Genomic DNA, 55,559 nt, shown 5'->3' with positions numbered 1-55,559 from the left:
ACGACCCATCCGGACGCGGTTGTCCATGCGCGGGATGCCTATCGCATCTGCCCTGCGTATGGCGCGGCAGGTGCGATAGGCGTCCCGCCGACGGTCGCGGTCGGAGGCGTCCCGCGGACGGTCACGGCCGGAGGCGGTCGCACGATTCGCTGGCTGTGACCGCGCGGTGATGCGCCTGACGTTGTCGCCGGCCACCAGGCGTGCGATCTTGACAGTGAGCCCGGAGAATCGGGCTCCCGGACGAGGGGTGCCGTACCCGGAGTGCGACAAGACGGCCCGCAGGAGGCTGTGATGTCGTGGTTCGTTCTGGTGCTCTCCGGGATGCTCGAAGCGGTGTGGGCCACCGCGCTGGGGAAGTCCGAGGGCTTCAGCCGGCTCGCCCCCACCCTGGTGTTCTTCGTCGCCCTGGCCGCGAGCATGACCGGCCTGACCTATGCGATGAAGGACCTGCCCACCGGCACCGCCTACGCCGTATGGGTGGGCATCGGGGCGGTGCTCACCGTCGTCTATGCGATGGCCACCGGGGAAGAGCTGATCTCGGTGACGAAGGTTCTGTTCCTGCTGATGATCATCGGCGGGGTCGTGGGGCTCAAGCTCGCCCACTGAGGACCGCCCCCGCTCTCGGCAGGCTGCGGGCTAGCTGACCTGCCCCCGCGGTCCGCAGGCCCCGGCTAGCTGAGCTGCCCCGTGAACACGGCCGGCCCCACCAGCAGGGCGAAGCCGACGGCGAGCAGCAGCCAGCCCAGGCAGGCGGCCGGCATGTTCGTCGTGGCGTACTGGTCGCCCCAAGACTTCACCCAGCGGCTGGACAGTGCCAGGAGGATCACGCCGATCGCGGCGATCACGATTCCGGTCCACATCAGCACGGTGATCATGGGCGACCAGCCTCTCTCTCGTGTCGGGATGTCCCCGACTCGTGTAGGAACGCAACCATTGTCCGTCGGCGGGGGAGCCCGGCGCATCCATCGCCCTCAGCCGGCCTGCATGACCTCCTGCAGGCGGCCGACGGAGGAGGCGTACGGCCACAGCCACACGTCGTCCACGGCCATGTACTCCCGATCCTCCGGCGTGAAGAGATCGGCGGCTTCTCCGAGCGCCATGAGGTCGAGATGCTTGCCCATGCCCTCCACGGGAATCTCGTGCTCCGTCCCGTCGACCGTGATGAGGAGGTGGCCGTCCCCGTCCTCATCCAGGCGCGTCTCGACCTCGGGCTCACCGGCGTGGCGGAGCACCTCGGCGAGGGTCTTGACCACGTCCGGCCAGTCGGAGCTCGGATCATCGAGCGGAGAATCCGGGACGGCATAGACGTACCAGAAAGCGCCGACGTCGTAGCGGTCATCGGCCGGGTCCGGGCCCTCGGCGCCCAGGAAGTACCCCCAGGAATCGTCCATGAGGGGATCGTCGAAGACGGAGATGTCGACGCCCTCGCGCCGCGGGATCCCGGCCTCCTCGAGCAGCCGCAGCTTCTCCTCGACACTCAAGGACTGTGCGGCGCCCGGCGACGCACCCGCGTCGCCGCGCTCTGTGCGTCGTCCCCGCAGCCAATCGAACAGGCCCATGCGTTCTCTCCTCGTCGGTTCCACCGGTACCGGCCGGAGCGCCCGTGCGGCGTCCCCCATCGCGCGGCCACGCTAGCGCGACGGCTCGTCCCCGCCGCAGTCGCGGGGGCTCATCTCGGGATCCGGGCAGTCGGTCGAGATCGATCGGCGCGCGCCATGCCAGGTCGAAACGCCTCCGATCCGGCAGCCGCGCACATAGGGTCGGGACATGAGCGCATCCCCTTCTTCCCCTCATAGACCCGGCTTCCTCGAGCTGGTCCGCGCCGAAGAGCTGCCCACCACCGCCCACTGGGCCCTGCGCGACTGGATCGCGATCGCGGCCGTCCCCCTGATCTTCCTGGGCGGCTGGCTGGTCGAGGCGGCGACCGAGAGCACCACCGTCCTCGCCATCTCCGACACCAGCATCCGGATCCTGCTGTTCATCGTGCTGGTGATCGCCAACCGCGAGCTGCTGGCCCGGCACTGGCGGGCCATGTGGCGGGCCAAGTGGCGCTCGCTGGGGCTCATCCTCGTCGGCATGGTCGTCATCCAGATCGTGATCTCCCTGCTGGGAGCGATCTTGCGACCGCTGTCCGGGGCGGACCTCACCGAGGAGAGCGTTGTGCCCGAGCAGGCGTCGATCGCCTTCGGGGTGGTGCTGTTCGCCTCCCTCGGGCCGACGGTGACCGCGCTGGTCGAGGACTTCACCTTCCGCCACACCCTGCTGATGAAGTTCCCGGTGTGGAACAAGGCCGCCCTGGCCGCGCTGCTGGTGGTGGGCAACGCCCTCGTCTTCGGCCTGATCCACGTCAACAACTTCGACGGGCACTGGCTGCTGACTCTCGCCTACGCCGGAGCGGGCCTGGTCATGAACCTGGTCTACCTGTGGACGCGCAACATCTGGCACGTGCTGCTGATGCACGCCCTGAACAACTTCCTGCTCGGCGGGCCGGTCATCGTGCTGTTCGTCCACCTGATGGAGGGCGCGATCGGGGCGTGAGGCCCCGTCAGTTCACTCGACCATCCCGTTGACCTCGGAGATGGTCGCCTCCGCGGCCTCGCGGGGAGTGGCGCTCCCGAAGCGCACGTCGGTCAGCAGCCGGGTGAAGGTGTTCTGCGCATCCGCGGTGCCGGTGGGCTGGATGGCCGGGGCCTCGGCCAGCTCCGGCGTCACCGCCTCGAGGAACTCCACGACGTCGCGGTCGGCCTGCGTCAACGCATCACCCATCGCCTCGATCGCTGCCGGATTCGACGGGACACCGCGGTTCAGCAGCTGGATCGCCTGCGCCTCGGGAGCGTTGACCAGGAAGTCGACGAGCTCGGCCGCCTGCTCGGAACTCTGCGAGCCCTCTCCGATCGACCAGTACATCGAGGCCTTCTTGAACAGGCCGTTCTCTGTCGCCGAGCCCGTCTGCGACGGCGGGCGCAGCATCACCACGTCCTCGGAGCCGACGGCATCGCGCACCGACTGCAGTTGGTTCGTCCAGGTCCAGCTCATCGCGGACCGGCCCACCGAGAACGCCTGCTGCTCGAGAGTCACCGTGCCGTCCTCCACCGCGGCGTCGGCAGGCAGCGTCGCCCCGGATTCCTGCAGGTCGAGATACAGCTGGTACCACTCCGTCAGCGACTCGGGCGTGCACCCCATGCCATCGGCGCCCCACAGGTCTTCGCCCTTCTGGCGCAGGAAGATCGTCAGGTCCGCGTAGCTCGCGCCACCGGTAACGCCTGTGGCCACTCCGGAATCGCTGATGCGGCGGGCGATGTCATGGAAGTCCTCCCATGTCCACGAAGTGTCGTCGGGCAGTTCGACGCCGGCCTGCTCGAAAAGCTCGGGATTGGCGACGACCACCCAGGCGTTGGAGCCGGTGGACAGACCGGCCAGGACGCCATCGACCCGGCCCGCGTCGAGGTCGGCGTCATCGACGCCGGAGAGGTCGAGGCCGGGCAAGGACTCGAGGTCAGCGAGGACCCCGCGACCGGCGTACTCAGCGATGTACTTGCCGTCCATGTTGATGACGTCGGGCACGTCTCCACCGGCCACCTGCGTGGCGAGCTTGTCCCAGTAGCCGTCCCACTCCGAAGGCTGCAGCTCGACCTCGATATCAGGATTGGCCTCGCGGAACGCATCGACCATCTCGGCAGTGAACTCCTGGTAGAAGCCGGGGCCCCAGAATACGAAGCTCACCCCCGTCGATGTCTCGGCCTCTCGGGCCGAGGGGCCGCAAGCGGCCAGCATCATCGAGGAGGTGAGCCCGCCGGCCAAGACGGTGCGGCGGCGCGGGGTACGGGGCCGCCGTCGCCCGGCTCCGGTGCCTGCGACGTGTAGGGCCGAGCAGGCAGGATGCAGCGGAATTGCTGATGGGCAGCCTCTGCGAGCGGTGCCGTCGTGCTGCGAGAGGGTGCGGGGGAGCGAGGTGGTGAGCATGATGGGCCCCTTCGAGCGTCGTCGATCTCTGGGTTGCACAGCGAGAACGTGAACATACAACCGCTCGGACAGCGCTGTCCAGACTTTCGGGGGCGGACCCCGCCGAGCTCACCAACCTCGCCGACGCTCCGGCGTACGCCGAGGTGCGCCGGCGGCTGGAGGCGGAGCTGGCCCGGCTGCAGGAGCACTATGGCGACCGGCCCTACCAGGGGCCGGAAACGACGCGGCTGGACTGGGCGGTCTGAGTCGGCATCCCCAGGGATCCCGCGGATCGTGCACCTGTCCGCGGCGGCGTCTCCGCGGATCCTGCCCCTGTCCGCGTCGGCGTCGCTCTCGGCCTCTCAGCGCCGCCAGAAGAAGCAGTGGGTGATGCCGCTGGGCGGGGTGACCTTCTCGAGGTGGAAGCGATCGGTGAGATCCTCGGGCCGGTCCCACAGCCGCAGCCCGGTTCCCAGCTCCGTCGGGGAGACGGCCACGTGCATCTCGTCGATGAGGTCCGCATCGAGGAACTCCCGGAGCGTGGTGACGCCGCCGCCGATGCGCACGTCCTTCCCGTCGGCCGCTTCCTTGGCGCGCTCGAGCGCTTCGTGCGGGGTGGCCTCGAGGAAGTGGAAGGTCGTCTCGCCGAGGGTGAGGTCCGGCCGCGGGTGGTGGGTGAGGACGAAGACCGGGGTGTGGAACGGGGGCTCCTCGCCCCACCAGCCCTCCCACTCCAGGTCCGGCCAGGGCCCGCGGATGGGGCCGAACTTGTTGCGGCCCATGATCTCGGCGCCGATGTTCCGGGCGAAGTCGCGGGTGATGTAGTCCTCCATGCCGCGGGTGCCGCCGGGGTCGGTGCGGTTGACCCAGCTTGCGGTGGCGCCGGCCCAGCCGAACAGGTCACCGGGGTCCACCTCGCCGAAGGGCCGCTCCAGGGTCTGGTTCTCGCCGGCGCCGATGCCATCGCGAGAGACGTTGAAGTTCTGGACTCGGACTCGCTGGGTCATCGCGTGCTTCCTTCGGGCGTCGTCGCGGCAGGGTATGCGTCAACTCAGACTAGAGCTTCGCAGGCGCCTGGCGTTGTCCGTTCCTGCGACGATGCCGATCGGCCGTTGCCGCGCCATGTCGGCCGGCCGCACATCAGCGGCCACCGTGGAAGGGGCCGGACACACCGGTGGCGGCCCCACCGAGGTGGAGCCGCCACCGTGGCGCCCAACGCGCGTCGTCCGGGAGCGCGCGGGAGGGGGCGCCGGTCGTGGGCGCTGGTCAGCGGGAGCCGTCGCCCTTGTCGTCGCGGAGCCCGTCGAGGGCGCCCTTGACGGCGTCCCGGGCATCCTGCGCCTTGTCCTTGGCGGCGGCCTTGGTCTGCTGCGCCTGGCCCTCGGACTCTGCTTCCTTGTCACCGGTGGCCTTGCCGAAGCCTTCCTTCGCCTGGCCGGTCACCTTGTCCTTCGCGTTCTCGAACTTCTCGTCTGCACTCATCGGTGCCTCCTGGTGTCGACGCGAGCATGCATTCCGTTCTGGGCGCCCACTATACGAACCACACCGAAGCACTCTCGACCGGGTGGTCGCGCGGGGCCTCACGCCTCGAGGGTCGCTCCGCAGATGGGGCACTGCTCGTACTCTCTCCGCCCCCAGCGCGCCACGGGGAGGACGAAGAAGAGGGTGAACTGCTGGAAGGATTTCCGGCGCATCCACTGAGCCGTGTTGTGGCAGCGCGGGCAGGTGCGCGTCGCTCCCGGGCCGAGGTCCCGCTCCTTCGGAGCGATGGAGAAGATGAAGAACATGGCGTGCTCCTAGTGGCTGTGTCGACGTGCTCAGTTCGAGGTGCTCAGTGCGGCGCCCCGTCAGCTGCCCCGGGCGAACGATTCTGGTCGCCATACCGCCGCAGTGGTCGGAATAAGGGTCGCAGACCGGCAACTACGGCGGTATGGCCACGAGGTGCGGGACGCGCTGATGCGAGGCGGTCCGCGGTGCACGGCGGCCCCGGCCGGCTTCCGGGGGAGCACCCCCTCGTAGAGGCCGCTTGGACCCCACGTAAACGGCCTCAACGAGGGGGTGCTCGCGGTGCGCCAGCTGCCCCGCGCCCCTTCACGTAGTCGCGGGGGATGGGGTGCTCGCGGTGGGTCCGCGGCCCCGCGCCCCTACACGTAGTCGCGGGGGATCGTGGTGCTCCAGGTCTGGGAGTGGATGCGTTCGACCCCCTCCCAGGCATCGAGCTCGGCGTAGACGTGGAAGTCGGTGGGCGTGGAGGTCAGCACGGTGCGCGTCGTGGTGTGCGCTGCCCACTCGCCGCGGGAGAACCCGATGTCCCACAGGGTCTCGCCGCGCACGGAGTTCACGTCGGTCCCCACGAAGCTGTAGGTCTCGTGGGCGTCGCGGCTGACGGTGAGGTCGATGTCGTCGAAGCGCACGGTGCCCAGCCCCTTGACCACGTCCAGCCGGCCGGCGAGCTCGACCAGGTCGCGGCTGACCTTCCACTCGTGGTTGCCCGGCTCCAGCCGGGTCGTGGCCAGCGGTTCGGCCCCCTCGGGCTCCCCGAACGTCGGGCTGACCTCGTCCTCCGGGCGGGGACGCACGGGCAGCACCAGTTCGCTGGCTTCGGGGTGGATCGTCAGCCGCACGGGCTCGGGCGGCGGCCACACCACCGGCCAGTACGACGTGGAGATCGAGACCCGCAGCCGGTGCCCGGCCGGGAAGGACTGCGCCATGCCGTTCAGCCACACCTGCACGGTCTGCCGCTCGCCCGGGACCAGCTCGCTGGGGTCGTCGGAGCCGGTGTGGTGGGTGAGGTTGTGGACCCCGTAGCTGACGCGGGTGGAGGCGCCGTCGGGCGCGATGTCCGAGAGCCGCACGATGACCTGCGCGATCGGCTGGTCCACGGCCACGTCCAGCGAGACCATCGGCGAGCCCAGCACCTCGAGCCGCTCGGTGAGCTCGTCGGAGGTGAAGACCAGGCAACCGCCGTCCTCCTCGCGCTGGTCGTAGGGCATGTCCGGCGGGGCGTTGTACGAGCACCACTTGCCGGCGAACTGCCCCACCGACAGCGGCGAGCGCACCGATCGCGGCGGGCTGGAGGGGTCGGAGCCGGGCGGATGGATCCGGTAGTAGCCCAGCGGGTAGTGCGTCGGCTCGATGCGGTCGCTGGGCCAGGAGCTCTCGCCCACCCAGCGGCCCGGCCGCTCCTCGTAGGTGGTGGCCGGCGGGGCGTGGTCCTGCATCCAGATCGTCAGCGCCGGCCGGTCCATCGCGCCGTTGTCCCGCCGGTCCTTCAGCCAGTGATCCCACCAGTCGACCATCTCCTGCAGGAACCCGATGGCCGGTCCGGGCTCGCCGAGGTGGGGGTACTTGTGGCTCCACGGGCCGATCAGGCCGCGCACCGGGGAGTCCAGGCCGGCCAGCAGGCGGAAGACGGCGTTGGAGTATCCGTCGGCCCAGCCGCTGACGGCGAGCACCGGCACCTCGATCGCCGAGTAGTCCTCGATCACGGAGCCGTGGCGCCAGTAGTCGTCGCGCCGCTGGTGGCGCAGCCACGTATCCAGCCACAGTCCGCTGTTCTCCAGCCGCTCCAGCCACATCTCGCGCCAGCTCTCGCCCACCACAGCCGGGTCGGGCGGGCAGCCGTTGTAGGCGAACATGGTCGAGGCCCAGGAGAGGTTGTCCGTGAGCAGGCAGCCGCCCATGTAGTGGACGTCGTCGGTGTAGCGGTCATCGGTGGAGCACACGGTGACGATCGCGCCGAGGCTCGGGGGCCGACGGGCCGCGACCTGCAGGGCGTTGAACCCGCCCCAGGAGATGCCCATCATCGCGGTGCGGCCCGAGCACCACGGCTGCTCGGCCATCCACGCCAGGATCTCCTCGGCGTCGCGCAGCTCCTGCTCGAGGTACTCGTCGGTCAGCACCCCCTCGGAGTCGCCGCTGCCGCGCAGATCCACCCGCAGGCAGGCGTAGCCGTGCCCGGCCATGTAGGGATGGTGGATGGAGTCGCGCTGGGCGGTGAGGTCGCGTTTGCGATAGGGGATCAGCTCCAGGATCCCGGGCACCGGTTCGGTGTCCGAGGAGACCGGCCGCCACATCCGCGCCGCCAGGCGCGTCCCGTCGGACATCTCGATCCACAGGTGCTCGGTCTCGGTGACCTCGTGCGGAAAGCTCGTCACGGTCCTCATCCGGTCTCCACGTCTCCTCTCGTCACGGTTCTGGTCCGTTCGTCACAGCTCCGGGCCTTGGTCACAGCCTGAGCGCTCGTCCCGGCTCGAGGGCGCTCGTCACAGCTCCAGCCCGGAGTCCGAGATCGTCGTCCCGTCGGCGGCGACCTCGTCGATCCGGAAGTCCAGCGCCTCCACGCAGCGCTGGAAGGCACGGGTGATGGTGGCCTCGTCGTCCCCGCCCGTGAAGATCGTGGCCATCACGTAGCTGTAGGCGTCCTCCGAGACCCGCTGCGAGAGGCGCTCGCCGACCACCGCCGTCACCTCGATGGTGGTGCCGGGCAGCTCGCGCTCCAGCTCGGCGATCTGCTCGCCGGAGGGGACTGCGCGCACGATCCCGTCCTCGCGGAAGACGCGCAGGAACCACTTCGCGGCCATCCCGTAGGGGCCGGTGCGGTGGGGCAGCTGCGGCGTGCGTCCGAAGGCCACATCCAGCATGGCCTGGTGGTTCGAGACGCCGTCGACCATCTCGAACAGCAGCGCGTGGGACTGGGAGTGGCGGGCGTTGACCTCGAGCACGTTGATCGCGCCGGTGCGCTCGTCCCAGAAGAACTCGACGTTGAAGGTGGAGTCGGTCAGCCCCGTCGCGGTGATCACCTTCCGCGCGATGTCGCTGAGGCGCTCCTGGATCTCCCACGGAGCCGAGGACGGGTACTGATAGCGCAGGAAGCTCGAGCTGTCCGGGTAGTCGAAGGAGTCGATCACGCCGTAGACGACGACCTCGCCGCCGTGGCTGAACCCCTCCAGTGTCATCTGCCGCCCGCCCACGGCGGCCTCGACCAGGCAGGCCTGCCCGCCGATGCGCTCGATCTCCGGGGGCAGCGGGACCATGTCCAGCACGTCCTGGAACGGGGATCCGAGGCGGTCGATGACGGCGCGCACGTCCGGCAGGTGGCGGCGCAGATCCGCGTCGTCCTCGAGCCGGTAGGCGCCCTCGGACGACGCGGAGTTGACCGGTTTGATCCACACCGGATAGCTCATGCCCTCGGGCAGCACCGGCTCGGGGATGTCGAGGTCGAGCAGGCCGAACGCGGGTACCTCCTCGATCGCGTCGGCCTGGACCAGCCGCGCCCAGTACTTGTGCTCGCAGCGCAGCACCGCCCGGAGATCGGCCGACGGCAGCCCGTAGCGGGAGCACAGGATCGGCACCATCTCCACCATCGGGAAGTCCCAGAAGCTGACGATCGCGTCGATCGGATCGGCGGCGTCGCGCAGTTCCTCCTCCGCCCGGTGCAGCAGCTCGTGGATGTCGATGTGGGTCGATTGCAGGTCCCGGCGCGCCAGCAGGCGGTGGAACTCGAGGTCCGCGGCGCCGGGCAGGCGGCGAAGGATCTCCAGGTTGTGCTGGTCCAGCCCGAGGACGAAGACGTGGCGCGTCATGTTCGATCTCCTTCGACCGTGGTGCGGGGTGCTCGCGTCAGCAGAGCCCGGTGCCCTCATAGTGCGGGAGAGGGCAGGCCGCGTAAAGGCGCTATGACCGGCCGGTCAGGGCGCGGGGCGCGTGAGCACGCGGGACCCGGTCGCCTCAGCTGACCTCGCGCGCCGCCAGCGGGATGCGTCCGCCGGCCAGGATCATCTCCACCTGCCGGTCCGAGAGCCGGTGGCGCAGGCGCACCTCGCGGCCGCCGATGGTGGCGGTGAGGTCGTGGCCGGCCTGCAGTGCGTCGTGGATGCCCTCGAGCACCGCCTGGTCCCCGACGCTGATCTGCTCGCGGTCGGAGGGGTCGACGAACTCCAGGGCGAGGATCCCGAAGTTGGCGAGGTTCTGCCAGTGGATCCGTGCGAAGGACTCCGCGATCACCACGCGCAGCCCCAGGTACTGCGGAGCGATCACCGCGTGCTCGCGGGAGGAGCCCTGCCCGTAGTTCTTGCCCGCCACCACCACGTGCCCGCCGGGGGTCTGCTGGGCCTTGGCGGGGTAGTCGGGATCGATGCGGGTGAAGGCGAACTCGGAGATCTTGGGGATGTTGCTGCGGTAGGGGAGGGCCTTGGACCCGGCCGGCATGATCTCGTCGGTCGAGACGTCGTCCCCCATCGCCAGCAGCACCGGCACGTCGAGGTGGTCCTCGATGGGCTCGGCGTCCGGCAGCGCGGAGATGTTGGGGCCCTTGACCAGCTCCACCTTCGCCGCCTCCTCGGGCGGCAGCGGCGGGGTGAGCATGTCGTCGATGACGCTGTAGCGCTCGGGCATCGTCGGCCGCGGGTAGACGATCGTGTGGGAGTCGACCAGCGTGCGCGGATCGGTGATCTTCCCGGTCAGCGCGGCGGCCGCGGCGGTCTCCGGCGAGCACAGCCACACTGCGTCCTCCTCCGTGCCCGAGCGGCCCGGGAAGTTGCGCGGCATCGTGCGCAGCGAGTTGCGGCCGCTGGCGGGCGCCTGGCCCATGCCGATGCAGCCCATGCAGCCGGACTGGTGGATGCGAGCGCCGGCCGAGACCAGCGCGGCCAGCCAGCCTCCGGAGATGAGGTCGGCGAGGACCTCGCGGGAGGTGGGGTTGATGTCGACCGAGACGCCCGGGTGCGCCTGGCGGCCATCGAGGATCTGGGCGACCACGGCGAAGTCGCGCAGCCCCGGGTTGGCCGACGAGCCGACCACGACCTGCGAGACGTCCTCTCCGGCGACCTCGGCGACCGGCACCACGTTGCCGGGGGAGGAGGGTTTGGCGATCAGCGGCTCGAGGGTGGCCAGGTCGATGTGCTCTGTGTGGTCGTAGCTCGCGCCCTCGTCTGCCTCGATGCGCTGGAACTCGTTCTCGCGGCCGACGGCCCGCAGGTAGTCGCGCACGGCGTCGTCGGCGGGGAAGACGGTCGCGGTGGCGCCGAGCTCGGCGCCCATGTTCGCGATCACGTGGCGGTCCATGGCGCTCAGCTGCGCGAGCCCGGAGCCGTGGTACTCGATGATCCGGCCGACGCCGCCGCTGACCCCGTGGCGGCGCAGCATCTCCAGCACCACATCCTTGGCCGAGACCCAGTCCGGCAGGGTCCCGGTCAGCTCCACGCCCCAGATCTCCGGGACGCCGACGTACAGCGGCTGGCCGGCCATCGCCATCGCCGCCTCCAGGCCGCCCACGCCGATGGCGAGCATGCCCAGGGCGCCCGCGGCGCAGGTGTGGGAGTCCGAGCCGATGAGGATGGTGCCGGGCCGGCCGAAGTGGGCCTGGTGGACGGGGTGGGAGACGCCGTTGCCGGGCTTGGAGAACCACAGCCCGAAGCGCTGCGCGGCGGACTGCAGGAAGAGGTGGTCGTCGGGGTTCTTCTCGTCGGTCTGCAGCAGGTTGTGGTCGACGTACTGGACCGACAGCTCCGTGCGCACCCGATCGAGGCCCATCGCCTCCAACTCCATCATCACCATGGTGCCGGTGGCGTCCTGGGTGAGGGTCTGGTCGACCTTGAGGCCGACCTCGGAGCCGGGCGCCAGGTCCCCTTCGAGCAGGTGAGAGTCGATGAGCTTCTGTGCGACGTTCAGTGCCATGGCGCTGTTCCTCCTGGGATCGCGGCCCGCCCCGGTCCGTCGGCGGACCTTCTTCCAGCCTAGGCCGGATCCGGGCGGGCTGCCCAGGGTTCGACCGGGCGGGCGGCAGCGGCTCCCGACGGGCGCGATGCGAGGGGAACGGTCAGACGCGTGGGAGCGGTCACCGGGGAATCGCAGTCAGCCTGACTGGTGGCGCCGGGGCTCGCAGCGCCACTGCCCGAGCGCCCGGGGTACAGGGCAGTGCCGGATTCGTGCGGCGGTAATCTGGCCGCAGGCAGGCAAACTCCTGCCGATCTGCGCTGGAGGTGTCGGGGTATCACCGCTCGTCGGACAGTGAACGGTCGGAGAGCGGACCGTCGGGAAGCGAGCGATCGGGATGCGCTCCGTCGGACAACGAGCCGTCAGGAGCACCAGTTCACGGTCCCGGGACCCCTACTGACTACTGCTCCCCGGGATATCGAGAGCGCACCACGGGGCTTTGCCCGGCTTGAGCGCGACGTACGCGTGCGCAGCATCAGCTTCGAGCAGGCCGCTGCGGACCTGCTCGCCTGGCGCGTCCACGAGCGCGCCGGCCTGCGCGTCACAGCATCGGACGTCCCGGCGCGCGAGGGCACCCTGGTGGAGCTGCGCCTCGGCATCGGGCCGTTCGCGATCTCGGCCCCGTGCACGGTGCTCACGGTGATCGACGAGCCGGACCGCCGCGGATTCCGCTACGGGACGCTCGAGGGCCACCCCGAATCCGGGATCGAGGAGTTCACCGTCTGCCGGGCGCACGACGGCACCGTCACCTTCCGCATCGAAGCGGTCTCACGGCCGGCTCGATGGTATTCGCGGATCTGTGCGCCGCTGGCCCGGCTCGTCCAGGAACGCATCACCAGCCGTTACCTTCGCGCGCTGTCCGGCAGGTGACGGTGTGCCCGGGAGGGGACAGATGACGTCCTATCCCGCGAGGAATCAGGCGACGTCTTCTCGCGCCAGGGAATGAGGCACGCTTCCGCCACGTTGAGGTGCTTGCGGCCGACGTGCCCTCGTCACGCCGCGCACCACACCATCCCGGCACTGCCGCCCCTGCCCGAGGAGACGCCATCACGCAGCCCGACGCCGCCCTGCCGACGAACGCCGCCCCCACCGCCGCGTCCCTGCCGAGCCTCGCCGACCAGGCCCAGCGCCTGATCGACCTCGACGTCCATGCCCGCGCCGGACTCACCGAGCATGTCCTGCACAAGGCAGCTGAGGCCTGGGGGAGCGCCCGCACCGATGCGCTGCTGGCGATCCGCCCCGACCTGGCGCCGCCGTCGGCCCTGGCCCCGCTGATGCGACGGGCCGACAAGCCCGGCTTCGTCGTCGAGGACATGACCGATGTGGACGAGTTCGCACCCGTCGGCATCGACGTCCCGTCGACCCCGGTGTACGTCGTCGAGGGGATCGACCGCGGCGACACTTTCGCCAACCGCACCCCCGAGGAGAGCCTCCCGGAGATCACGGGTCCCGGTCGCAGCCCGCTGCTGCTGACGGAGGGCCTGCACTGGGTCCTCCAGCAGCCGGGCGTCCTGGAGCGCAACCACTGCTTCATGACCATCGGATCCCGGCTGACGACGAAGAGCGGAAAGTTCGCCTCCCGCACCCCGGCGCTGTGGATCAGCAACGGGACCGGACGCGACGGGCGCGAGCGGAAGGACGCTCCGAAGCTCGGCTGGTGCTGGTGGGGCAACCGCCACACGTGGCTCGGAATCGCCTCCGCCGCCGGTCGTGCCGCCGTGCGCTGAGCGTCGCACCGCCAGGCTCTGACAGCCGGGCCCTGAGAAACGGGTGCTGAGAAACCTGTAGAGGGGCGGAACCGGGCGCTGTACGTTCGGGCGCATGCTCACCGGTCTCAGCGCCTTTCCCCTCACCCCGTTCCGGCACGACGACGTGGACATGGGCGCGTATGCACGCCTGGTCGCTCGCATGGTCGAGGCGGGCGTGGACTCGATCGGCGCGCTGGGGTCGACAGGTTCCTACGCCTACCTCGACCGCAGCGAGCGGCGAGCGGTCGCCGCTGCCACCGTCGAGCACGCCGGCGAGGTGCCGGTGATCGTCGGCATCGGAGCGCTGCGCACCTCATGGGTCAGGGCTCTCGCCGCCGACGCCCAGGAGGCGGGGGCATCCGCCGTGCTGCTGGCCCCGATGAGCTACCAGCCGCTTACCGAGGACGACGTGGCCGGGCTCTACGAGGACGTGACCGCCGAGCTCTCGGTCCCGCTGGTCGTCTATGACAACCCCGGCACCACGCACTTCACCTTCTCCCTCGAGCTCTACGCCCACATCGCCCGGCTGCCCCAGGTGGAGGCGATCAAGATCCCACCGACGGCGGGGACCGTCGCCGAGGTGCGTGAGCGCGTGCAGGCGATCCGTGCCGTCGTTCCCGGCCACGTGAAGCTCGGGATCTCCGGTGACGGGTTCGCGGCAACGGGATTGCTGGCCGGATGCGACGCCTGGTTCTCGTCCCTCGGCGGCACCCTCCCTCGCACCATGGCCGGCGTCGCTCGCAGCGCACTCGCGGCCCGAGCCGACGGCACGTCCCGGGCAGAGCGCTCGCTGGCCGACTCGGAGCGACTGCGCCCTCTGTGGGACCTGATCGCCGACTTCGGGAGCCTGCGCGTCGCGGCCGCGATCGCCGAGCACCTCGGACTGGTCGCCGCACCCTCCCTGCCGCGCCCGCTGCGCGGCCTCACCGAGGAGCACCGTTCTCGCGTGCGAGAGGCCGTCGACACGCTTGATCTGAGGGAGTGACAGCCGCATGGGCACGAAGAACTACCTGATCGAAGGGCTCTCGGGCACCGGCAAGACCACCGTCGCCGAGGAGCTCCAGCGACGCGGCCACCACGTGATCCACGGGGATCGGGAGCTGGCCTACCAGGGTGACCCCGAGACTGGTGAGCCGACCGAGACCCAGCTCCACGAGCACCACATATGGGACGCCCGGAAGGTCAGGCAGCTCGCGGGCGATCAGTCGGCGCCCGCCACCTTCTTCTGCGGCGGCTCGAGGAATCTCCCGCAGTTCCAGGACCTCTTCGACGAGGTGTTCGTGCTGCGGGTCGACCTCGCCACGCTCACCCGGCGGCTGGATGCGCGGCCGGATGAGGAGTGGGGCGGAGGAAAGCCGACCGAGCGATCCCGCATCGAGCAATGGCACCGCAACCACGAGGACGTACCGGCCGGCGCCATCCCGATCGACGCCACCGCGCCAGTGGCAGACGTCGTGGACGACATCCTCCGGCGGTGCGGAACCCGCACAGTGCGGTAGCCGGCTCGCGGTGGACGCCACCGCGGACCGGAGCCGTCACGTCGTTGAACCGACCTCGCCCCGCGTCTACCGTGTTTCGCGGTCGCGCAGCGGCGTCCACCGTGCCCTGCGCAGCGAACCGAGCATTCCGGAACGAACCGAGCGTCCCGAGTGGACGAGCGAAGGGGCAGAGCGACATGGTGACCCGACGGACCGTATTCCGCGCCGTGGGCGGCGGACTCCTCGCAGCAGGAGCGGCCCCGACCGTGATGACCTCCCCGGCAGGCGCCGAGAACACCCCCAGCGGCGGAGACCTCGAGGGCACTCTGGTCGTGGTCGAGAAGAGCGGCCATGCCGTCGCCTTCCACGACGCCGCCGACGGGACCCTGCTCGAGCGGATCGAGCTGGGGGAGTACCCGCACGAGATGGTCATCGACAGCGCCTCGAAGTACGCCTACGTCGGCCACTACGGGGTGCGGATGTCCGGTGATGTCGGCAGCGGCGGTACCAGCGTGTTCGTCATCGATCTCGACGCCCGCGAGCTGGTGCGGACGATCGACCTCAGCCCGTTCAACCGCCTCCACGGCATCGCGATCGACGAGCAGGACCGGCTCTACGTCCTCAGCGAGGAGAAGGCCGTGCTGGTACGGATCGACGATCCCGCGGAGGCCGAGGCCCCGTCGGCCGCCGTGCACACCGGCGGCATCAAGACCCACATGGTCACGCTCAACCGCGAGGGCACCCGCGCCTACGTCACCGGGCTGCTGTCGCACACCGTGAGTCTGGTCGACCCGCACGACGCCTCCGTCGCCCCGGTGATCGCCTCCCCGGGGCTGCTCCCGGAGAGCTGCGCCCTCAGCCAGGACGAGAAGCACCTCTACGTCGGCGCCCGCGAGGACAAGGCACTCGTGCGGCTCGATGCGCGGACGATGAAGGAGAAGCAGCGGGCCGACGTCCCCGGCGACCCGCTGCGCGTCTACGTGATCCCCGGCCAGGACAAGCTGCTGACCACGGACATCGAGAACCGCACCGTCACCCGCTACGACGCGGATCTCGCCGAGGAGACCTCCATCGGTTTCGACGGGACGCCGGCCGGGATCTCCTTCCACCCCTCGGAGCCGACGGCGTTCGTGACCCTGCTGGATGCCGACACGGTCGCGATCCTCGACCTCGACGCCTTCACCGTCACCGGCACCATCTCCACCGGCTCCGAGCCCGACGTGACCGCGTTGATCTGACGTCCGGCGCGACCGTCCGGATGCGCAGCGGGGCGACGGCGAGATCGGATCGCAGCGGACCGCGACGACATCGCCGCCGGACGGCACCGGGAATGCCGCCGTGCGGCGGCGAGAGCGCACCCGGAGCGGTGCCGACAGCGCCCCCGTCGTCGGCTACCGTGTGTGCCAACGCGCGCGATGGGGACGCGGACGGAGCCACGCCGCCCACGGCGGCCGTCGGCCCCTGATCGTGGACGCCCACCGGCGCGCGTACCGCACATGACAGGAAGGCTTCCCCCAGTGAACTCGCTGATCCTCGCCGTCGTCGGCATCGCCATGATGGTCGCGGGGTACGTGCTGTACTCCCGCTTCCTCTCCGGTCGCGTCTACAAGCTCGACGCGGCCTTCCGCACCCCCGCCCATGAGCTGCGCGACGGCGTGGACTTCGTGCCCACCAACAAGTTCGTGCTCTGGGGGCACCACTTCACCTCCGTCGCCGGGGCCGCGCCCATCGTCGGCCCCGCGGTCGCCGTGATCTGGGGCTGGCTGCCCGCGTTCCTGTGGGTCACGCTCGGCACCGTCTTCTTCGCCGGCATGCACGACCTCGGCGCGCTGTGGGCCTCGGTGCGCAACCGCGGCCAGTCCATCGGCACGCTCTCGGCCCGCTACATCGGCGCCCGCGGCAGCCGGCTGTTCCTGGTGGTCATCTTCCTGCTGCTGCTCATGGTCAACGCCGCCTTCGCCGTGGTGATCTCCGGGCTGTTCGTCTCGACCCCGACGGCGGTGATCCCCGTCTGGGGCGCGCTGGTGGTCGCGGTGCTGATCGGTCAGGCCATCTACCGGCTGAAGTGGAGCCTGCCGGTGGTCTCCGTGGTGGGCGTGGCCGCCCTGTACGCCCTGATCCTGGTCGGCGACCGGTTCCCCGTCGCCCTGCCGGAGACGGTGCTGGGAATGTCCGCCGAGGCGTTCTGGATCCTGGTGCTGTTCGTCTACGCCGCCATCGCGTCGACCCTGCCGGTGTGGGTGCTGCTGCAGCCGCGCGACTACATCAACGGCCTGCAGCTGTTCATCGGACTGGGACTGCTGTACGGCTCGGTGCTGATCTTCCGGCCCGAGATCGTCGCGCCCTCGTTCAACACCAGCGTGCCCGAGGGCACGCCCGGGGTGATGCCGCTGCTGTTCGTGACCATCGCCTGCGGCGCCATCTCCGGCTTCCACGGCATCGTCTCCTCCGGCACCTCCTCCAAGCAGCTGGACAAGGAGACCGACGCCCGCTTCGTCGGCTACTTCGGCGCCGTCGGCGAGGGGCTGCTGGCGCTCGGCGCGATCATCGCCACCACTGCGGGCTTCCGCACGCTCGCCGACTGGGAATCGGTCTACTCGGCGTTCAACGAGGGCGGCGTCGTCGCGTTCGTCGACGGCGGCGGCGCGATCCTCAACGCCGGCCTGGGCCTGCCGACGTCGCTGTCGGCCACGATCCTGGCCACCATGGCCGTGCTGTTCGCGGCGACCACCATGGATACGGGCGTGCGACTGCAGCGCTTCGTGGTCCAGGAGATGGGCCAGATCGTCGGCCTCAAACTCGGCACGCTCTCGGCGACCCTCGTCGTGCTCGTGGTGTGCCTGGCACTCGCCTTCGGCGCGGGGGCCGACGGGTCCGGCGGCATGCTGATCTGGCCGCTGTTCGGCACCACCAACCAGCTGCTGGCCGGGCTGACCCTGGCGATCCTGGCCGTGATGCTCACCCGCAAGCGCCGCCCCGTGCTGCCGGTGATGATCCCGCTGCTGTTCGTCCTCTTCGTCAGCGTCTACGCCCTGCTGATCCAGCTCGGCGGGTTCCTCGCCGAGGGCAACTGGCTGCTGCTGATCATGGACATCGTCATCCTGATCGCGGCGGTGTGGGTGATCGTCGAATCCGCCATCGCCCTGAACCGTGCGCGCCGGCAGGAGCCGGAACTGGACGAGCCGGCCGCGACGACCGCCGACGAGGGCCGCGCACGCTGATGGCGCGCTCCCGCTGGCGGGCATTCAGCGACGGACTGCGCGAGTTCTACGTCGCCCCGTACCGCCGCACCTTCGCCCGTGCCCGGCGCGACCAGGACGACCTGTTCCGCATGCTGGTGATGAGCGAGATGCTGGGGGTGCCGAACCCCGTCTCGTATTACACCGCGGAGCTGCTGCCGGTGCTCTACGACAGCTTCCACGACTGGCACCGCCGCATGGGCATGGAGCGCTCCCCGCTGGAGGATTTCCGATGCTGCTGAGCCTTGCCGCCCAGCGGCGCGTGCTGTTCCTGGGCGGCAAGGGCGGCGTCGGCAAGACCACCGTCGCCTCCGCGCTCGCGCTCGCCGCCGCGCGGGAGGGCCGGCGGGTGCTGGTGGTCTCCACCGACCCGGCCCACAACCTCGGCCACCTCTGGGATCAGAGGATCGGCGATCGCATCACCCCGCTGGACGGGGACGGAGGTGCCGCGGCTGCGATGGATGGCGACGGTGGCCCGCGTGTCGGCGCCGGTCCCGCCGCTGGAGATGGCACCAGCGGCGGCTTGCTCGCCGGCATCGAGATCGACCCCGACGCCACCACGGATCAGCACCTGGCCGAGGTGGGCAGCACCCTGAAGCGGCTGATGCCCGAGCACCTCGCCGGCGAGGTCGACAAGCACATGGGCCTCTCCCGCCGCTCCCCGGGCACCCACGAGGCCGCTGTGCTGGAGCGGATCACCGAGCTGGTCGAGACCGGGATGCAGGACTTCGACCTGGTCGTCGTCGACACCGCCCCCTCCGGTCATACCGCCCGACTGATGACGCTGCCGGAGGTCATGACGGCCTGGACCGACGGGCTGCTGAGCCGCCGGGAGAAGTCCGAGAAGCTGGGCGCGGCGCTGCGGGGCCTGGACGGGCACGGCTCGAAGATCCTCGGCAGTGCCGCCCCGCGCGACCCCGTCGCGGAGCGCGACGAGGAGATCCGCTCCATCCTGCTGCGCCGCCGCGATCGCCTCGCTGGCCTCCGGGAGGTTCTCACCGACGCCGAGACCACCTCCTTCGCGATCGTGCTGGCCGCCGAGCGTCTGCCGGTGCTCGAGACCATCGAGCTGCACGAGGAGCTGACCCGCACCGGCGTCGACGTCGGCGCACTCGTGGTCAACAAGCGCTCCCCGGCAGGCCGCGGGGACTTCCTGGAGCGCCGCCGGGCACTGGAGGAGGAGCATCTGGCCACCCTCCGCTCCGCGCTGCCGGAGGTGCCGCTGCAGGAGATCCCGCTGGGGGAGGAGGACGTCGTCGGCGTCGCCGCGCTGGAGCGGTTCGCGCGGCTGCTGTGATGTGCTGACGGCCCTGTGCCTGACCTTCCCGGCACCCGAACAGGCCCGCCGGGGCTCGTCGCCGTCTCGCCATACTGGTGCGGTGCACATCCCCACGCGTCGCGCTGCGCTCCTCACCGGCGGGACCCTCGGGGTCCTCGCGCTGTCGGCCTGTTCCGCCGTCCCCGGCCTCCCTGGTACCGGGGGTCGTGGCTCCCAGGCCGGTCAGGACGGGCTGGACCTGGCCGCGGCCCTCGACGTCGTGGACCCCGCCTCGCTGCGTGTGGAGACTCCGGTGGAGCAGGGCGTGGACTTCGTCGTCCAGATCGTGCGGCCGGCGGCGACCGTCGACGCACTCGCCTCCGCCGAGGAGAACATGCAACTGGCCATGCTGTCCCTCGCCAACCCCGTGGTCCTCCAGCAGCTGGACGAGGAGAGCGACAGCTACGAGCACGCCCGGCTGATGAGCGTGGAGCGGGCCCGAGAGGTGCCCGTGTCGATCCGGACGTTCCTCACCGAGGTCAGCGCCATGGAGGCCTCCGACGGCGGGGGCGTCCTGGCGGGCGGGCCCGAGGACACCCTGCGCGAGCTGACCATCTGGACCGATGCAGAGGGCGTGACCGAGGGGATCACTGCCCAGCTCGAGGACGAGCAGGACGCCGAGCCCGAGGGCGAGGCGCTGACCGTTCCGCCTCCGGAGGGATGGCTCTCCTCGGTGCGGCGGGTCGTCCCGACCGACGACGGGGATCTCGTGTTCACCACGCTGGACGAGGCGCCGGAGCTCCGCACGGGCACCGGCTTGACCGGTGAGATCGAGAAGCTCGACGCGCTGATCGACGCCCTCGAGACCGACGAGCTCAGCCTCCCTGACGCGCACATCGTCTCGGTGCCGCTGGGAGCCCGGCCGATCCGCGGGGCGGACGCGGCCGAGATGACTTCGTTGCTGTGCGCCTCGTGGCTGACCGGCGACCGCGAGAATCCGCAGCGGACGCGGGTCGCGGTCCACGCCTCGACGGGCGCGCACCTGGTCGTCGAGGCCCTCCAGGAGGCGGCGGAGCGCACGGAACGGGAAGGGCTGCTCCCTGCCCCCGACAGCATCGAGCGTGAGGGCAGCGTCGTGACCTGCGACTTCGTGCCGACGGCTGTCGGCGGTGAGTCGGCAGCGGCACCGGATGCGCTCTCAGCCGTCCTCACTCTGCATCAGGGGTTCGCGCAGAACGGTGCGCCCGGGGGCGTCATCTACTAGCTCGAGTCCCGCTCGAAGCCGAGGAACTCCCAGCGCGAGAGATCGGCATCGAGCGGATCCGGGGTGCGCTGCGGCGGGATCTCGTCGGTCTTCTCGATCCGCGCGATGCAGTCGGTGCGGAAGCCGCGCACTGCCTCGCGCAGCCGGCACCAGCCCACCAGGATCCAGGCGCCGCGCACGGTGATCAGTCCCAGCGGCTCGACGTGCCGCTGGGTGCGCTCGCCGCTGAGGTGCGAGACGTACTCGAGCTCGAGCACGCGCGGCCGGACCAGCACGTCACGGATCGCCGCGTCGACGTTCTCGGCGGCCCTGCCCTCCGGGGCCATGCTCGCCACCCGGCCGGCGAGGTCCCGGACCATCTCCCGACGCTCGGGCGGCAGAGCGGCCAGGACCTTGTCCATCGCCCGGCGCGAATCTCCTGCGAAGGGCGAGCCCATCATGACGCTGAGCCCGGCGACGACCGCCGTCGCCTCCTGCGGCGTGAAGGCCAGCGGCGGCAGGGAGTAGTCCCGCCGGATCGCGCACCCGCCGCGCCGCCCGGGCTCGGCGTAGATCGGGACGCCGGCCTCCTGCAGTGCGCGGACATCCCGCTCGATCGTCCGGGTGCTCACCCCGAATCTCGCGGCCAGCCGCGGCACCGAGACGGGGCGTTCGGCGTTGGCCCGCAGCACGTCGAGCAGGGCGTGGTGGCGTTCACTGCGGCGCATCCTCACAGAGTAGGGAGCGCGGCCGGGCCCACGGAGAAAGTTCGCGTCGAAACACCGACACACGGCTGTCGCGCGGCCGCCCGATCCTGGAGGCACCAAGCCCCGATCCGAGAGGAGAACATCACCATGACCAGCCCGAACATGTTCATCGTCTTCGTCGGCGACGTCGCCCGGACCGTCGACTTCTACCGACAGCTCTTCGACCTCGAGCCGAGCTTCTTCCCCAGCCCCGGCTTCGCCACCTTCTCCCTGGCCGACGGGGTGGACCTGGCCCTGTGGAGTGGCCACGGCGACGCGCTGGACGGAGATCCGGTGCGCACCAGCGAGGTGACCCTGTGCCTGCCCGGCGGGCCCGCGGTCATCGAGGAGCAGTACCGGGCATGGACCGGTCTCGGCGTCACCGTGCTCGAGCCCCCGCACGAGGCCGTCTTCGGCCGTACCTTCGTCGTCGCCGACCCCGACGGGAACCGCATCCGCGTCGCGCCGGTGGACTGACGGGCCCGCCGGCCCGGCACCGATGTCCCGTTGTCCCGGCCCGGCCCGGCCCGGCCCGGCCCGGCCCGGCCCGGCCCGGCCCGGCCCGTCCCGTCGCCTCCCGTCGACACCGGACGTCGCCCGCGAGCGACCCGGGCCGCGACGGGAGGCCGACGACGGACCGGTACCCGGCTCCGTAGCGTCCGACGGTATGCAGACAGGAACGTCACCACAGCGACCCTCGCGCCGCGACGCCCTGCGCCTCGGCGCTCTGACCAGCACCGGCCTCGCCCTTCCTGCCCTCGCCGGCTGCTCGGGAGGCGGGCTGCTGCCGGGCGGGCTCCTCGCCGGCAACCAGAGCGCCCAGGGCAGCGCCGGCGTCGTGATCGAGAGCGCAGCCCGGTTGCCGGAGCCCTTCACCGCACCCCTGCCGATCCCGCCCGTGCTGGAACCGGTCAGCACCGACGGCGACGCGGACCGCTACGAGCTCACCCAGAAGGTGGGCCAGGCGCAGATCCTGCCGGAGGTCACCACCGAGGTGTGGGGCTATGACGGCATCTTCCCGGGCCCCACCCTGGAGACCCGGCGGGGCCGGGAGACCGTCGTGACCCACCACAACGAGCTGGACGTGCCGACCGTCGTGCACCTGCATGGCGGCGTCACGCCGGCCGAGCACGACGGCTACCCCACCGACTTCGTCGAGCCCGGGTCGAGCCGCGAGTACGTCTACCCGCTCCGGCAGCGCGCGATGACGCTGTGGTACCACGACCACCGGATGGACTTCACCGGGCCGCAGGTCCACCGCGGCCTGGCCGGCTTCCACCTGATCCGCGACGACGAGGAGGACGCGCTCGGTCTGCCGGCGGGGGAGCGGGAGATCCCGCTGATGATCGTCGACCGCAGCTTCGCCGAGGACGGCTCGTTCCTCTACCCCTCGATCGACCCCACGCTGCAGGAGCATCCCGGGGTCGAGGAGGAATACCTCAGCGGCGTGCTCGGCGACTGCATCCTGGTCAACGGCGCCGCGTGGCCCATCCTGGAAGTCACGAACACGATGTACCGCTTCCGGCTGCTGAACGCCTCGAACGCCCGACGGTACGAGCTCGCCCTGGATCCGCCGCCGGCCGACGGGGCATCGTTCGTCCAGATCGGCAGCGACGGAGGCCTGCTGGCCGCGCCCGTCGCGCACGAGTCGATCGAGATCGCGCAGGCCGAACGGTTCGACGTGGTGGTCGACTTCTCCGCATACTCGGTGGGGGACGAGGTGACGCTCGTGAACCGGCTGGGTCAGGACGGCACCGGCCAGGTGATGCGCTTCGTCGTCGCCCGCGAAGGCCCGGAGGAGGCGCGGATCCCCGAGACGCTCTCCGAGATCACGCCGCTCTCCCGCGACGAGGTCACCGTCGAGCGGGAGTTCGTCTTCCAGCGCGGCGGCGCCGAGCACGAGGGCATGACCCTGTGGACCATCAACGGCGAACCCTTCGACCCCGACCGCATCGAGGCGGCCCCGCAGCTGGGCGAGGTGGAGCTGTGGCGGATCCGCGCGCTGAACCTCGCCCACCCCTTCCACGTCCACCTCTCACCGTTCCAGGTGCTCAGCACGGGCGGCGGGGACGATCCGGGCCCTTACAACAGCGGGTGGAAGGACACCGTCAATCTCGGCAGCGGCGGGGAGGCAGAGATCCTGGTGCGCTTCGAGCAGTTCACCGGGAAGTTCGTCGTCCACTGCCACAACCTCGAGCACGAGGACATGATGATGATGGCCAACTTCGAGGTGTCCTGACCTGCGGTCATTGCTTCTCGTCGGTCGTCAGGCCTCGTCCTCGGAGTAGAGCCCGGAGCGGTGCGCGATGACGGCCAGCTCGGTGCGGTCGCGGGCGTCGAGCTTGGTGAGAATACGGCTGACGTAGGTGCGGGCCGTGGCGGGGGAGACGAACAGGCGGCGAGCGATCTCTGCGTTCGTCTCGCCATGGGCGATACGGCGCAGCACGGCGAGCTCACGCTCGGTCAGGCGCGCCAGGCGCGGATCCGGTGCCTGTGGGACGGCCGAGGATGCCAGCTGCGCCATGACCTGTCGGGTGATGCGCGGCGAGAGCAGGTTCTCCCCGGCCGCGACCGTCCGCACGCCGTCACGCAGGTCGCCGGCGGGGGTGTCCTTGAGCAGGTATCCGGCCGCGCCCGCCCGGACGGCGGCGAGGATCTCGGCCTCGTCGTCGAACGTCGTGAGGATCAGCACCCGCACTGCATCCAGGTCCCCGTCGGCCGTGATCTCGGCGGTGGCGGCGATGCCGTCGGTATCGGGCATCCGGATATCCATGAGCACCACGTCGGGATGGTGCCGTCGGGTCAGCTCGACGGCCTCTCGGCCGGAGCGGGCCTCAGCCACCACACTGAGGCCAGTGGCCCCCTCGAGAAGGGCGCGCAGACCTGCGCGCACCAGATCCTGGTCGTCAGCCAGCAGCACGCGGATCATCGCGTCTCCTCGTCGCGAGCGAGCGGCAGCACCGCGCGGACGGCGAATCCGCCGTTCTCGGCGCCCGCGGTGAGGTGCCCGCCGAGGGCTTCGGCGCGCTCGCGCATGCCCACGATGCCCGACCCGTGCGATGCCGGCGTCCCCGTGGGCGCCGTCTGGGAGACGGCCGACGCCTTCGCCCCTGCGTCGCCGTTGTCGACCACCGACAGCTCAAGCACGCCCTCGACGACGCGCGCCGTCACCTCCACCCTGCTTGCGCGAGAATGACGGACGACGTTGACAGCCGACTCCTGCACGATCCGGGCGGCCGCCGCGTCGACCGGTCCGGGCAGTGGGGCATCGAGCTGGACCGCCGTCGACAGCTCCGTGCCGGGCACGAGCAGCGTCGGCAGGCTCTCGAGCACGGCGGAGAGAGACTCTGCCGGCGCGTGCGCCTCGTCCGGGGCCCGCAACAGTCGCACAGTGCGTCGCAGCTCCGAGAGCACCGCCTGGGAGGAGTCGGTGATGATCCCCAGCGCCGCGTCGGCGGCGGCCCGGTCTCCTCGATCGAGCGCCTCGCGGGCCACGTCGGCGTGCAACGAGATGACGGTCGTGCGGTGACCGAGCGCGTCGTGCAGGTCGCGGGCGATCGCCTCGCGTTCGATGCGGGCACTCTCGGCGGTGCGTCGGCGTTCGTCCTCGGCGGTCAGGGCGATGATGCGGCGGGCATCGGCCACCAGGCGGCGGCGCGAGCGGAGCCCGTCACCGAGGGCGATCGCGGCCGCCATCAGCAGCACGTGGCCGGCCAGCTCGTACCCGATCACCAGGGAGGCGGCCTCGCCCTCGGCGAGGCGGAAGAACACGCTGGCGCCGACCACGAGCAGCGCGGCGCCGACCGCCCAGCGCAGGCGGCCGGCCTCGGCGGCGGAGAACAGGGCCGCGGCGACCGGCACCGCGACCCCGATGGCCGGGTAGCCGAAGGAGTAGTAGGCGAACAGGCCCAGCACCGAGACGGCGAGGACGAGGACCGGGTAGCGGCGACGCACCAGCATCACCGCGCCCAGGCCGGCGGCCCACAGGTAGGTGACGGCATCGGACTCGGTGTCCCCGCCGACGCCCGCGGAGATGATCGCGACCAGCACCCCGGTCACCGCGAGCGCCAGGATGATGTCCAGCGGCCGGCCGCCCAGTCCGCGCGCCGGCCCCGTCGGGGCGTTCAGGCGGGAGGTGGAGGGCGTGGTCACGGTGACAGCGTAAGCCGGGCCTGGCGACGTCGGCGTCGGCCGCGAGGCGACATCGCGGTGTCGGCGGGCGGCGTACCCGGCTCGCGACGGCCGACGGATGTGGAGATGGCCAGCCGATTCCTAGTGTTCCGGGCATGACGAACCAGACCGCGTCCTCCGCTCCTGTCCGCACCTCTCGGGGCCCGCTGGGACTGTCGATCCTCGCGATCCTCGGCCTCGCCCTGCTCGGTGTTCCGCGCGTGATCCTGCACGACCTCGGCGTGCTCCACCCCGGCACGCTGGCGAACATGCTGCTGGTGTTCGTGCCCGTGATCGTGTGGATCGCCGTCGCGATCGCCGCGAGGGTGCCCCGCCCGTTCCTGACGCTGCTGGCGATCGGCGCCTGCTACGGCGTGCTCCTCGCGATCGGACACCAGATCTTCTGGGGCGCCTCGTTCCCCGACGGCGGCCCGTCGCTGGGCGGGAACCTCTCCGGTCTCGATCCGACGGCCCAGGCCATCGTGTTCCGCCTGGTCGCGGTCTTCTCGAGCCTGTTCACCGGGCTCATCGTCGGCGTGCTCTCGGGCCTCGTCGCTGAGCTGGTCCGGCTCATCCTGCGCGGGGTCCGCCGCGCCGCGTGAGGTCGCGTGCCGGGTGAGAGCGCGACGCGACGCAGTGCCCTCAGCCGCGGTTCTGCTGCCACCACAGTGCCGCCTGGACCCGCGAGTCCAGCTGCAGCTTGGCCAGCGCGTGGGACAGGTGGGACTTCACGGTGGTGATCTCGACGAACAGGTCGCTGGCGATCTGCTGGTTGGACATGCCCTGGGCGACGAGCGCGAGGACGTCCTCCTCGCGGCGGGTCAGCGGCGGGGTGGGAGCGGCCTGTGCGGTCGCATCTGCGATCCCCGAGCGGGAGCCGGGCCCGGGTCCGGGTGCCTCGGCGGCCCCGGCATCGGTGGTGCCCCGGTCCATGGCTACGCGGCCCGCACCGGCGGCCGGCGTGGCTGTCGCCTCGTGCCGGGACGGCAGTGCGCGCCCCCGCAGCGCCCCCACCACCGCCTTGGTCGCCGCCGCGGACAGCACGGCGTCACCCCGGTGGACGTCGCGCACCGCGGCGAGGATCCGCTCCGGGTCCTCGGTCTTGACCAGATAGCCGTCGGCCCCCGCGGCGAGCGCACCGAGCACGTACTCATCGAGGTCGAATCCCGAGATCACCAGCACGTTCGCACCCGTCTCCCGGAGGCGCGGCGTGATCTCGATACCGGTCGCGCCGGGCATGCGGACATCGGTCAGCACGACGTCGGGCCGGTGCTCGCGGGCCGCGGCCAGCGCCCCGGTGCCGTCGGAGGCCTCGGCGACCACGGTGACGTCGGGCGCCGAGTTCAGCAGCGCGACCAGCCCGGAGCGCACCGCGGGGTGGTCGTCGGCGACGAGCAGACGGATGGGTTCACTCATGAGGTGCGCTCCTGATCCTCGAGGGAGACGGTGGGCCGGTGCGGACCGGCGTGGGCGGGCTGGGCGGCTCGCGAGGAGACCTCGGTGCGGCCGACGGGCAGACACGCATGGACCCGCCACGTCTCCGGCTCGCCGGCATCGGAGGCCATCGGCTCGGACACGGCGGTGCCGCCCACGGCAGTGGCACGGTGGGTGATCGCTCCGCGCCCCACGCCGGCACCGGGCTCCGACTGCACCGCGAGGCCGTTGACCAGCTCGAGCGTCACGGCGTCGGCTTCCGCGCGGACCACCAACGAGCTCGGCGCCCGACCGTGCTGGACCGCATTGGTGACGGCCTCTGCGGCGATGCGCAGCAGAGCGGCCTGCACCGACGGGTCCACGCGCGCCGGGTCCGTGGCGGCGGGGTCGATCTCCACGCGCGCCGCGGGGTCCCGGCCTCGCAGCCGCGCTTCGAGCGAGGGCCAGTCCAGCGTGGCGGTGGGCAGGGCGCCGGATTCCTCGCTCGAGAGCACCCCAATGATCGAGCGCAGATCGCGCAGCGCCGCGTGCGCCGATTCCCGGGCCGTGACCAGCGAGCGTCCACGCGCCTGCTCGTCCTCGAGGGAGGCGGCCAGATTCGTGTGCAGAGAGACCGCGCTGAGATGCCCCGCGATGACGTCGTGCAGGTCGTGGGCGATCTGGCGGCGCTCCGTCTCGACGGCATGGACGGCGCGGGTGGCTGCGAGCTCGCGTTCGAGCCCGGCGAGACTCTCTGCCGCCTCCCGGGCCCCGCGATGGTGGCGCACCTCCCAGCCCCACAGCAGCGGAGTGGTCACCACGAGCACCGTCACCATCAGCACCACCAGCAGGATCGGCCCGACGCCGTTGATCACGACGGTGGTGATCAGCGCGATCGCGCCGGCCGCGACCGCGAGGGCGGTGGTCGCGCGAGCCAGGCGGCGGCTGCCGTGCATCACCGGGTCGAACAGCGCCTCGAACAGCAGGAAGTACGCCGAGATCTGCCCACCGACGACGATCTCCAGCACCGCGAGCGGGCCGGCCACGGCCAGGGTCACCACCGGACGGCGACGCCGCCAGATCATGCTCGCGCAGCCGGCCAGCATCAGCGTCACCGAGAGCCACAGCGGCCACCGTCCGTCGGCCTCGACGAAACCGGAGTTGCTCGCCCCGGAGGCCGCCAGCAGCAGCACCAGCGCCGCATACCCGCCGGCGATCAGCAGGTCCCGGCGCTCCGAGCCGAGGCGACCGAGGTCCTCGGGCGAGGGGTCGGCCGCCACCGGCGCCGGGGGAGTGGACATGTTCCGAGGTTACGACGCCGTGGCGCACGCCACCTCCCCTGCGCGCGCGGTCGGCACCTTCGGAGGAGGACCGCAGCGGCACCGCCCGGCAGGATCGACGGCATGGAATCGCTCGTCGACACTGCCGGACCGCTCGGCCTGCTCCTGCTCGCCCTCGTGGACTCCACCTCGATGGGCACCCTGGTGATCCCGGTGATCCTGCTGGTCGTCGCGGAGGGCGGGGCGCTCCGCGTAGCCGGCCGCACCCTGCTCTACCTCGTGGTGATCGCCGTGTTCTACCTGCTCCTCGGCATCGCACTGCTAGCCGGGCTGCTGCCGCTGATGGAGACCTTCGGGCACCTGCTGGCCGCGCCACCGGTGACCGTGCTGCTCGCCGCGCTCGGCGTGGCGCTGGTGATCTGGTCCTTCCGCCTGGACCCCAAGTCCATCGCCAAGCGCGGCGGGGATCCGGAGGCCTCGGCGCGGAAGTGGACCGAGCGCGCGCGCCGTGCCTCGGGCCGGCCCGCGACGCTGGTCGGCCTGGCTCTTCTGGCCGGAGTCATCGAAGCGGCCTCGATGATCCCGTACCTCGCGGCGATGGGCATCATCGCCGACATGGGCATCGGCCTGGGCACCGGCTCGCTGGTGCTGGTCGGCTACTGCGCGGTAATGATCGTGCCCGGCATCCTCTTGAGCGGAGTGCGCGCGGCCCTCGGGGCGCGCGGGGACGCCGTGCTCGAGCGGGTCCACAGCTGGTCGGTCAAGAGCGCGGCCGGCGCCTTCTCGTGGACCGTCGGCATCGTCGGCGCCATCATCGCGCTGAACACCCTCGGTCCGGCGCTGGAGCTGCTGACCGGCGGGCAGATCTCCTGACACCGGCACCGGCACCGGCACCGGCACTGCCAGCACGGCACCAGCAGCGGCGCCGCCGTGGCGGTACCACCGGCGCCGACACTGCGCTCGCCGATACTCTGGGCAGATGCCGAGACCGCTGTTGACGACCGACGACATGAGCACCACCTGGACCCTGCCCGGTCTGGAGCTGCGCGACATCACCCTGCCGGTCCCGCTGGACCACGCCGAGACCGGCTCGCCGCGCCTGGAGCTGTTCGCGCGGATCATCTCGGAGCCCGACGGGCAGAAGAAGCCCTATCTCGTCTTCCTCCAGGGCGGCCCGGGCGCCGAGGCCCCGCGCCCGCTCGGCGCCGAGAACCCGCCCTGGCTGGCCCGCGCCCTGCGCGAGCACCGCGTGGTCATGCTCGACCAGCGCGGCACCGGCCGTTCCACCCCCGTCGGGCTCGACACCGCTCTGCCTGAGGGTGCCATCGCGGGCGCCGCCACCCTGCGCGAGGCCACCGCCTCCCAGCAGGCCGCCTACCTCACCCACTTCCGGGCCGACGCGATCGCCCGCGACGCCGAGCTGCTGCGCGAGCATCTGGGCGCCGAGAAATGGTCGCTGCTGGGCCAGTCCTTCGGCGGGTTCACCACCCTGCGCTACCTCAGCGCCCATGCCGGCTCCGTCGACAAGGCCCTGTTCACCGGCGGCCTGCCCTCTGTCGGGCCGGACATGGACGCCGCCTACGCCACCACCTGGCAGGGCATGAACGCCCGCAGCGAGCGGTACTGGGCCCGCTTCCCCGGCGACCGGGACCGCTTCCGCCGCCTCGCCGATCTCGCCGCCGACGGGCATCTGCGCCTTCCCGACGGGCAGCGCGTCGGCATCGAGCGCCTGCGCCGGCTCGGCCACCTGCTGGGCGCCTCCCAGGGCCAGGAGAAGCTGCACTATCTCCTCGACCTCGATCCGGCCTCGCCCGCCTTCGCGCACGACCTCGCCTCGGCGCTGCCCTTCGGCGGCCGCAATCCGCTGTACGCCGTGATCCACGAATCCTGCTGGGCCGACGGCACCGCCACCCGCTGGGCCGGGGACCGCATGATGCCCCAGGAGGTGCGGGAGGATGCGACGCTGCTGGCCGGCGAGCACATCCACCGCGACCTGTTCGACGAGGATCCCGAGCTCGCCCCCTGGGCGGAGGCCGCCGACCTGCTGGCCGAGCACGAATGGCCCCGGCTCTACGACGAGGCCGCCCTGCGGGCGGCCGACGTGCCGGGCGCCGCGGCGATCTACTTCGAGGACGCCTACGTGCCCCGCCGGTACTCCCTGGCCACGGCCGAGCTGCTGCCCGGCCTGCGCACCTGGGTCACCAGCGAGTACGAGCACAACGGCCTGCGCGCCGGCGGCGACCGGGTGCTCGACCACCTGCTCGACCTCGCCGACGGACGCCGCGCCGCCTGAGGAGGGCGGTCAGTACCTCGAGGCGTGGAACATCGCCGGCGCATCCGGTGCGATCGACCGCTCCAGAATGCACTCTGCGAGCAGATCGCCGATCGCCGGGCCCAGTGTGATGCCGCTGTGCATCACGGCCTCGTAGTACCCGGGCAGCTCGGCCATGCCACCCAGGATCGGCATCCCGTCGCGGGGGAGGGGGCGCACACCGACGCGGGCCGCCACCAGGTCCGCCCCGTCGAACCCGGAGTGGAAGGCTGAAGCCCGCCCCAGCAGCTCCTCCACCGCGTCAGCTGGTGGGGCGGCGGTGCCGTCGGCCTGGCCAAGGTGGGCATCGACCGCATCGCTGTGGAGGAGGTACGTCGTGCCGCCGGTCGGTCGGATGTCGAGCAGTTCATGCATCACCACCAACGGGGTGACCGGGTCGCCGGTGCGTACTCGGACCACCAGCCCGGGCCGTGAGGTGAGCGGGAGCGTCCTGCCCAGCATCGCGGCCACCGCCGGCGCGCCGAGTCCGGCGGCATTGACGACCGCGTCGGCGTGCAGGCGCTCGCGGTCGGTGACCACGGTGTATCCGTCGGCCTCGTGCGCGATGGAGCGCACGGGCGAGCTCGTCCGGACCGTGCCGGCCCCGAGCCCGGAGAGGCAATGGCGCACATAGAGCGCGGGGTCGAGCCATCCTTCCTCGGGGTAGAGGACGGCTTCCTCATCGGCGACGTGCGGAAGGGCCAGGCCCCGGTCACGGAACACCTCGTGCAGCCGGGTCCGGTGCAACGGGTATCCCCACTGCTCGAGGTGCCGCGTTCTCTCGGCGAATCCCTGCCGGTAGTGCCCCGTCGTCAGGGTGCCGCTCTCGGTGAACCACGGGCTCGGGGACCGGGCGGAGCGGTCACGGTGCGCGCGCAGACCTGCGGCGTTCAGCGCGAAGTACTCCCGCGGCGTCTTGTTGCTGGCATTGACCCAGCCCAGCCCTCGTCCGCTGGCCGCCTCGAACGGGTGATCCCCGGCCTCGAGCACCACCAAGTCCCGTACGCCGCGGCGCGCGAGGGCGTCGGCGATCGACAGGCCGATCACCCCCGCACCGATGACGACGATGCGCATCAGACCGCCGTTGCCTGCGAACCGGCGGTCCGCACTGCGCCCGCGGGAGCGCGCCACAGCCCGGTCAGCTTCGCGACCAACAGCAGCGCGGCGCACAGCGCCACGCATCCCAGCCCCACGGCCAGGTTCCCGAACTGCACGATCACCACGGGGACCAGCGCCGTGACCAGGCCGCCGCCCACGAATGGGCTCGAGAAGGGTGCGCGCAGGGCGAACCCTTCACCGGCCTTGGTGCGCAGCCCGGGATCAGCTGCCCGCAGCAGCATGAGGCCGACGGAGGAGACGCCGGTCATGGCGCCGAAATTGACGATGCTGTTCTCGACCCAGTCGGTGCGGAAGAGGCGGGGCCCGACGACGTAGAACATGACGACGCTGATCACGATCGCCACCACCGTCAGCACCACGATCGCGGCGAGGTTCTCGAGCAGGACGGGCAGCTGGATGGAGGCCACGGCCGCCACGACCAGGAAGTCCAACGCGATCCCGGCGATCTGGTTGAACGTGCGCCGGTCGACGATCCGCGACAGCGCCGTGCGCTGGATGACCAGCTGCACCAGCAGCCCGCCGATCATCGCCAGGGGGAACAGCGGCACCCCGGTGAACACCAGGTCGATGAGCGCCTTGAGCGCCCACCCGATCAGGATCGCGACCATGATCAGGCTGAAGTGGAAGGCCAGATTGTCCAGGGAGGCCTTGTGCAGACGGCTGACCGACTGCACCTCGCCGTCGCCGTCGACCAGGAGGTCCTCCCGGCCCGCCTGGTCACCGCCCGGCGCCGAGGTGCGCAGCTGCCCCCGGCGGGAGGCGATGTTCAGCAGCACCATGCCTCCGAAGATCCCGAAGATGAGACCGAACGTGGCAAGGCCCAGCGCCAGCGAGCTGCCGTCCTGCCATCCGAACTGCTCGAAGACGGGAGCCATGCCCGCGGCCGTGCCATGACCGCCGGGCCAGCTGATCTCCAGCAGCGATGCCGCCAGCGGATGGGTGCCGAACACGGGCGTGAGCAGCAGGACGCACATCAGGGCGGAGGCGCCCACCAGCGCCAGCGTGCTGAGGTAGCTGTAGAGCACGTGGGGTGCGGCGACGCCCGCTGCCTCCTTGATGCTGGGCAGCTTGGAGCCCATCAGCATCGGCGCGAACACGAAGGCGATCAGGATGCCGCCCATGGCCGACCAGGTCTCGTTCATTGCCTCGGAGACGAGGCCGAGCGCGAACGGGCCCGCGGCGATGCCGATCAGCCCACCGATCAGCGCAGCGGGGATGAAGAACCGTCGCAGCGCCGGGATCAGCAGCCGCAGGAGGACGCCGACCAGGAGCAGGACCCCGAGGAAGCCGATCGAGAGCATCAGCGATTCGAGCTGCTCCGAGCTCAGAGGGACGACATCAAACATGGGTGGGTTCCTTCCGGGAGAACCGTGTCCAGCTGAACGGGGAGAGCTCGGCCGGCTTCTGCCCGCTGTCCAGCCACTGGTCGAGCAGGGCTGCGACGGCGGGCACCAGCGCCCATCCGTGCCCGCTCCACCCGGCAGCGATGAACAGATTCGGGGCCTCCGGGGCGGTGTCGATGACGGGGATGCCGTCCAGCGAGGCCGTCTCGGCACGGGAGGCGTCGGCCTCGAGCAGAGAGAGCTCGCCGAGTCCCGGGAAGGTGCGGGCCAGCTGCGCGAGGTTGCCCTCGACGTTGGCCGGGACCACGGTGCCGCGACCCGTCTCCTCGGAGCGGACTCCGCGCCATCCACCGCTGAGCATGACCACGTCATCCTCGAGGATCTTCACCGAGAGCGGCCGCCCGTCGTGTGCCACCAGGTAGCGGATCTGCGTGGGGTGGGCGGCCTTGGCCAGCACGGCCTGGGGATAGACCGGCCAGAGAGGGAGCTCGTCGAGCTGAGAGCGGGAGAGGAGGCCGTTCGTCCCGGCGTTCGCGGCCAGCGTGACCGAGCTGCCGGCGGTGACAGTTGTCCCGTCCTCCAGGAGGAGGCCGACGGCTCGGCCGGCCTCATCCCGTCGGACCGAGTGCACGGGGGAGGCCTCGAGGATCTCGGCGCCGTGGCGGATCGCGTCCTGGGCATAGAGGTGGGTGGTTGCCTCGTGGCTCGCAACACCGTCGTGCGGGCAGTAGCTCGCCCCGAGCACGTCCTCGGTGACGGTCGGGAGCTGCGAGCGAGTGGTCTGCTGGTCCCAGAGCTCGGTGGCGATCCCCGCGGAGTTCTGGTGGGCGGCGCGCACGGTCGAGGCGCCCAGGCTCGAGGCGAACCCGGAGGACTCGGCCTCGCGCAGGTACAGGCCGCCGCTGCGGACGTACCCGGTGTCCCCGCCGAGATCCTCGGCGAGGCCCGGCCAGATCTCCTGGGCGAGCCGCGCGAGCTCGAGCTCGCGGATGTCCCGGCGATTGGCGCGCACCCCGCGCTTGCCCAGGCCACCCGAGGCGCCCGCCGCGATCGTGGCGGCCTCGAGGACGAGGACCGACTCGCCGCGGCGAGCAAGACGCGAGGCGAGCGCGAGCCCGTGGGCCCCGGCGCCGACGATGACGTGCTGTGCTTCTCTCAACGGACCCTCTTCCTCGGAGATCAATGTGGTGCAGGTAACCATAGTTTCACTTGGCTGTCACTATGAAGGAAATGTTTCACCACATGGTGGACGACGATGGGGCGAGCCGGAGAGCGCAGGAGAGAGGCAGGACAATGGATGAGGCGAGGGATGACGCCGGAACGTCGGGCACGGCCGAGGGGGTCCGCCCGGGCACGGAGCGCCCCCTGAGCGCAGCTCAGCAGAAGGTCGCACTGCTCGCCCGGCACGACCCGCTGGGATTCGCGACCAGCTCGGTCCAGGTCATCGCCCAGCGCGCGCAGGTCAGCGAGGCGACGGTCGTCAGAACCGCCCGACGATTGGGATACGCCGGTCTGCCCGAGCTCAAGGCCGCCTGCCTGGCCTCACATCGGACCGCTGCGGCGCTGCCCGAAGTGATCAAAGGGCGGTTCGACGCGCTGGGCGAGGACGTCGAGGCCTCCATCCTCCGCAGCCACTCGGAGGTTGAGCAGGGATTCTCCGAGACCTTCACCGCTCCCGGCTATGCCGCCCTGCTCCAGGGGTGCCTGTCCGCCTCGCGGCTGGTCTTCTTCGGGCTCGGCACCGCCTATTCCGTGGCGACCTACGCAGCCTTGGAGTGCCGCCGCAACGGGGTCGAGGCCGTAGCGCTGACCGGAGGCGGGCACAGCCTCGCCGATGCGGTCTTCGCCCTGCGGCCTGGCGACTGCGTCCTCACTCTGGCGCCCATCAACGTCGGCCCCGACCTGCGCCGCTTCGCCCGAGCGGCCGCCCGGGGCGCGCACCGCTCGGTGATGATCAGCCAGCTCGACGAGCCCGACGGCGCCGCACCGGGCATCGACTGGGTGCGGTTGCCGGGCACGAGCGATACCCCCACCTCGGAGACGTTCGTGCTGTGGACGCTCATCGACGTCCTCATCGCCCGCCTCTCGGTCGAGGACCGGGATCGCGCGATCGGGGCACGCGAACGCCTGCAGGCGATCCGCGACGACCTCGCGTCCGGCGACGGGGACGATTTCCCGGCCGCCGACGGCGAAGTGTCTGCCTTCCGCACGGATCCCGACGGCAGCTGAACCGGCCCGGGCAGGTCCGCCACCTCTCTCAGCGTCGCGCCAGCAGGTCCGTGACCTCGCTGTCAGCGGGGATGCTGGGGGAGGCCCCGCGTCGGGTGACCGCCAGCGCCCCGGCCGCCCCCGCCCGGTCCGCGGCCGTGGCCAGGTCTTGGCCTGCAGCGAGCGAGGTCGCGAGGTAGCCGGCGAAGGCGTCGCCCGCCGCCGTGGTGTCGAGGACGTCGACCGGGCGCGCTTCGAGGTCGGTGGTGCCGTCTCGATCGACGAGGACGCTGCCCGCGCCCGCCATCGTGATCACCGCGTGGCCCGTCCCGCGCTCGAGGAACCAGTGGCCCGCACGCTGGGCGGTCTCGCGGGAGTCGACCTCGATGCCGGTCAGCAAGGACGCCTCCGTCTCGTTCGGTGTCACGACGTCCACCAGGGGCCAGATCGACTCGTCGAGGCCGCCCGGCGGGGCGGGGGCGGGATCCAGGATCACCGTGAGGCCGTGCTCGCGGGCGCTGCGGATGATGTGCGCTGTCAGCTCGAGTGGAGTCTCCAGCTGGGTCAGCAGCACGCTGCTGCTCGCGGCGAACTCCTCCAGGGCCGCGTCCACAAGCGTGGCGCCGAGGCGGCCGTTCGCGCCGGGCACCACCACGATGTCGTTCTCCCCGGCGCCGTCCACACGGATGTGCGCCACGCCCGTCTGGCCGGGGACCTCATGCAGGTGCGAGATGTCCACGCCGGCCTCGCGCAGGCCCTCCTGCACCAGCGGGGCGAACACGTCATCGCCCACGCAGCCGACGAAGCGGACGGGTGCCCCGGCGCGCCCCGCGGCAACGGCCTGGTTCGCCCCTTTGCCTCCCAGCACGACGGAGAAGGACTCGCCCAGCAGCGTCTCGCCCGGTCGCGGCATCCGGCTGGCGAACGCGGTCACGTCGACCGACGCGGATCCGATCACCAGGACGCCGTCCGCGCCGGCGGAGGACGGGGGCTGTGCGGGCATCTGCGCTCCTCTGCTCGGCCGGTGGGGCGGCGCGATTCGGCCGGTGGGACGGCGTCATGCGACGAGCTCCACGGTAGCCGGGCCGGCGCATGGCTCCACCGCGCCCACTCTGTGTGACGGTTGTCACGGCACGCCATCGTTGCTAGCGTCGTCAGTCGCGCGCGATGGAGCCGCACGGCGTCGGCGCAGTGTCCGCGCCGGACGGTACGCAGAGCTGACCAGCACGAGCGTTCGCGCGGCGGACCCGACGACGGAGGAATTCTCATCGTGAACAACCCGGCGCTCCAGCCTGCCCAGCCCCCGCGTACGCCCTCCACGGGCGACCACCGAGACTCCGAGGCAGGAGCAGAGCGCCCAGGGCGCCGGCGCGTCCTCGCCTCCCTCCCGGCCGGTGCCGTGCTGGCCACCGCCGGCGCCGCGAGCGCCCTCCCGGCGGACAACGGCGGCGGCACCAACGGCAAGGGCAACGGACACGGCAAGGGCAACGGCGGCGGCCACGGAAAAGGTCACGGCAAGGGGCGCTTCGCCCTCGGCGTCGAGAATCTCCTCGAGGCCGACCAGCTGTCCACGCTGGACGGCGCGACCGTCGGCCTGATCACGAACCCCACCGGCACCGACCGGGAGCTGACCTCCACCATCGACCTGCTCATCGGTGCCGAGGATGAGGGCGGCTTCAGCCTGGTCGCGCTGTTCGGCCCCGAGCACGGTGTGCGGGGTGCAGAGCCGGCCGGCGGCGAGGTCGGCGACTACATCGATGAGAAGACGGGCCTGCCGGTGCGCTCCCTGTACGGAGAGACGCAGAAGCCCACGCCCGAGATGATCGCCGACGTCGACACCCTGATCTTCGACATCCAGGACATCGGCGCCCGCTTCTACACGTACATCTGGACCCTCTACTACGCGATGGAGGCCGCCGCCGAGAATGAGAAGCGGTTCCTCGTCCTGGACCGCCCGAACCCCCTGGGCGCCGAGGCCGAGGGCTTCATCCTCGAACCGGCGCTGTCCTCCTTCGTGGGCCTGAAGGAGATCCCGCAGCGCCACGGCCTGACCGTCGGCGAGCTCGCCCGCCTGTTCAACGGCGAGTTCCTCGGCGATGCAGTGGATCTCGAGGTCATCGAGATGAGTGGCTACGATCCCGAGGAGCCGGCCGACGCGGGCCTGCCGTGGGTGCTGCCCTCGCCGAACATCCCCACCGCCGAGACCGCGATCGTCTACGCGGGCACCGGCCTCATCGAGTCGCTGAACGTCTCCGAGGGTCGCGGCACCACCACCCCGTTCCTGTGGTTCGGCGCCCCGTTCATCACCGAGTCCCAGATCGACGCGATCATCACCGACCTCGCCGACCTACCCGGTGTGCTGGCCCGGCCCATGTTCGCCACTCCCACCACCAGCAAGCACGCCGGGGAGTTCTGCGGCGGGCTGCAGCTGCACGTGACGGATCCGGAGGAGTACGAACCGGTGCGCACCGGCATCCACGTGCTCGCCGCCCTTTTCAGGCAGGTCCCGGAGGTCGACTGGCGCGAGGGCGAGGACTGCCGCACCGAGTCCGACGTCTGCTGGATCGACAGCCTCTCCGGCACCAAGCGCACCCGCTCGATGCTCGAGGCCGGCGACCCGGCCGACGAGATCGTCGCCGCCTGGCAGGACGAGCTCGACGAGTTCGTCGCCACCGCTCGCCGCTACCGCCTCTACTGAGCAGGAGCCCCCGATGACCCCCAGCATCCCCACCCCCTCCGGCCCCGACGACGCCACTTCCGGCAACCACGCCGCCTCCAGCAACCACGCCGCCTCCAGCAGCCGCCGACGGCCCGGCCACCTGCTGGACCGGCGCAGCTTCGGTGCCCTGGCCCTCGCCGGCACGGCCACCGCACTGCCCGCGACCGCGCACGCCGCCGGGACCCGGAGCGCCCCCGCCCGCGGCGGCGACAAGCACGACGCCCGTCTCGACGAGCTGCTGGCCGGCATGAGCCTCGAGCAGAAGATCGGCCAGCTCTTCGTCGCCGTCGGCTACGGCTCTGCGGCCGACGAGCCCCACCCCTCGAACACCTCCAGCACCGGGGTGGACACCATCGCCGAGATCATCTCCACCCACCACGTCGGCGGGCTGATCTACTTCGTCTGGAGCGAGAATCTCGAGAGCATCGAGCAGATCGCGACCCTCTCGAACGAGGCCCAGGACGCGGCGCTCGCGGCCGGCGGCATCCCCCTGGTGATCAGCACCGACGAGGAGCGCGGCGTCGTCTACCGGCTGCCGGCCCCGGCCACCCCGCTGCCCGGGGCGATGGCCCTGGGCGCCACGGGCTCCGGCTCCCACGCCCGCAAGGCCGGCGACATCATCGGCTCCGAGCTGCGCGCGGCCGGCATCGGCCAGGCCTTCGCCCCGGTGGCCGACGTCAACGTCGCGGCGCAGAACCCGGTGATCGGGGTGCGCTCCCTCGGCGCGGACCCGGAGGCCGTCGCGGACCTCGCCGCCCGCCACATCAAGGGACTGCAGAAGGCGAACTGCTCCGCGGCCGCGAAGCACTTCCCCGGCCACGGGGACACCGCCACCGATTCCCACGTCGGCCTGCCGGTCATCGACCACACCCGCGAGGAGATCGACGAGATCGATCTGCCACCCTTCATCGCCGCGATCGAGCAGGGCGTGGACGCCATCATGACCGCACACATCGTGGTCCCGGCGCTGGATGACTCCGGCCGGCCCGCGACCCTGTCCCAGCCGATCCTCACCGGTCTGCTGCGCGAGGAGCTCGGCTACGACGGGGTCATCGTCACCGACTCGCTGGCCATGGAGGGTGTGCGCACCATGTTCGGGGACGACCGGGTGCCGGTCGAGGCCATCCTCGCCGGCGCCGACCAGATGCTCATGCCACCGGATCTGGCCGTCGCCATCGGCGGCGTCCAGGAGGCGGTGGCCAGCGGCGAGATCACCGAGGAGCGGCTGGATCAGTCCGTGCGGCGCATCCTCGCCCAGAAGCTGCGCCGGGGCCTGTTCGAGGACGCTCACGTCGACGTCGCCGATGCCGTCGCCGCCGTGGGTACGGAGCGCTCGGCGCGCACCGCGCAGAAGATCGCCGACGACGCCGTCACCGTCATCACCGATGACGAGACCCTGCCCCTCGCGGGAGGCACGAGCGTGCTGGTCACCGGCGTCGGCACGCAGGAGAAGCTGGAGGTGACCGTCCAGGCGCTGGACGAGCACGGCCTCGAGGCGACGGCTCTGGTGCTGGACCCGCTCGACGAGACCACCGCCGAGGAAGCCGCCACCGCCGCTGCGGACCATGACGCGGTGCTGGTGTTCACCTCGTCGTCGGCATTCGAGACCCCGGCCGCTCAGGTCGCCCTCGTCGGTGCCCTGGCCGGAACCGAGGTGCCCGTGATCCACGCGTCGCTGCGCAACCCCTACGACGTGGTCCACGTCGGCGAGGTCGCCGCGTCACTGGCCGCCTACGGCAACTCCGCCTGCAACCTCCGCGCGGTCGCCGGTGTGGTCGCGGGCGCGGTCGAGCCGCGCGGCACCCTCCCGGTCGCGATCCCCGCGGCCGACGGCAGCGGGGAGGCCTACCCGATCGGCCACGGACTGCAGCTGGGCTGAGCGGGACGCCGACAGCCGGCCCGAGCGAGCCGCACGGGCCGGCGTCCGGTAGGCCGGCAGGGTCAGTCCCCGCAGTGCCGTCCCAGCGGATCCTCGATGCGGAACTGCTCGACGTGGTACGGCCAGTCGGGCCCGGTGCGCCACTGGGAGCACAGCAGATGCATCACCTCGAGCGTGGAGCCGGGCACGATGTAGGGCCCGTACAGCTGGGCGACGACGTTGTGCTCCTCGGCGCCCCAGTCACCGCCGTGCAGCAGCGTCGAGGCGGTGGCGTCACGGACCTCCAGTGGCGAGTCGGCGGCGAGGATGTCGACGCGGTAGTTGCCGGCGTCGAAGTAGGTCAGCACCCACTCGCCGTCGACGATCCGCAGGCACATCTCGCCGATGGCGCCGTCGATGACCGGCGCCGGCTCCTCGCCCCAGCCCCAGCTCTCCTCGCCCGGCCCGTAGGTCTCGTAGGCGCCGGGATCCAGCACGGAATCGACCGGGACGCGGTGGAGCAGCACGCCCTTGTCGCGCTGGAATCCCGTCGTCAGCAGGTAGACGTAGTGCTCGGCGGGGGCGCGGAACCAGGTGCACTGCTGCATGAACCCGCCCAGGTGGTCGCCGGGGAACATCTCCGCGGTGCGATCCCACGTCTCCCCGGAATCGGTGGAGGTCCAGATCTCGGTGCTGCCGACGGTCGGGAAGCCGTGGTTGACCATCATCCACAGGTACATGGTGTCGCCGATGGTGATGATGTCCCCGGGCAGGATCGTGGAGACCGGATCGTCGTCGTGCTCGTAGGGGACCAGTTGCTCGGCGGTCTCGCCGCCGACCGCGCTGGTCCAGCGGATGCCCCCGTCCAGCGGGACGTCGGGGTCGGCGTACAGGCCGACGGGAGAGCGCCAGAACCCGCCACCGACCACGGCGTCCTCGAAGGTGTCGCCGAAGATGAACAGCGAGCGGCCGTCGGGCGTGACCGCCGGGGCACCGAGATCGGTGGCCTCCATCCGAAACCGGGTGGTGACGCCCGGGCCGGTCACCGGGGCCATCCGCTCGATCCGGGGACAGGTGTCGGGGACGGGGCCGAAGCCCGGGGACTCGGCGGGCGAGGTGCCGGCCGGGCCGTCACCCAGGGGCTTGGATGGCGAACTCGCGCCGCCGCCGGGATGGGCGCCGGCGGCTACGGGGGTCAGCGCACTGGCGCCGGCCGCAGCGACTGCGCCGCGCAAGAAGGTGGAACGAGTGATCACAGCGGGACCTCCTCCAGGTCCGGATGCCCCCGCGCATCCACGGGCGGGGTCGCGGCGGGCGCCGGCCAGCTCTGCCGCGGTCCCGCTCGCACGTTTCCGTTCCCACCGTACGGAGTCGCTCCCCGCTGGGCAATCGTTTACTCGTGAAACTCCGGGATCCGTGCACCCTCGGAGGGCGAGGTGCCTCCCGGCCGCGTGCCGCTCGCGGCCGGGACCGAGCTGGCCGCCGCCGGAGCGGAGCCGACCGTGGCCGGCACGGCGTGCCCCTCGGCGGGCGCGTCGTCCTGGCCCGTCGGCGCCTCGACCCGCGCGAGCCGCCGGTCCTCGCTCTCCCGCGCTGCGCGGGCACGACGCCCGTGCAGCCAGGCTGCGGTGAATACGCCGCCGGCCATCAGCATCACGCCCGTCATCACCGTGATGACGACGGTGAACGTCGCCTGCAGCGAGACCAGCGAGATCAGGCCGCTGGACGTGATGATCCCGAGCGCATTGGCCGTGCGCAGCTGCGCGAAGACCTCGGCGCGGTGCTCGGCCGGGACCAGCCGGTCCAGGATCAGCGAGTAGTACGTCGCCAGCGGGGCGAGGACCGCCCCGACCAGCAGCGCGCCCACGAGAGTGGCTGTCACCGAGTGGCCGAGCCCCACGCAGGCGACGCCGAGGGCGGTCGTGGCCAGCCAAGCGAGCACCGTGCGACGGCGCGGCACCCGGTTGTGGATGCTGACCCAGACCCCACCGGCGACGGAGGTGACGCAGAGAGCGAGGGGGAAGATGACGCCCCACGCTGCAGGCATGCCGAACGAGACCGCCATCGACACGGCCCCGATCTCGATCGCGGAGATGGAGGCCGCGCTCGCGCCTCCGCACACCAGCCACAGCATGATCATCGGCCTCAGGGTGAGGCGATCGCGGCGCTGTTCCGGCCCCGGAGCGGTCGCGGTGGGGATCCGCGGCAGCAGCAGCATCGGCCCCATCCCGAGGATCACCATCGCCCACGCGGCGGCCTGCGGGGAGACGCTCCCCAGGGCGGCGGCCACCAGCGGCGCGGCCGCGAACGTGACCTCGTTCAGGGTGGCGGCGACGCCGAGTGCCCGCGGCAGCCGGCCCGAGGGCACCAGGTGGTTCAGCACCGCGCGCAGATGTCCGTAGGCGGCGCCGTTGACCAGGCCCGCCAGTGCGGCCCCGGCCACGACGAAGGCGAAGGGTGCGCCCAGCCCGGCGCACACGGCGATCGCCGCGAGCGCCACGGTCCGCAACCCGATCAGCACTCGCAGGAAGGGCAGCGGGGAGAAGCGGCGCCCGAGGCGCGTGATCGGGACGGCGCCGAGTACCTGCGCGATCGTCATCGCGAGCATCATCGCCGCGCCGCTGCCGGGATCCCCGGTCAGGGGCAGCGCGATCAGTGCGAAGGCGATCGGGGCGGCGGCCTGCGGCACCGCGAAGGAGCCGTAGGACATGAACCAGCGCAGCAGACGGCCATCCGGGCGGGAGGCCGGCGCGGGTTGCGTGGTGGACGCGGGGGCGTGGCTGGTCACGGGGACGACCTCCTTCGACGGGATGGAACTTTGCGGTGGCGGGTGAGCGCAGGCGGGGCCACAACGGGGCCCTGGGCAACATAATGCCCACCCGCGCCGATGCGCAATATAGTTCCCGTCACGTCCGTTCCGGGTGAGCCTCCCGATACGCTTCTGGTCACGTCTCAGTCTTTCGAGCGTGCGTGCATCACCGAGAGGAGGTCCGACATGCCCGGTGGTATGCGTCCCGCGGTCGTCGCCCAGCTCGGCGAGCGCATCCGCGCCGCGCGCCAGGACCAGGACCTCAGCGTCGGCGCGCTCGCGGACCTCAGTGACGTCAGTCGCCGCATGCTCACCCAGATCGAGCTCGGCCAGGCCAACCCCAGCGTCTTCATCCTCGACCGCATCGCCGCCGGCCTCGGCACCACCTTCGCGGCGCTGATGGGGGTGGGCTCCGACGCCCCGCCGGACGGGGTCGAGGTGTGGTCGACCGACGGGGGCAGCTGGTCGGTGCTGCTGGACGCGATCGACACCGAAGGGCTGTCGGTGGAGACGTGGAAGTGGAAGCTGACCGGCGATGACGTCTACCAGGGCGGCTCCGGCGTGCCCTCGCCGGGCACGATGATCCACGTCATCGAGGGCGCTCTCGAGATCGTCGACGGAGATGATGTCCAGCTCATCGAGGCCGGGGGCTCGGGCCGCGTGGTCACCGAGGACGACTACCTCTACCGTGCCCGGGATGCGCAGGGGGCCGTGTTCACCTGCGTCTCCCTGCAATCTCGTGGGGGCCCGGCGGCCCCCTGAGCAGCCGGGGCGTCAGTTGCCGGTCGTGCGGCCGATGTACTCGTCCGCCGCAGCGGCGATGCGGGGCCCCATCTCGTAGAGCAGCGCGAGGTCGGCCTCTGTCCCGGCGGCCGCGCGCACGTGGGCATCGAAATCCTCGATCGCCGTGCGCAGCGTGGTGAACAGCTCCGTGCCGCGCTCGGTCAGCGCGATCTGCTGTGTGCGCTGGTTCTCGGGTGGGCGGTATCGGGTGATCAGGTCCCGCTCGGCCATCACGCGCAGGTGCTCGCTCAGGGTGGCTTCGCGCAGGTCGACCACCGCGGCCAGCTCGCGCTGAGTGGTGCGGTCCTTCTCGTGGAGCGCGAGGAGGATGAAGTAGATCGGCCGACTGCCGCCGTGGCGGGCGAAGAGGGTCTCCGCCGCCTGGCTGGTGTGCTGATCCATGTGCCGGATCAGCGCCGCCACCGGTTTCCTCGTCCAGTCGATCATGCCGGACAGCTTAGAGGCCACTCGCCGTCACCCGAGCCCTTGACGCAGATCACTTCGGGCCCTAACGTTCAGGGAGCGAAGTGAACTCTGCACTCGTCTGCCGAACCCCGCAGGAGCCACCATGACCGCCGTGCCCGCTCTGGCCCGCTCACTCGGCCGCAGCTTCCTCCGGCCGGGTTCGCCCGGCTATGACCTCGCCACCGACATCCCCTTCGCCACCCCCGGACGTTCCCCGCTCGCCGCCGCTCGACCCACCAGCACGCGGGAGGTCGCCACGATCGTGCGCGGCGCCCGCGAGGCCGGGGCGCCCCTGGCCGTGCGCAGCGGCGGCCACTCCCGCCGTGGCATCGTCGACGGGGCCCTCACCCTCGACATGCGGGGACTCGATCAGCTGTCCATGGACCCCGACTCCCGTATCGCGACCGTCGGCGGCGGGGTGCTGGCCGCCGACTATCTCGCCGCCGCACACGAGCACGGCCTGACCACCGGCTTCGGCGACGCCCCCACGGTCGGCATCGCCGGCATCACCCTGGGCGGCGGTGTGGGTTTCCTGACCCGGCGCGACGGGCTGAGCATCGACAACCTGCGCTCGGCCGAGGTGGTGCTGGCCGACGGCAGCGTGATCATGGCGGGCCCCGACGAGCACCCCGAGCTGTTCTGGGCACTGCGCGGCGGGGGCGGGAACTTCGGAGTGGTCACGCAGCTGAGTTTCGACCTGCACCCGGCAGGCACCGTCGCCGGCGGGATGCTCGCCGTGCCCGCCACCGCCGAGGTGCTCGCCGGCGCGATCCGGGCCGTGCGCACCGGGCCCCGGGAACTCGGGGCGATGCTGAATCTCATGGCCGCCCCTCCCGTGCCGTGGCTGCCCGAACGGCTCCACGGCGCCCCCGTGCTGGTGATGGCCCTGTGTTACTCCGGGGCCCCCGAGGATGCGCCGTCCGTGCTGGATCCGCTGAGGCAGCTGGGCGAGCCCGCGCTGGATACGGTCGGCCCCACGCCCTACCCCGAACTGATCAAGGGCCCTCCTCCGGCGCCGGCGAAGCTGCATCCGGTGGTGCGCTCCGGGTTCGTCGACGGCGCCGACGCGTCCTGGGCGGCCGCCGCGCTCGAGGCCCTCGGCCGGCGCGCTACAGATATGGCCGCCGTACAGATTCGCTTCCTCGGCGGCGCCGTGGCGGAGGTGGCCGAGGACGCGACCGCCTTCGCCCACCGGCAGCGCGAGGCCACCGTGGCCGTCGTCGCCGCCACCGCGGATCCCGGGCAGCTGGAGCCCGCGAGGCAGTGGGCCGACGCCACCGAGCAGGCACTGGGCCTGACGGGGCGCTACCCCAACTTCCTCTCCGACCCCACCACCGAGGAGGATGTGGCGGCTGCGTATCCGGGCGAGACGCTGACGCGACTGCGCGAAGTCAAGCGCGCCTACGACCCCGACAACACGTTCTTCTCCGCCCTCAACATCGCCCCGCTCTGAGGTGGGCGGCCATGTACGCCGGGCGAGGGTGACGCTAGGGTCGACGGGACGAGTACACGATTGCTGTCGTACTCCCCGCCGCCACCTGCTCGACGAGGAGCATCCGTGCCCCCAGCACCAGTCCGCCTCATCCCCGGCGCCAAGCGTCGCCTGCTCGACGCCTCGCCGTCGGCGGAGGACCCCTGGTACATCAACGACCACACCCTCATCCGGGACGCGGACGGCACCTGGCATGTCTTCGGGATCTGGCATCCCGAACCCGCCGATCCGCTGGGGGAGAACCTCTTCCTCCACGCCACCGCCCCGGACCTGACCGGCAGTGAGTGGACGATCCACGACCCGGTGCTCCACGCCCGCACGGAGATCGGCGAGACGCACGTCTGGGCACCCCACGTGATCCACCACGACGGCCGCTCCTGGATGTTCTACTGCGGCGGCCGCGCAGACCACGCCGACTACCGCATCGAGCTCGCCATCAGCACCGATCTCTTCACCTGGACCCATCACGAGGGCGGGTCGCTCTTCGCCGACGGCTACGACGCCCGCGACCCGATGGTCCTCCGCGACGGCGAGCGCTGGCTGCTCTACTGCACCCGCACCTCGGAGCCGACCGGCGGCTTCCACGAGGTCGGTGTGCGCACCAGCACTGATCTGGTGACCTGGTCGGAGCCCTCGGTCGCCTACCGCTCGACCGTCTCCGGCACCGTCGGCGGGCCGACGGAGTCGCCCTTCGTCATCCGCGCCGGCGACGGCTGGCTGCTGTTCGTCTGCGAATCGGGGGAGTACGACCGCACCCTGGCCTACTACTCGCGCGACCCGTTGCACTTCGAGGACGCCGGGCAGGTCGACGTCGACCTCGACGAGCACTGCGCCGAGATCGTCACCGACCCCGAGAACCCTGCCCGCACCTGGATCACCGGCGGCGGCTGGGACCGTGGCGGGCTGACCATCCGAGACCTGGAGATCCGCGCATGAACCCCACCGATCTGACCGGCCGCCGCCTCTCCGCCGTCGAGACCCGGCCGATCCGCAGCCGTTATCCGCGCCCCATCGGCCGCAATGCCCGCCTCGGCGCGCACGGTGAGGGGCCGACGGCGCTCGCCGTCGTGGCACGCACCGACTCCGGGCACGTCGGCTGGGGCATGTACGAGGGGCCGGAGGCGGACTTCACCGCGTGCGTCGGCGCGCCCATCGAGGAGATCTTCGACCCGGCCATCGGCGTGCTGGACCCGGCGGCACTGCCGCTGGACGTGGCGCTGCACGACCTCGCCGCCACCATCCTCGACGTGCCCGTCCACCAGATGCTCGGCGGGCTCGGCACCGCGCCCGTGCCCTGCTACTCCGGCGCGATCTACTTCGATGATCTCGACCCCGACGACTCCCCGCGCGGCGTAAGCGGCGTGCTGGCCTCCTGCGCCGCCGACTGGGACGCCGGATACCGCGCCTTCAAGCTCAAGATCGGCCGGGGCAACCGCTGGATGCCCTCCGAGGCGGGGCTGGCCCGGGACCTCGAGGTCGTCCGCGCGGTGTGCGAGGCGTACCCGGACGCCCGCCTGCTGGTCGACATGAACGACGGCTATACCCCCGAGCAGACCCTGCGGTTTCTCGAACAGGTCGAGGACTGCGACCTGTACTGGATCGAGGAGCCCTTCGCCGAGCACGCCGAGGGTCTGCAGCAGGTTCGAGCGCACCGGGACCGCAGCGGCTCGAACGTCATGGTGGCCGATGGGGAGTACGACCCCGACGTCGACCACGTGCTCGATCTCGCCCGGGACGGGCTGCTGGACGTACTGCTGATGGACGTGCTCTCCTTTGGATTCACCGCCTGGCGGCGCCTCATGCCCACCGTCCGCGAGATCGGCGTCGTCGCCTCGCCCCACGCGTGGGGGCACCCGCTGAAGACGCTGTACGCCGCGCACCTGGCGGCCGGACTCGGCAGCGTGCCCGTGGTCGAGGCGGTTCCCGGCACCACCGAGGGCGTCGACGCCTCGGCGTACTCGCTGCAGGACGGGCAGATCGTGCTCCCGCAGACCCCGGGCTTCGGGCTGATGCTCGAGAACTGAGGCCTCCCATCGCTGCGTTCCGTGTGTACACAGTGACCGGTAGCGCTACAGTGGCTGCATGTCGAGCGGTGAGAACAGCATGAGCAGTGAAGTGTCCACACGAGAGCTCCGGCGCCAGCTTGCCGACGTGCTCGGCCGCACGATGTACGGAGGGGAACGAATCGGCGTGACGCGCAATGGAAAGCTCGCAGCAGTCCTGGTGAGCCCTGCAGATTTCCAGGTGCTCGAGGAGTACGAGATGGCTCAGGATGTCGCTGCGTATCGAGAAGCCAAGGCGGCTGATGACGGGGAGCGCATCGACCTCGACGACCTGCGCCGCGACATCGCCTTGTGAGGTACCGAGTCGTCTTCACGAGCGCTGCCGCGCGCCAGGTGAAAAAGCTGCCGAGGCCGGCGCGGGAACGTGTCCTCGCGGCCGTGGAGGACCTCGCTGCGAATCCACGGCCCCACGGGGCCACGAAGTTGGTCGGTGAGCGGACGGCGTGGCGGATCAGGGCCGGTGATTATCGGGTCATCTACGACGTGCTCGACGAAGAGCTCACGGTGACGATCGTCCGGGCAGCGCACCGCCGAGATGCCTACGACCGATAGCAGACTGCCGTCGGGCCGAAGAACGGAGAGGGACTGACTGATGGCAGAGACCGACGGTATGTCGCTGGTGCTCGACACCGACATCGGTACCGACGTCGACGACCTCCTGGCGCTCGCGGTCATCCTGGGTTCCCCGAGCTGAACGCCACTGCGGTCACGACGGTCTACGGCGACGTGGAGCTGCGGGCCCGCCTGGTGGCGAAGGTCTTCGCCTCCGCCGGGCGGGCCGTCCCGATCATCGCGGCCGGCCTCGCCGAGACCCGGTCCGGCAAGCCCGCGTGGTGGGCCGGGCACGAGGGCTCCACCATCGAGGACCTGGACGAGCAGGAGTTCGCGGAGAACGTCAGCGCGGTGGATGTGCTGGCAGCCGGCGGCCACGTCGTCCCGATCGGCCCTCTCACGAACGTGGCCGCGGCTCTCGAGCATCCTCGGTGCGCGATCAGAGAGATCACCATGATGGGCGGCGCCTTCGACGGGCGCACGGACCACAACATCCGCTCCGACGTCGACGCCGCCCGCGTGGTGTTCGATGCCGGTGTCGAGCTCACCGCCGTCGGCCTCGAGATCACCGAGCAGGTCCGGCTGACGGAGGCCGACCTGACCGGTCTCGACGGTGAACCTGGACAGCTGCTTCTCGGTGAGGTGCACCGGTACTGGTCCGTGATCGGGCACGACTGGAACACGCCGCACGACCCGATTGCAGTGCTGACGATGGTCGCGCCCGAGCTGTTCCGGTTCGAGCGCGGCCGGATCCGCATCGACGGCGCGGACGGTTGCACCGACTTCGACCCGGATCCCGACGGGCCGCACCGGATCGTGCGGGCGCTGGATATCGAGGGAGTCCGCCACGAGCTGGTGACACGACTCGGACGGGCATGCACCCGGTGAGACGCGGGACGGGGGCGGAGACGGTCCGAGTCGGCGACCATGGGCCCATGGTTCGCATTGCAGTGGCGCAAGGACTGGGGACCCAGAGGTTCGACGCGGCCTCGATCGCCGCGCAGGGGCGCGAGGTCCGGGAGCTGATGCGCGTCGCGGCAGCCGGCTCGGCGCGCCTGGTCCTGTTCACTGAAGGGGCGCTGTCCGGGTATCCCCACAAGCGGCTCATCTCCAGCGATCGCGCGCAGGTTGCGGACGCCGACTGGGCACTCGTGGCGTGGGACGTCCTCGCGCGCGAACTCGAACTGACCGCGCAGCTGGCCGGCGAACTCGAGCTGTGGACGGTCGTCGGATCTGTTCACCCGTCGTCTGAGGGCGGGCGTCCCTCCAACAGCCTGCACGTGATCAGTGACGCCGGGGTGATCGTGGACCGCTACGACAAGCGGTACCTCTCGACCACGGAGAGCTCGTTCCTCTATGCCGCGGGCACTCGGCCGACGACGTTCGAGGTCGAGGGGCTCAGATTCGGGTGCGCGCTGTGCATCGAGGCCGGGCTCCCGGAGGTCTTCATCGAGTACGAAGCGATGGGTGCTGACTGCGTGCTCCTGGCCAGCTACAGCACGGACCCGGACTCGCTGGACGAACAGCGCCCGCTCGCGCACGCCCTGCTCACCCAGATGTGGATCGCCTTCGCCGCGCCCGGCCTCGAACCCGGCCACCCTCGCTCGGGCGTCGCCTCCGCCGACGCCCGGTGGCTGGCTCGCGGCGCGGAGGACGGGGCGCCCCAGGTCGTCCTCGCTGATCTCGATCCGTCGCACGAGGCAGCACAGACCGGTTACCGGTACGGCCGTCCCTGGCGCGCACGCCACCGCGCAGCATCCGCCGTTGCCCCTGATTCGGTATGCCCGCCGGGCGCCGAACATCGAGGGGCCCACAGGTCGCGGGGCCGGCCTGCGGAACACTGATCGCCATGGGAACGATGGAGCCGCTCAACTACGCCTGGCGTGACGACGTCTCCGATCAGGAGGTCGCCTCCCTGCACGCCGCAGCCTTCGCGCACGCCGAGGAGATGGAGCCGTGGGTCGAACGGCTGCAACGGCACTCGCTGGGGTGGGTGACGGCGCGCAGAGGCTCGGACCTGGTGGGCTTCTGCAATGTCGTCACCGATGGGGGCCGGCACGCGTTCCTGCTCGACACCTCCGTGCACCCTGACCATCAGGGCTCAGGCATCGGGCGCGAACTGGTCCGTCGGGCGATCGAAGAATGCCGAGCCGGCCCCGTCAAATGGCTCCACGTCGACTTCGAGGTTGCTGCGGGGCCGTTCTACCTGGCTGACGGGTTTTTCCGGCCCACCGCCGCCGGCATCGTCGACGTCTGACGCGGTCCGCCGAAAAGACGGTGCGGTCTTCGCCGGCCCGTGGAAAGGTGGGCCGATGACCCCGAGACTGACCTGGACGGACCTCGATACCTCGCTGCGCCGGCGCCTCGAGGAGCTGCTCGGTGAACCCGTGGTCCACACCCACTCGTGTCGCGGCGGGTTCTCCCCGAGCAGCGCCGAGATCCTGAGCGGAGCCTCCGGCCGCAGCATGTTCGTCAAAGCCGTCCGCGAGCAGGACAACCCCGACTCACCGGCCCTGAACCGCGCCGAAACCACGGTGCTCGAGCAGATGCCGACGCAGGCCCCGGTGCCCCGCCTCGTGGACGCCTTCGACCACGGCGACTGGTTCGTGCTGGTGACCGAGGCGGCGCCCGGCGCCCTGCCGCAGCAGCCGTGGACAGCCCGGCAGCTGGACCAGGTGCTCGCGGCGCTCGAGGCACTGCAGGCAGCCACCACGCCGTGCCCGGTGGCCGGCCTGCCCACGGTGCCGGAGCATCTCGGGCCGGACATGCTCGGCTTCGAGCGCGTCGCCGAGAACCTTCCGGACGATCTGGATCCGTGGCTCGCCGAGCGTCTCGACGCCCTGCGCGCCGCAGCACTCCGCGGCATCGACGCCCTGGCGGGAGACACGCTCTCCCACTCCGACGTGCGCGCCGACAACATGCTGATCACCGACGACGGCGACGTGAGCCTGGTGGACTGGGCCCACGCTTCCCGCGGCAGCCGTGTCTCCGACGCCCTCCAGCTGCTCTCCAGCATCGACGACGTCGACGGCACCCTGCGGGTCAACGATCGTGTCGATGAGGTGCTCGCTCGCCACGGACACCCCCGGAGGATGGGCACCGATGTCCTCGTCGGGATCCTCGGGTTCTTCGTCGACGCGGCGCGGTTGCCGCACAATCCGACTCTGCCCCTGCTGGGGGAGCACCGCCGGCGCCGTCGCGATTCGCTCTTCGCGATCGTCCGGGAACGGTGGGGCGGCGGTTGAGCGACGGCTGACGTGTCGATGCCGAATGCGCGACTTGTGTCCGGTCCGTATGACAGGCTCACCGTGTTATCCGGTGTGAGGCAGCGGGCTCGCAGCACACCGTCCGGCTGGTGATCGACGGAGATTCACATGGACGACTGGACACAGACATTGGGAGCAGGTCCGCTGCTCGGCATCGCCGCCGCGGCGGTCGCCCTGATCCTCATCCTCATCATGCGCTTCCGCGTACATGCGTTCATCACCCTGGTGGTGGTCTCGGCGCTCACCGCGATCGCCGCCGGCGTACCGATGGCGGCGGTCTACGAGACCATGTCCGAGGGATTCGGGTCCACGCTGGCCTCGGTCGCCATCCTCGTCGCCCTGGGCGCGATGCTCGGCCGCCTCGTCGAGCACTCCGGGGGCGCCAAGGCTCTGGCCGACCGCATGATCGACACCTTCGGCGAGAAGCGCGCCCCCTTCGCGCTGGGTATCTCGGCACTGATCCTCGGGTTCCCGATGTTCTTCGACGCCGGCCTGGTCATGATGCTGCCGATCGTCTTCGCCGTTGCTCGCAGGCTCTCCAGCCGCTCCGTGCTGCTCTATGCCATCCCCACCGCGGCGGCGTTCTCGGTGATGCACGTCTTCCTGCCCCCGCACCCCGGCCCGGTCACCGCCACCGAGCTCTACGAGGCCAACCTGGGCCTGGTGCTGCTGATCGGCGCCCTCATCGCCTTCCCGCTCTGGTACGCCGCAGGCGCCGTATGGGGCCGCATCGTCGCCGCCCGCGTCCCGCTCCCGGTGCCGACCATCTTCGGCACCGTCGACGACGACCAGCCCGCCGCCCCGCCGGCCGTCGGCACCGTCATCGCCCTCCTGCTGCTGCCGATGCTGCTGATCCTCATGAACACCGGCCTGGACGCCCTGGGCTCGGTGGGCGCGGTGGATGCCGACGCGACGTGGGTCGCCGTGCTGTCCTTCCTCGGCACCTCGGCGATGGCGCTGCTGATCACCGTGATCGTGGCGACGTTCGTGCTCGGCCACCGGCGCGGCGAGAGCGGCTCCGCCCTGGAGAAGGTGCTGGACTCTGCGCTCGGCCCCATCTGCTCGGTCGTGCTGATCACGGGCGCGGGCGGGATGTTCGGCGGCGTGCTGCAGGCCTCCGGCATCGGAGATGCCCTGGCCGACTCCCTGGGCGGCATCGGGCTACCGGTCTTCATCGCCGCCTACCTGATCGCGGTGATCATGCGACTGGCCCAGGGCTCCGCGACCGTCGCCCTGGTCACCGCTGCCGGTCTCGCATCCCCGGCGGTCATCGCGGGCGACTTCAATTCGCTGCAGGTCGCCTGCATCGTGCTGGTCACCGCGGCGGGCTCGGTCTTCGCCGGCCACGTCAACGACTCCGGCTTCTGGCTGGTGGGCCGGCTGCTGGACATGGACGTGAAGACGACGCTGAAGACCTGGACCGTCCAGCAGGCGCTGCAGTCCGTGATCGCCTTCGCGCTCGTCGGCATCATCTACCTCATCGTCTCGGCCTTCTGACGCGATCGCCGGGGCCCGAGCCGCGCCAGGCTCACTTGAACCCGGAGGACTTGATCGACTCCACGATCTGGCGCTGGAAGAAGAAGAAGATCAGCAGCGTCGGCATCGCCGCCACCGTCGAGGCGGCCAGCACGTAGTTCCAGTCCGAGGCGTATTGCTGCTGGAAGGTGGCGATGCCGAGCTGGACCACGCGCAGGTCCGGATCCGAGGTGATCGTCAGCGGCCATACGAACGAGTTCCAGTTGGTGAGGAAGAAGAACACGGTCAGGGCCGAGAGGATCGGGCGGGACAGCGGCAGGATCACGCTGCGGTAGATCCGCCAGTAGCTGGCGCCGTCCACCAGCGCCGCCTCCTCGAGCTCGGCGGGCAGGGAGACGTAGAACTGGCGCAGCAGGAAGATGCCGAAGGCGTTGAAGATCGCCGGGATGATCAGGCCGGCATAGGAGTCGACCATGCCGAGGGTGCGGACGACCACGAACGTCGGGATCAGGATCACCGGCAGGCTCACCAGCAGGGTCGAGAAGATCAGCAGGAAGATCGTCTCGCGACCGGGGAAGCGCAGCCGGGCCAGGGCGTAGGCCGCCATCGAGTGGAACCACAGCGCCAGCACCGTCACCGCGGCCGAGACGATGAAGCTGTTGAACATGTACCGCAGGAACGGCACCTGGGTGAACACGTAGGTGAAGTTCTCCAGCGTCGGCTCCGAGGGCAGCAGCGCGGAGCCGTTGACCTCGGCGGCGGGCTTGAAGGCACCGGTGACCATCCAGACCAGCGGGAAGATCGTCATCAGCGCCAGCAGCACGCCGAGGATGAACAGGAGCGTCGTCGTCGGCGTCCAGCGTCGCCGGCGGCTCGGGCTCATCGCGGGCCGGTCGGATACGGATCCTGCCCGGTGCGGCTCGGCCCGGTGGGCGGGGGAGGGGTGCGGGGTGGAGACTGCGTCGCTCATTCGAAACGACCTCCCTTGGTCAGAGCGAACATGACGGCGGACCAGGCGAGCATGGCGACCACCAGCACGGAGCCGATGGCGGCCGCATAGCCGAGCTCACCGAACAGGAAGGCCTGCTCGTAGATGTAGAAGATCAGCAGGGACGTGGCACCGGCGGGGCCGCCGCCGGTGAGGACGAAGATGAGGTCGAGCCCGCCGGTCATCACGGCCACGGTCGACGTGATCAGCACGAAGAAGCTCGTCGGCCGCAGCAGCGGCAGGGTGACGCGGCGGAAGCGCTGCCAGGCGCTCGCGCCGTCGATGCGTGCCGCCTCGTAGTACTCGCCGGGGATGTCCTGCAGCCCGGCCAGGAAGATGATCATGTAGTAGCCCATCTGGAACCACACGGTCACCACCACCACCGTGCCGAGCGCCAGGTTGGGCTGTCCCAGCGGGGAGATGTTCTCGAAGCCGAGCAGGCCCAGCATCCGGCTGAGCACGCCGACCCGGTCGGCGAGCATGAACTGCCAGACCATCGCGACCACCACGAGGCTGACCACGTAGGGCACGAACAGGGCGCTGCGGATGAGGCCGACGAAGGGCAGCTTCTGCTGGACCAGCAGCGCCAGCCCCAGGCCGAACACGAAGATCAGGGGGACCACGGCGACCAGGTACAGCAGCGTCACGCGCACGCTGGACCAGAACTGCGGGTCGCCGATCATGCGCACGTAGTTGTCCACACCGATGAAGTCGAAGGACCCGAAGCCGTCGACCCGGAAGAAACCCAGGACGATGGCGAGCACCATCGGCACCGCGACGAAGACCAGCAGGCCGAGGGTGTCGGGCAGGAGGAACCAGAAGGCGGCGCGGCGTTCCCGGCGCGCCCGGGTGTTGCCCAGGGTGGAGGGCCGGGAGGTCCCCGTCCCGGTGGCGGTGCCCGCGGTGCGGGCGAGGCGGACGGTGTTCACAGCAGGGGCCCTCCCTCGTAGGTCTCGAGGTAGCTCTCGATCGCGTCCTGTGCGGTCGCGGCCTCCTCGGCAGGGTCGGCGCCGCCCAGCTGGGTGGCCTGGATGGCGTTGGAGACGGCTTTGTAGATGACCGGTGGGAAGCGCGGCTCGGCGCGGCCGGTGGGGAGGATCTCGTCGCGGAACTGCTGGAGGATCAGCTCCTCGAAGGCGCCGGTATCCCCGATCGCCTCGGTGACCGAGGTGCGGGCGGGGATGTTGCCCTTGGCGACGCCATTCCACTGGACGCCGGCGTCGATCGAGTCCTGGCTCATCGAGCCCATCACCTCGACCGTGAGCTGGGCGGCGGCCTCGGGGTCGCGGCCACGGGCATTGACGCACCAGGCCCAGCCGCCCAGCGTGGTCACGGGTTCGCCGCCGGGTGGGGCGGGCAGCGAGAAGACGCCGTACTCGTAGTCCGGCGCGTTCTGGCGCAGCGCCTCCACGTCGAAGATGCCGCCCTGCCACATGGCGGCATAGCCGCCGGTCAGAGCGCTGACGATGTCGCCGTTGGCCGGGCGTGTGCGGGGAGCGGCACCGCTGGTGATGGCGTCCTGGAACAGCTGGAGAGCCTGGATGCCGGCTTCGCTGTCGAAGACGGGGCGCTGGCTCTCGACGTCGATGACGTCCCCGCCGGCCTGCCACAGCCAGGGGTAGAAGGTGAAGTTCTGGTAGTAGCCCGGCAGGGTCTCCAGCACCAGGCCGGCGCGTTCGCCGCCGGTCATGCGTTTGCCGAGCTCGAGCATCTCGTCCCAGGTCGTCGGCAGGTCGCCCTCGGAGAGCCCGTGCTCCTCGAAGGTGGCGACGTCGTAGAAGATCGCCAGCGGCTCCTGCTCCATGGGCAGCCCGTAGATGCCGTCGCCGACGGTGCGGGTGGCCAGCGCCTGGGGGTAGAAGTCGTCGATCGCC

General features: G+C 71.1%; 54 protein-coding genes and 1 riboswitch (1 of these 55 running past the window's edge). Of the genes, 30 read left to right on the top strand and 24 right to left on the bottom strand.

The window, feature by feature from the left end:
• The first annotated feature begins 213 nt into the window (after positions 1-213).
• A riboswitch (guanidine-III (ykkC-III) riboswitch) is annotated at positions 214-281 on the top strand.
• 10 nt (positions 282-291) lie between these two features.
• Entirely contained in the window at positions 292-606 is a 315-nt protein-coding gene (locus ACFQS2_RS03260; protein WP_377019751.1) for a DMT family transporter, read from the top strand.
• A 65-nt stretch (positions 607-671) separates the two neighbouring features.
• On the opposite strand, the gene ACFQS2_RS03255 is transcribed toward ACFQS2_RS03260, so the two are convergent.
• Positions 672-875, bottom strand: coding sequence for a hypothetical protein (locus tag ACFQS2_RS03255; protein WP_377019752.1), 204 nt, complete (start codon positions 873-875; stop codon positions 672-674).
• Between the two features lie 96 nt (positions 876-971).
• The gene (locus ACFQS2_RS03250; protein WP_377792718.1) at positions 972-1,559 is read right to left on the bottom strand and encodes a hypothetical protein; all 588 of its coding nucleotides are present in this window, start codon (positions 1,557-1,559) and stop codon (positions 972-974) included.
• A gap of 208 nt (positions 1,560-1,767) precedes the next feature.
• On the opposite strand from ACFQS2_RS03250, the gene ACFQS2_RS03245 reads away from it, so the two are divergent.
• On the top strand, positions 1,768-2,538 hold the full coding sequence (locus ACFQS2_RS03245) for a CPBP family intramembrane glutamic endopeptidase (RefSeq protein WP_377792717.1): 771 nt from the start codon (positions 1,768-1,770) through the stop codon (positions 2,536-2,538).
• A gap of 12 nt (positions 2,539-2,550) precedes the next feature.
• Here ACFQS2_RS03245 and ACFQS2_RS03240 read toward each other — a convergent pair whose 3' ends face one another.
• From ACFQS2_RS03240 to ACFQS2_RS03210, 7 genes are all read right to left on the bottom strand, one after another.
• Positions 2,551-3,723: an ABC transporter substrate-binding protein gene (locus tag ACFQS2_RS03240; RefSeq protein WP_377792716.1), complete on the bottom strand. Its 1,173-nt coding sequence runs from the start codon at positions 3,721-3,723 to the stop codon at positions 2,551-2,553.
• Positions 3,724-4,304: 581 nt separating this feature from the next.
• Positions 4,305-4,949: a dihydrofolate reductase family protein gene (locus ACFQS2_RS03235; RefSeq protein ID WP_377792715.1), complete on the bottom strand. Its 645-nt coding sequence runs from the start codon at positions 4,947-4,949 to the stop codon at positions 4,305-4,307.
• Between the two features lie 259 nt (positions 4,950-5,208).
• Entirely contained in the window at positions 5,209-5,424 is a 216-nt protein-coding gene (locus tag ACFQS2_RS03230) for a CsbD family protein (RefSeq protein ID WP_377015679.1), read from the bottom strand.
• A gap of 98 nt (positions 5,425-5,522) precedes the next feature.
• Entirely contained in the window at positions 5,523-5,729 is a 207-nt protein-coding gene (locus tag ACFQS2_RS03225; RefSeq protein WP_377792714.1) for a hypothetical protein, read from the bottom strand.
• A 357-nt stretch (positions 5,730-6,086) separates the two neighbouring features.
• Positions 6,087-8,108: a CocE/NonD family hydrolase gene (locus tag ACFQS2_RS03220; protein ID WP_377792713.1), complete on the bottom strand. Its 2,022-nt coding sequence runs from the start codon at positions 8,106-8,108 to the stop codon at positions 6,087-6,089.
• A gap of 99 nt (positions 8,109-8,207) precedes the next feature.
• Positions 8,208-9,527 (bottom strand): acetyl-CoA carboxylase biotin carboxylase subunit family protein, encoded by a 1,320-nt coding sequence (locus ACFQS2_RS03215; RefSeq protein WP_377015688.1) that lies wholly within the window; start codon positions 9,525-9,527, stop codon positions 8,208-8,210.
• A 145-nt stretch (positions 9,528-9,672) separates the two neighbouring features.
• On the bottom strand, positions 9,673-11,619 hold the full coding sequence (locus tag ACFQS2_RS03210) for an aconitate hydratase (RefSeq protein WP_377015691.1): 1,947 nt from the start codon (positions 11,617-11,619) through the stop codon (positions 9,673-9,675).
• 435 nt (positions 11,620-12,054) lie between these two features.
• Between ACFQS2_RS03210 and ACFQS2_RS03205 the strand changes: the two genes are divergently transcribed.
• The 9 genes from ACFQS2_RS03205 to ACFQS2_RS03165 all read left to right on the top strand — a co-directional run bounded on the left by ACFQS2_RS03205 (position 12,055) and on the right by ACFQS2_RS03165 (position 20,645).
• Positions 12,055-12,528 (top strand): DUF1990 family protein, encoded by a 474-nt coding sequence (locus tag ACFQS2_RS03205; protein WP_377792818.1) that lies wholly within the window; start codon positions 12,055-12,057, stop codon positions 12,526-12,528.
• 113 nt (positions 12,529-12,641) lie between these two features.
• A complete protein-coding gene (locus ACFQS2_RS03200; RefSeq protein ID WP_377792712.1) occupies positions 12,642-13,385 on the top strand; it encodes a DUF5701 family protein in 744 nt (247 codons plus the stop codon).
• Positions 13,386-13,479: 94 nt separating this feature from the next.
• A complete protein-coding gene (locus tag ACFQS2_RS03195; protein WP_377792711.1) occupies positions 13,480-14,391 on the top strand; it encodes a dihydrodipicolinate synthase family protein in 912 nt (303 codons plus the stop codon).
• Between the two features lie 7 nt (positions 14,392-14,398).
• Positions 14,399-14,905, top strand: a complete 507-nt coding sequence (locus ACFQS2_RS03190; RefSeq protein ID WP_377792710.1) for an AAA family ATPase — start codon at positions 14,399-14,401, stop codon at positions 14,903-14,905.
• 248 nt (positions 14,906-15,153) lie between these two features.
• On the top strand, positions 15,154-16,122 hold the full coding sequence (locus tag ACFQS2_RS03185; RefSeq protein WP_377792709.1) for a YncE family protein: 969 nt from the start codon (positions 15,154-15,156) through the stop codon (positions 16,120-16,122).
• A 279-nt stretch (positions 16,123-16,401) separates the two neighbouring features.
• The gene (locus ACFQS2_RS03180) at positions 16,402-18,105 is read left to right on the top strand and encodes a carbon starvation protein A (protein ID WP_377015706.1); all 1,704 of its coding nucleotides are present in this window, start codon (positions 16,402-16,404) and stop codon (positions 18,103-18,105) included.
• Positions 18,105-18,365, top strand: coding sequence for a cory-CC-star protein (locus ACFQS2_RS03175; protein ID WP_377015709.1), 261 nt, complete (start codon positions 18,105-18,107; stop codon positions 18,363-18,365). The genes ACFQS2_RS03180 and ACFQS2_RS03175 overlap by 1 nt, the downstream gene beginning before the upstream one ends.
• Entirely contained in the window at positions 18,356-19,420 is a 1,065-nt protein-coding gene (locus ACFQS2_RS03170; RefSeq protein WP_377015712.1) for an ArsA family ATPase, read from the top strand. The genes ACFQS2_RS03175 and ACFQS2_RS03170 overlap by 10 nt, the downstream gene beginning before the upstream one ends.
• Before the next feature lie 82 nt (positions 19,421-19,502).
• Positions 19,503-20,645, top strand: coding sequence for a hypothetical protein (locus ACFQS2_RS03165; protein ID WP_377792708.1), 1,143 nt, complete (start codon positions 19,503-19,505; stop codon positions 20,643-20,645).
• On the opposite strand, the gene ACFQS2_RS03160 is transcribed toward ACFQS2_RS03165, so the two are convergent.
• Positions 20,642-21,352: a helix-turn-helix transcriptional regulator gene (locus ACFQS2_RS03160; protein ID WP_377792707.1), complete on the bottom strand. Its 711-nt coding sequence runs from the start codon at positions 21,350-21,352 to the stop codon at positions 20,642-20,644. The genes ACFQS2_RS03165 and ACFQS2_RS03160 overlap by 4 nt on opposite strands.
• Before the next feature lie 126 nt (positions 21,353-21,478).
• Between ACFQS2_RS03160 and ACFQS2_RS03155 the strand changes: the two genes are divergently transcribed.
• Together ACFQS2_RS03155 and ACFQS2_RS03150 are read left to right on the top strand one after the other, a co-directional pair.
• Positions 21,479-21,847 (top strand): VOC family protein, encoded by a 369-nt coding sequence (locus tag ACFQS2_RS03155; protein WP_377792706.1) that lies wholly within the window; start codon positions 21,479-21,481, stop codon positions 21,845-21,847.
• 190 nt (positions 21,848-22,037) lie between these two features.
• Positions 22,038-23,609, top strand: coding sequence for a multicopper oxidase family protein (locus ACFQS2_RS03150; RefSeq protein WP_377792705.1), 1,572 nt, complete (start codon positions 22,038-22,040; stop codon positions 23,607-23,609).
• 27 nt (positions 23,610-23,636) lie between these two features.
• On the opposite strand, the gene ACFQS2_RS03145 is transcribed toward ACFQS2_RS03150, so the two are convergent.
• Entirely contained in the window at positions 23,637-24,299 is a 663-nt protein-coding gene (locus tag ACFQS2_RS03145) for a response regulator (protein WP_377015726.1), read from the bottom strand.
• A complete protein-coding gene (locus ACFQS2_RS03140; protein ID WP_377792704.1) occupies positions 24,296-25,522 on the bottom strand; it encodes a sensor histidine kinase in 1,227 nt (408 codons plus the stop codon). Before ACFQS2_RS03140 ends, ACFQS2_RS03145 begins: the two co-directional genes overlap by 4 nt.
• A gap of 134 nt (positions 25,523-25,656) precedes the next feature.
• Here ACFQS2_RS03140 and ACFQS2_RS03135 point away from each other — a divergent pair, with 134 nt between their 5' ends.
• Entirely contained in the window at positions 25,657-26,142 is a 486-nt protein-coding gene (locus ACFQS2_RS03135) for a hypothetical protein (protein ID WP_377015732.1), read from the top strand.
• Positions 26,143-26,182: 40 nt separating this feature from the next.
• Here ACFQS2_RS03135 and ACFQS2_RS03130 read toward each other — a convergent pair whose 3' ends face one another.
• Positions 26,183-26,956 (bottom strand): response regulator, encoded by a 774-nt coding sequence (locus ACFQS2_RS03130; protein ID WP_377792703.1) that lies wholly within the window; start codon positions 26,954-26,956, stop codon positions 26,183-26,185.
• A complete protein-coding gene (locus ACFQS2_RS03125) occupies positions 26,953-28,254 on the bottom strand; it encodes a sensor histidine kinase (protein WP_377015738.1) in 1,302 nt (433 codons plus the stop codon). Before ACFQS2_RS03125 ends, ACFQS2_RS03130 begins: the two co-directional genes overlap by 4 nt.
• A 102-nt stretch (positions 28,255-28,356) precedes the next feature.
• On the opposite strand from ACFQS2_RS03125, the gene ACFQS2_RS03120 reads away from it, so the two are divergent.
• Complete coding sequence (locus ACFQS2_RS03120; protein WP_377015741.1) at positions 28,357-29,106, top strand: GAP family protein; 750 nt, start codon at positions 28,357-28,359, stop codon at positions 29,104-29,106.
• Between the two features lie 106 nt (positions 29,107-29,212).
• Entirely contained in the window at positions 29,213-30,526 is a 1,314-nt protein-coding gene (locus tag ACFQS2_RS03115; RefSeq protein ID WP_377015744.1) for an alpha/beta fold hydrolase, read from the top strand.
• Between the two features lie 9 nt (positions 30,527-30,535).
• Here ACFQS2_RS03115 and ACFQS2_RS03110 read toward each other — a convergent pair whose 3' ends face one another.
• The 3 genes from ACFQS2_RS03110 to ACFQS2_RS03100 are packed head-to-tail and all read right to left on the bottom strand — an operon-like array spanning position 30,536 to position 34,165.
• The gene (locus ACFQS2_RS03110; protein WP_377015747.1) at positions 30,536-31,618 is read right to left on the bottom strand and encodes an NAD(P)/FAD-dependent oxidoreductase; all 1,083 of its coding nucleotides are present in this window, start codon (positions 31,616-31,618) and stop codon (positions 30,536-30,538) included.
• Positions 31,618-33,009, bottom strand: a complete 1,392-nt coding sequence (locus tag ACFQS2_RS03105; RefSeq protein WP_377015750.1) for a sodium/glutamate symporter — start codon at positions 33,007-33,009, stop codon at positions 31,618-31,620. Before ACFQS2_RS03105 ends, ACFQS2_RS03110 begins: the two co-directional genes overlap by 1 nt.
• Positions 33,002-34,165, bottom strand: coding sequence for an NAD(P)/FAD-dependent oxidoreductase (locus ACFQS2_RS03100; protein WP_377015753.1), 1,164 nt, complete (start codon positions 34,163-34,165; stop codon positions 33,002-33,004). Before ACFQS2_RS03100 ends, ACFQS2_RS03105 begins: the two co-directional genes overlap by 8 nt.
• Before the next feature lie 134 nt (positions 34,166-34,299).
• Between ACFQS2_RS03100 and ACFQS2_RS03095 the strand changes: the two genes are divergently transcribed.
• Complete coding sequence (locus ACFQS2_RS03095) at positions 34,300-35,235, top strand: MurR/RpiR family transcriptional regulator (RefSeq protein ID WP_377015756.1); 936 nt, start codon at positions 34,300-34,302, stop codon at positions 35,233-35,235.
• Positions 35,236-35,263: 28 nt separating this feature from the next.
• Here ACFQS2_RS03095 and rbsK read toward each other — a convergent pair whose 3' ends face one another.
• Entirely contained in the window at positions 35,264-36,217 is a 954-nt protein-coding gene (rbsK, locus tag ACFQS2_RS03090) for a ribokinase (RefSeq protein WP_377015759.1), read from the bottom strand.
• A gap of 267 nt (positions 36,218-36,484) precedes the next feature.
• On the opposite strand from rbsK, the gene ACFQS2_RS03085 reads away from it, so the two are divergent.
• Both ACFQS2_RS03085 and ACFQS2_RS03080 read left to right on the top strand, forming a co-directional pair.
• Positions 36,485-37,912: an exo-beta-N-acetylmuramidase NamZ domain-containing protein gene (locus tag ACFQS2_RS03085; RefSeq protein ID WP_377015762.1), complete on the top strand. Its 1,428-nt coding sequence runs from the start codon at positions 36,485-36,487 to the stop codon at positions 37,910-37,912.
• A gap of 13 nt (positions 37,913-37,925) precedes the next feature.
• Entirely contained in the window at positions 37,926-39,812 is a 1,887-nt protein-coding gene (locus tag ACFQS2_RS03080; RefSeq protein ID WP_377015765.1) for a glycoside hydrolase family 3 protein, read from the top strand.
• A gap of 62 nt (positions 39,813-39,874) precedes the next feature.
• On the opposite strand, the gene ACFQS2_RS03075 is transcribed toward ACFQS2_RS03080, so the two are convergent.
• Positions 39,875-41,047, bottom strand: coding sequence for a DUF4185 domain-containing protein (locus tag ACFQS2_RS03075; RefSeq protein ID WP_377015768.1), 1,173 nt, complete (start codon positions 41,045-41,047; stop codon positions 39,875-39,877).
• Between the two features lie 137 nt (positions 41,048-41,184).
• Complete coding sequence (locus ACFQS2_RS03070; protein WP_377792702.1) at positions 41,185-42,579, bottom strand: MFS transporter; 1,395 nt, start codon at positions 42,577-42,579, stop codon at positions 41,185-41,187.
• A 207-nt stretch (positions 42,580-42,786) separates the two neighbouring features.
• Here ACFQS2_RS03070 and ACFQS2_RS03065 point away from each other — a divergent pair, with 207 nt between their 5' ends.
• On the top strand, positions 42,787-43,362 hold the full coding sequence (locus ACFQS2_RS03065) for a helix-turn-helix domain-containing protein (protein ID WP_377015774.1): 576 nt from the start codon (positions 42,787-42,789) through the stop codon (positions 43,360-43,362).
• 12 nt (positions 43,363-43,374) lie between these two features.
• On the opposite strand, the gene ACFQS2_RS03060 is transcribed toward ACFQS2_RS03065, so the two are convergent.
• The gene (locus ACFQS2_RS03060; RefSeq protein ID WP_377015777.1) at positions 43,375-43,830 is read right to left on the bottom strand and encodes a MarR family winged helix-turn-helix transcriptional regulator; all 456 of its coding nucleotides are present in this window, start codon (positions 43,828-43,830) and stop codon (positions 43,375-43,377) included.
• 121 nt (positions 43,831-43,951) lie between these two features.
• Between ACFQS2_RS03060 and ACFQS2_RS03055 the strand changes: the two genes are divergently transcribed.
• From ACFQS2_RS03055 to ACFQS2_RS03010, 10 genes are all read left to right on the top strand, one after another.
• A complete protein-coding gene (locus ACFQS2_RS03055) occupies positions 43,952-45,301 on the top strand; it encodes an FAD-binding oxidoreductase (RefSeq protein ID WP_377792701.1) in 1,350 nt (449 codons plus the stop codon).
• Between the two features lie 105 nt (positions 45,302-45,406).
• Positions 45,407-46,276 carry a glycosyl hydrolase family 32 gene (locus ACFQS2_RS03050; protein WP_377792700.1) on the top strand — a complete coding sequence of 290 codons (870 nt, stop codon included), beginning with the start codon at positions 45,407-45,409 and terminating at the stop codon, positions 46,274-46,276.
• The gene (locus ACFQS2_RS03045) at positions 46,273-47,364 is read left to right on the top strand and encodes a mandelate racemase/muconate lactonizing enzyme family protein (protein WP_377792699.1); all 1,092 of its coding nucleotides are present in this window, start codon (positions 46,273-46,275) and stop codon (positions 47,362-47,364) included. The genes ACFQS2_RS03050 and ACFQS2_RS03045 overlap by 4 nt, the downstream gene beginning before the upstream one ends.
• A gap of 58 nt (positions 47,365-47,422) precedes the next feature.
• A complete protein-coding gene (locus ACFQS2_RS03040; protein WP_377015789.1) occupies positions 47,423-47,698 on the top strand; it encodes a type II toxin-antitoxin system Phd/YefM family antitoxin in 276 nt (91 codons plus the stop codon).
• Positions 47,695-47,955 carry a type II toxin-antitoxin system RelE/ParE family toxin gene (locus ACFQS2_RS03035; RefSeq protein WP_377015792.1) on the top strand — a complete coding sequence of 87 codons (261 nt, stop codon included), beginning with the start codon at positions 47,695-47,697 and terminating at the stop codon, positions 47,953-47,955. Before ACFQS2_RS03040 ends, ACFQS2_RS03035 begins: the two co-directional genes overlap by 4 nt.
• 174 nt (positions 47,956-48,129) lie before the next feature.
• On the top strand, positions 48,130-48,843 hold the full coding sequence (locus tag ACFQS2_RS03030) for a nucleoside hydrolase (RefSeq protein WP_377792698.1): 714 nt from the start codon (positions 48,130-48,132) through the stop codon (positions 48,841-48,843).
• A 47-nt stretch (positions 48,844-48,890) separates the two neighbouring features.
• Positions 48,891-49,799 (top strand): carbon-nitrogen hydrolase family protein, encoded by a 909-nt coding sequence (locus ACFQS2_RS03025; protein WP_377792697.1) that lies wholly within the window; start codon positions 48,891-48,893, stop codon positions 49,797-49,799.
• A 5-nt stretch (positions 49,800-49,804) separates the two neighbouring features.
• Entirely contained in the window at positions 49,805-50,212 is a 408-nt protein-coding gene (locus ACFQS2_RS03020) for a GNAT family N-acetyltransferase (protein ID WP_377792696.1), read from the top strand.
• 55 nt (positions 50,213-50,267) lie between these two features.
• Positions 50,268-51,200 (top strand): phosphotransferase, encoded by a 933-nt coding sequence (locus ACFQS2_RS03015; RefSeq protein ID WP_377792695.1) that lies wholly within the window; start codon positions 50,268-50,270, stop codon positions 51,198-51,200.
• A gap of 129 nt (positions 51,201-51,329) precedes the next feature.
• Positions 51,330-52,718, top strand: a complete 1,389-nt coding sequence (locus ACFQS2_RS03010) for a GntP family permease (protein WP_377015807.1) — start codon at positions 51,330-51,332, stop codon at positions 52,716-52,718.
• 31 nt (positions 52,719-52,749) lie between these two features.
• On the opposite strand, the gene ACFQS2_RS03005 is transcribed toward ACFQS2_RS03010, so the two are convergent.
• The 3 genes in view from ACFQS2_RS03005 to ACFQS2_RS02995 are tightly spaced (each overlapping or abutting the next) and all read right to left on the bottom strand, a layout consistent with a single transcriptional unit that may run on beyond the window.
• On the bottom strand, positions 52,750-53,667 hold the full coding sequence (locus tag ACFQS2_RS03005; protein ID WP_377015810.1) for a carbohydrate ABC transporter permease: 918 nt from the start codon (positions 53,665-53,667) through the stop codon (positions 52,750-52,752).
• Positions 53,664-54,614: a carbohydrate ABC transporter permease gene (locus ACFQS2_RS03000; protein WP_377015813.1), complete on the bottom strand. Its 951-nt coding sequence runs from the start codon at positions 54,612-54,614 to the stop codon at positions 53,664-53,666. Before ACFQS2_RS03000 ends, ACFQS2_RS03005 begins: the two co-directional genes overlap by 4 nt.
• On the bottom strand, positions 54,611-55,559 hold the 3' portion of the coding sequence (locus ACFQS2_RS02995) for an ABC transporter substrate-binding protein (protein ID WP_377792694.1). 425 nt of this gene lie beyond the right edge of the window; 949 of the gene's 1,374 nt are visible here — the last part of the coding sequence; the start codon falls outside the window, past its right edge — the gene reads right to left on this strand; its stop codon occupies positions 54,611-54,613. Before ACFQS2_RS02995 ends, ACFQS2_RS03000 begins: the two co-directional genes overlap by 4 nt.

Origin of the sequence: Brachybacterium sp. GCM10030267 (assembly GCF_042666875.1) — a bacterium.
In the GTDB taxonomy this organism is placed as follows: Bacteria; Actinomycetota; Actinomycetes; order Actinomycetales; family Dermabacteraceae; genus Brachybacterium.
This window is presented reverse-complemented; position numbering and strand designations above follow the sequence as displayed.

Coding starts and splice junctions, on each gene's coding strand:
- ACFQS2_RS03260 (WP_377019751.1), top strand. CDS start 292: ATGTCGTGGTTCGTTCTGGTGCTCTCCGGGATGCTCGAAGCGGTGTGG.
- ACFQS2_RS03255 (WP_377019752.1), bottom strand. CDS start 875: ATGATCACCGTGCTGATGTGGACCGGAATCGTGATCGCCGCGATCGGC.
- ACFQS2_RS03250 (WP_377792718.1), bottom strand. CDS start 1,559: ATGGGCCTGTTCGATTGGCTGCGGGGACGACGCACAGAGCGCGGCGAC.
- ACFQS2_RS03245 (WP_377792717.1), top strand. CDS start 1,768: ATGAGCGCATCCCCTTCTTCCCCTCATAGACCCGGCTTCCTCGAGCTG.
- ACFQS2_RS03235 (WP_377792715.1), bottom strand. CDS start 4,949: ATGACCCAGCGAGTCCGAGTCCAGAACTTCAACGTCTCTCGCGATGGC.
- ACFQS2_RS03230 (WP_377015679.1), bottom strand. CDS start 5,424: ATGAGTGCAGACGAGAAGTTCGAGAACGCGAAGGACAAGGTGACCGGC.
- ACFQS2_RS03225 (WP_377792714.1), bottom strand. CDS start 5,729: ATGTTCTTCATCTTCTCCATCGCTCCGAAGGAGCGGGACCTCGGCCCG.
- ACFQS2_RS03220 (WP_377792713.1), bottom strand. CDS start 8,108: ATGAGGACCGTGACGAGCTTTCCGCACGAGGTCACCGAGACCGAGCAC.
- ACFQS2_RS03215 (WP_377015688.1), bottom strand. CDS start 9,527: ATGACGCGCCACGTCTTCGTCCTCGGGCTGGACCAGCACAACCTGGAG.
- ACFQS2_RS03210 (WP_377015691.1), bottom strand. CDS start 11,619: ATGGCACTGAACGTCGCACAGAAGCTCATCGACTCTCACCTGCTCGAA.
- ACFQS2_RS03195 (WP_377792711.1), top strand. CDS start 13,480: ATGCTCACCGGTCTCAGCGCCTTTCCCCTCACCCCGTTCCGGCACGAC.
- ACFQS2_RS03190 (WP_377792710.1), top strand. CDS start 14,399: ATGGGCACGAAGAACTACCTGATCGAAGGGCTCTCGGGCACCGGCAAG.
- ACFQS2_RS03185 (WP_377792709.1), top strand. CDS start 15,154: ATGACCTCCCCGGCAGGCGCCGAGAACACCCCCAGCGGCGGAGACCTC.
- ACFQS2_RS03175 (WP_377015709.1), top strand. CDS start 18,105: ATGGCGCGCTCCCGCTGGCGGGCATTCAGCGACGGACTGCGCGAGTTC.
- ACFQS2_RS03170 (WP_377015712.1), top strand. CDS start 18,356: ATGCTGCTGAGCCTTGCCGCCCAGCGGCGCGTGCTGTTCCTGGGCGGC.
- ACFQS2_RS03160 (WP_377792707.1), bottom strand. CDS start 21,352: ATGCGCCGCAGTGAACGCCACCACGCCCTGCTCGACGTGCTGCGGGCC.
- ACFQS2_RS03155 (WP_377792706.1), top strand. CDS start 21,479: ATGACCAGCCCGAACATGTTCATCGTCTTCGTCGGCGACGTCGCCCGG.
- ACFQS2_RS03150 (WP_377792705.1), top strand. CDS start 22,038: ATGCAGACAGGAACGTCACCACAGCGACCCTCGCGCCGCGACGCCCTG.
- ACFQS2_RS03145 (WP_377015726.1), bottom strand. CDS start 24,299: ATGATCCGCGTGCTGCTGGCTGACGACCAGGATCTGGTGCGCGCAGGT.
- ACFQS2_RS03135 (WP_377015732.1), top strand. CDS start 25,657: ATGACGAACCAGACCGCGTCCTCCGCTCCTGTCCGCACCTCTCGGGGC.
- ACFQS2_RS03130 (WP_377792703.1), bottom strand. CDS start 26,956: ATGAGTGAACCCATCCGTCTGCTCGTCGCCGACGACCACCCCGCGGTG.
- ACFQS2_RS03125 (WP_377015738.1), bottom strand. CDS start 28,254: ATGTCCACTCCCCCGGCGCCGGTGGCGGCCGACCCCTCGCCCGAGGAC.
- ACFQS2_RS03120 (WP_377015741.1), top strand. CDS start 28,357: ATGGAATCGCTCGTCGACACTGCCGGACCGCTCGGCCTGCTCCTGCTC.
- ACFQS2_RS03115 (WP_377015744.1), top strand. CDS start 29,213: ATGCCGAGACCGCTGTTGACGACCGACGACATGAGCACCACCTGGACC.
- ACFQS2_RS03110 (WP_377015747.1), bottom strand. CDS start 31,618: ATGCGCATCGTCGTCATCGGTGCGGGGGTGATCGGCCTGTCGATCGCC.
- ACFQS2_RS03105 (WP_377015750.1), bottom strand. CDS start 33,009: ATGTTTGATGTCGTCCCTCTGAGCTCGGAGCAGCTCGAATCGCTGATG.
- ACFQS2_RS03095 (WP_377015756.1), top strand. CDS start 34,300: ATGGATGAGGCGAGGGATGACGCCGGAACGTCGGGCACGGCCGAGGGG.
- rbsK (WP_377015759.1), bottom strand. CDS start 36,217: ATGCCCGCACAGCCCCCGTCCTCCGCCGGCGCGGACGGCGTCCTGGTG.
- ACFQS2_RS03080 (WP_377015765.1), top strand. CDS start 37,926: ATGACCCCCAGCATCCCCACCCCCTCCGGCCCCGACGACGCCACTTCC.
- ACFQS2_RS03065 (WP_377015774.1), top strand. CDS start 42,787: ATGCCCGGTGGTATGCGTCCCGCGGTCGTCGCCCAGCTCGGCGAGCGC.
- ACFQS2_RS03060 (WP_377015777.1), bottom strand. CDS start 43,830: ATGATCGACTGGACGAGGAAACCGGTGGCGGCGCTGATCCGGCACATG.
- ACFQS2_RS03055 (WP_377792701.1), top strand. CDS start 43,952: ATGACCGCCGTGCCCGCTCTGGCCCGCTCACTCGGCCGCAGCTTCCTC.
- ACFQS2_RS03045 (WP_377792699.1), top strand. CDS start 46,273: ATGAACCCCACCGATCTGACCGGCCGCCGCCTCTCCGCCGTCGAGACC.
- ACFQS2_RS03040 (WP_377015789.1), top strand. CDS start 47,423: ATGTCGAGCGGTGAGAACAGCATGAGCAGTGAAGTGTCCACACGAGAG.
- ACFQS2_RS03025 (WP_377792697.1), top strand. CDS start 48,891: ATGGTTCGCATTGCAGTGGCGCAAGGACTGGGGACCCAGAGGTTCGAC.
- ACFQS2_RS03020 (WP_377792696.1), top strand. CDS start 49,805: ATGGGAACGATGGAGCCGCTCAACTACGCCTGGCGTGACGACGTCTCC.
- ACFQS2_RS03015 (WP_377792695.1), top strand. CDS start 50,268: ATGACCCCGAGACTGACCTGGACGGACCTCGATACCTCGCTGCGCCGG.
- ACFQS2_RS03010 (WP_377015807.1), top strand. CDS start 51,330: ATGGACGACTGGACACAGACATTGGGAGCAGGTCCGCTGCTCGGCATC.
- ACFQS2_RS03005 (WP_377015810.1), bottom strand. CDS start 53,667: ATGAGCGACGCAGTCTCCACCCCGCACCCCTCCCCCGCCCACCGGGCC.